Annotated in this window: 56 protein-coding genes and 2 pseudogenes (1 of these 58 running past the window's edge); 23 read left to right on the plus strand and 35 right to left on the minus strand. The window is 36.6% G+C overall.

Going from position 1 to position 57,671, the window contains the following annotated elements; genetic code table 11:
- The first annotated feature begins 579 nt into the window (after positions 1 to 579).
- Positions 580 to 1,140 (plus strand): aminoacyl-tRNA hydrolase, encoded by a 561-nt coding sequence (gene pth / locus EZ449_RS16400; RefSeq protein ID WP_131560827.1) that lies wholly within the window; start codon positions 580 to 582, stop codon positions 1,138 to 1,140.
- Between the two features lie 216 nt (positions 1,141 to 1,356).
- Here the strand turns inward: pth and EZ449_RS16405 are convergent, their stop codons facing one another.
- Together EZ449_RS16405 and EZ449_RS16410 are read right to left on the minus strand one after the other, a co-directional pair.
- Positions 1,357 to 2,022, minus strand: coding sequence for a tetratricopeptide repeat protein (locus EZ449_RS16405; RefSeq protein ID WP_131560829.1), 666 nt, complete (start codon positions 2,020 to 2,022; stop codon positions 1,357 to 1,359).
- A gap of 122 nt (positions 2,023 to 2,144) precedes the next feature.
- Complete coding sequence (locus EZ449_RS16410) at positions 2,145 to 2,579, minus strand: hypothetical protein (RefSeq protein WP_131560831.1); 435 nt, start codon at positions 2,577 to 2,579, stop codon at positions 2,145 to 2,147.
- Positions 2,580 to 2,657: 78 nt separating this feature from the next.
- Between EZ449_RS16410 and recF the strand changes: the two genes are divergently transcribed.
- Both recF and EZ449_RS16420 read left to right on the plus strand, forming a co-directional pair.
- Positions 2,658 to 3,761 (plus strand): DNA replication/repair protein RecF, encoded by a 1,104-nt coding sequence (gene recF, locus EZ449_RS16415; protein WP_131560833.1) that lies wholly within the window; start codon positions 2,658 to 2,660, stop codon positions 3,759 to 3,761.
- Complete coding sequence (locus EZ449_RS16420) at positions 3,754 to 4,044, plus strand: DUF721 domain-containing protein (protein WP_131560836.1); 291 nt, start codon at positions 3,754 to 3,756, stop codon at positions 4,042 to 4,044. Before recF ends, EZ449_RS16420 begins: the two co-directional genes overlap by 8 nt.
- A gap of 235 nt (positions 4,045 to 4,279) precedes the next feature.
- Here the strand turns inward: EZ449_RS16420 and EZ449_RS16425 are convergent, their stop codons facing one another.
- The 4 genes from EZ449_RS16425 to EZ449_RS16435 form a co-directional block, all read right to left on the minus strand.
- Positions 4,280 to 4,783 (minus strand): hypothetical protein, encoded by a 504-nt coding sequence (locus EZ449_RS16425; RefSeq protein ID WP_131560838.1) that lies wholly within the window; start codon positions 4,781 to 4,783, stop codon positions 4,280 to 4,282.
- A gap of 92 nt (positions 4,784 to 4,875) precedes the next feature.
- Positions 4,876 to 5,052, minus strand: a complete 177-nt coding sequence (locus EZ449_RS22715) for a hypothetical protein (protein WP_165499796.1) — start codon at positions 5,050 to 5,052, stop codon at positions 4,876 to 4,878.
- 58 nt (positions 5,053 to 5,110) lie between these two features.
- Positions 5,111 to 5,881, minus strand: a complete 771-nt coding sequence (locus EZ449_RS16430; protein ID WP_131560840.1) for an FKBP-type peptidyl-prolyl cis-trans isomerase — start codon at positions 5,879 to 5,881, stop codon at positions 5,111 to 5,113.
- Between the two features lie 129 nt (positions 5,882 to 6,010).
- Positions 6,011 to 6,430, minus strand: a complete 420-nt coding sequence (locus EZ449_RS16435) for a nucleoside-diphosphate kinase (protein WP_131560843.1) — start codon at positions 6,428 to 6,430, stop codon at positions 6,011 to 6,013.
- Positions 6,431 to 6,546: 116 nt separating this feature from the next.
- Here EZ449_RS16435 and EZ449_RS16440 point away from each other — a divergent pair, with 116 nt between their 5' ends.
- The 3 genes from EZ449_RS16440 (at position 6,547) to EZ449_RS16450 (ending at position 9,785) form a co-directional block, all read left to right on the plus strand.
- Positions 6,547 to 7,557 (plus strand): DHH family phosphoesterase, encoded by a 1,011-nt coding sequence (locus EZ449_RS16440; RefSeq protein ID WP_131560845.1) that lies wholly within the window; start codon positions 6,547 to 6,549, stop codon positions 7,555 to 7,557.
- 43 nt (positions 7,558 to 7,600) lie between these two features.
- Positions 7,601 to 8,590 carry an FKBP-type peptidyl-prolyl cis-trans isomerase gene (locus tag EZ449_RS16445; RefSeq protein ID WP_131560848.1) on the plus strand — a complete coding sequence of 330 codons (990 nt, stop codon included), beginning with the start codon at positions 7,601 to 7,603 and terminating at the stop codon, positions 8,588 to 8,590.
- Between the two features lie 223 nt (positions 8,591 to 8,813).
- Entirely contained in the window at positions 8,814 to 9,785 is a 972-nt protein-coding gene (locus EZ449_RS16450; RefSeq protein ID WP_131560850.1) for an FKBP-type peptidyl-prolyl cis-trans isomerase, read from the plus strand.
- A 66-nt stretch (positions 9,786 to 9,851) separates the two neighbouring features.
- Here EZ449_RS16450 and EZ449_RS16455 read toward each other — a convergent pair whose 3' ends face one another.
- The 10 genes from EZ449_RS16455 to yiaA all read right to left on the minus strand — a co-directional run bounded on the left by EZ449_RS16455 (position 9,852) and on the right by yiaA (position 20,584).
- Positions 9,852 to 10,274: an SH3 domain-containing protein gene (locus EZ449_RS16455; protein WP_131560852.1), complete on the minus strand. Its 423-nt coding sequence runs from the start codon at positions 10,272 to 10,274 to the stop codon at positions 9,852 to 9,854.
- Positions 10,275 to 10,281: 7 nt separating this feature from the next.
- Positions 10,282 to 10,746, minus strand: coding sequence for a BON domain-containing protein (locus EZ449_RS16460; RefSeq protein ID WP_205943028.1), 465 nt, complete (start codon positions 10,744 to 10,746; stop codon positions 10,282 to 10,284).
- Between the two features lie 168 nt (positions 10,747 to 10,914).
- Positions 10,915 to 11,388 carry a CYTH domain-containing protein gene (locus EZ449_RS16465; RefSeq protein WP_131560854.1) on the minus strand — a complete coding sequence of 158 codons (474 nt, stop codon included), beginning with the start codon at positions 11,386 to 11,388 and terminating at the stop codon, positions 10,915 to 10,917.
- Positions 11,388 to 13,337, minus strand: coding sequence for a beta-N-acetylhexosaminidase (locus tag EZ449_RS16470; RefSeq protein ID WP_131560856.1), 1,950 nt, complete (start codon positions 13,335 to 13,337; stop codon positions 11,388 to 11,390). The genes EZ449_RS16465 and EZ449_RS16470 overlap by 1 nt, the downstream gene beginning before the upstream one ends.
- 183 nt (positions 13,338 to 13,520) lie before the next feature.
- Positions 13,521 to 14,885, minus strand: coding sequence for an aldehyde dehydrogenase family protein (locus EZ449_RS16475; RefSeq protein WP_131560858.1), 1,365 nt, complete (start codon positions 14,883 to 14,885; stop codon positions 13,521 to 13,523).
- 80 nt (positions 14,886 to 14,965) lie between these two features.
- Complete coding sequence (locus EZ449_RS16480; RefSeq protein WP_131560860.1) at positions 14,966 to 15,706, minus strand: gamma-glutamyl-gamma-aminobutyrate hydrolase family protein; 741 nt, start codon at positions 15,704 to 15,706, stop codon at positions 14,966 to 14,968.
- Between the two features lie 125 nt (positions 15,707 to 15,831).
- Complete coding sequence (locus tag EZ449_RS16485) at positions 15,832 to 16,980, minus strand: iron-containing alcohol dehydrogenase (RefSeq protein ID WP_131560862.1); 1,149 nt, start codon at positions 16,978 to 16,980, stop codon at positions 15,832 to 15,834.
- 268 nt (positions 16,981 to 17,248) lie between these two features.
- Positions 17,249 to 18,610: a glutamine synthetase family protein gene (locus EZ449_RS16490; protein ID WP_131560864.1), complete on the minus strand. Its 1,362-nt coding sequence runs from the start codon at positions 18,608 to 18,610 to the stop codon at positions 17,249 to 17,251.
- The gene (eat, locus tag EZ449_RS16495; protein WP_131560866.1) at positions 18,610 to 19,923 is read right to left on the minus strand and encodes an ethanolamine permease; all 1,314 of its coding nucleotides are present in this window, start codon (positions 19,921 to 19,923) and stop codon (positions 18,610 to 18,612) included. Before eat ends, EZ449_RS16490 begins: the two co-directional genes overlap by 1 nt.
- 253 nt (positions 19,924 to 20,176) lie before the next feature.
- Positions 20,177 to 20,584 carry an inner membrane protein YiaA gene (gene yiaA, locus EZ449_RS16500; RefSeq protein ID WP_131560868.1) on the minus strand — a complete coding sequence of 136 codons (408 nt, stop codon included), beginning with the start codon at positions 20,582 to 20,584 and terminating at the stop codon, positions 20,177 to 20,179.
- A 394-nt stretch (positions 20,585 to 20,978) separates the two neighbouring features.
- Between yiaA and EZ449_RS16505 the strand changes: the two genes are divergently transcribed.
- Both EZ449_RS16505 and EZ449_RS16510 read left to right on the plus strand, forming a co-directional pair.
- On the plus strand, positions 20,979 to 22,472 hold the full coding sequence (locus EZ449_RS16505; RefSeq protein WP_225872348.1) for an NAD(P)H-hydrate dehydratase: 1,494 nt from the start codon (positions 20,979 to 20,981) through the stop codon (positions 22,470 to 22,472).
- Positions 22,473 to 22,607: 135 nt separating this feature from the next.
- Positions 22,608 to 23,309, plus strand: coding sequence for an AIM24 family protein (locus EZ449_RS16510; RefSeq protein ID WP_131560870.1), 702 nt, complete (start codon positions 22,608 to 22,610; stop codon positions 23,307 to 23,309).
- A gap of 402 nt (positions 23,310 to 23,711) precedes the next feature.
- On the opposite strand, the gene EZ449_RS16515 is transcribed toward EZ449_RS16510, so the two are convergent.
- From EZ449_RS16515 to lipA, 7 genes are all read right to left on the minus strand, one after another.
- Positions 23,712 to 24,254: a hypothetical protein gene (locus tag EZ449_RS16515; protein WP_131560872.1), complete on the minus strand. Its 543-nt coding sequence runs from the start codon at positions 24,252 to 24,254 to the stop codon at positions 23,712 to 23,714.
- Positions 24,255 to 25,445: 1,191 nt separating this feature from the next.
- Positions 25,446 to 25,652, minus strand: coding sequence for a helix-turn-helix transcriptional regulator (locus EZ449_RS16520; protein ID WP_131560874.1), 207 nt, complete (start codon positions 25,650 to 25,652; stop codon positions 25,446 to 25,448).
- Between the two features lie 697 nt (positions 25,653 to 26,349).
- Entirely contained in the window at positions 26,350 to 26,967 is a 618-nt protein-coding gene (locus tag EZ449_RS16525) for a hypothetical protein (protein ID WP_131560876.1), read from the minus strand.
- A gap of 4 nt (positions 26,968 to 26,971) precedes the next feature.
- A complete protein-coding gene (locus tag EZ449_RS16530; RefSeq protein ID WP_131560878.1) occupies positions 26,972 to 27,475 on the minus strand; it encodes an RNA polymerase sigma factor in 504 nt (167 codons plus the stop codon).
- A gap of 823 nt (positions 27,476 to 28,298) precedes the next feature.
- On the minus strand, positions 28,299 to 29,156 hold the full coding sequence (locus tag EZ449_RS16535; protein WP_131560880.1) for an anti-sigma factor: 858 nt from the start codon (positions 29,154 to 29,156) through the stop codon (positions 28,299 to 28,301).
- Positions 29,157 to 29,158: 2 nt separating this feature from the next.
- Positions 29,159 to 29,710 (minus strand): RNA polymerase sigma factor, encoded by a 552-nt coding sequence (locus EZ449_RS16540; protein WP_131560882.1) that lies wholly within the window; start codon positions 29,708 to 29,710, stop codon positions 29,159 to 29,161.
- A gap of 113 nt (positions 29,711 to 29,823) precedes the next feature.
- A complete protein-coding gene (gene lipA, locus EZ449_RS16545) occupies positions 29,824 to 30,717 on the minus strand; it encodes a lipoyl synthase (RefSeq protein ID WP_131560884.1) in 894 nt (297 codons plus the stop codon).
- Positions 30,718 to 31,306: 589 nt separating this feature from the next.
- On the opposite strand from lipA, the gene cysS reads away from it, so the two are divergent.
- The 4 genes from cysS to EZ449_RS16565 all read left to right on the plus strand — a co-directional run bounded on the left by cysS (position 31,307) and on the right by EZ449_RS16565 (position 35,859).
- The gene (gene cysS / locus EZ449_RS16550) at positions 31,307 to 32,767 is read left to right on the plus strand and encodes a cysteine--tRNA ligase (protein WP_131560886.1); all 1,461 of its coding nucleotides are present in this window, start codon (positions 31,307 to 31,309) and stop codon (positions 32,765 to 32,767) included.
- Between the two features lie 55 nt (positions 32,768 to 32,822).
- Complete coding sequence (locus EZ449_RS16555; RefSeq protein WP_131560888.1) at positions 32,823 to 33,803, plus strand: M28 family peptidase; 981 nt, start codon at positions 32,823 to 32,825, stop codon at positions 33,801 to 33,803.
- An 80-nt stretch (positions 33,804 to 33,883) separates the two neighbouring features.
- Positions 33,884 to 34,741 (plus strand): nuclear transport factor 2 family protein, encoded by an 858-nt coding sequence (locus tag EZ449_RS16560; protein WP_131560890.1) that lies wholly within the window; start codon positions 33,884 to 33,886, stop codon positions 34,739 to 34,741.
- A gap of 230 nt (positions 34,742 to 34,971) precedes the next feature.
- Complete coding sequence (locus EZ449_RS16565) at positions 34,972 to 35,859, plus strand: glycerophosphodiester phosphodiesterase family protein (RefSeq protein WP_131560892.1); 888 nt, start codon at positions 34,972 to 34,974, stop codon at positions 35,857 to 35,859.
- Between the two features lie 81 nt (positions 35,860 to 35,940).
- On the opposite strand, the gene EZ449_RS16570 is transcribed toward EZ449_RS16565, so the two are convergent.
- The 8 genes and pseudogenes from EZ449_RS16570 to EZ449_RS16610 form a co-directional block, all read right to left on the minus strand.
- Positions 35,941 to 36,129, minus strand: a complete 189-nt coding sequence (locus EZ449_RS16570) for a hypothetical protein (RefSeq protein WP_131560894.1) — start codon at positions 36,127 to 36,129, stop codon at positions 35,941 to 35,943.
- A 665-nt stretch (positions 36,130 to 36,794) separates the two neighbouring features.
- Positions 36,795 to 37,382, minus strand: a complete 588-nt coding sequence (locus EZ449_RS16580) for a class I SAM-dependent methyltransferase (protein ID WP_225872349.1) — start codon at positions 37,380 to 37,382, stop codon at positions 36,795 to 36,797.
- 5 nt (positions 37,383 to 37,387) lie between these two features.
- On the minus strand, positions 37,388 to 37,882 hold the full coding sequence (locus EZ449_RS16585) for a DinB family protein (RefSeq protein WP_131560898.1): 495 nt from the start codon (positions 37,880 to 37,882) through the stop codon (positions 37,388 to 37,390).
- 24 nt (positions 37,883 to 37,906) lie between these two features.
- A pseudogene (locus EZ449_RS16590) lies at positions 37,907 to 38,224 on the minus strand (DUF5615 family PIN-like protein); the annotation flags it as partial.
- A gap of 35 nt (positions 38,225 to 38,259) precedes the next feature.
- A complete protein-coding gene (locus tag EZ449_RS16595) occupies positions 38,260 to 38,496 on the minus strand; it encodes a DUF433 domain-containing protein (protein ID WP_131560902.1) in 237 nt (78 codons plus the stop codon).
- A gap of 58 nt (positions 38,497 to 38,554) precedes the next feature.
- Positions 38,555 to 39,517: an AAA family ATPase gene (locus EZ449_RS16600; RefSeq protein WP_131560904.1), complete on the minus strand. Its 963-nt coding sequence runs from the start codon at positions 39,515 to 39,517 to the stop codon at positions 38,555 to 38,557.
- Between the two features lie 5 nt (positions 39,518 to 39,522).
- Entirely contained in the window at positions 39,523 to 40,887 is a 1,365-nt protein-coding gene (locus EZ449_RS16605; protein WP_131560906.1) for a peptidylprolyl isomerase, read from the minus strand.
- A gap of 47 nt (positions 40,888 to 40,934) precedes the next feature.
- Entirely contained in the window at positions 40,935 to 41,522 is a 588-nt protein-coding gene (locus EZ449_RS16610) for a hypothetical protein (protein ID WP_225872350.1), read from the minus strand.
- 104 nt (positions 41,523 to 41,626) lie between these two features.
- Between EZ449_RS16610 and EZ449_RS16615 the strand changes: the two genes are divergently transcribed.
- Positions 41,627 to 42,280, plus strand: coding sequence for a hypothetical protein (locus tag EZ449_RS16615; RefSeq protein ID WP_131560908.1), 654 nt, complete (start codon positions 41,627 to 41,629; stop codon positions 42,278 to 42,280).
- A 33-nt stretch (positions 42,281 to 42,313) separates the two neighbouring features.
- A complete protein-coding gene (locus EZ449_RS16620) occupies positions 42,314 to 42,886 on the plus strand; it encodes a non-canonical purine NTP diphosphatase (RefSeq protein ID WP_131560910.1) in 573 nt (190 codons plus the stop codon).
- A 3-nt stretch (positions 42,887 to 42,889) separates the two neighbouring features.
- Here EZ449_RS16620 and EZ449_RS16625 read toward each other — a convergent pair whose 3' ends face one another.
- Positions 42,890 to 43,114, minus strand: coding sequence for a hypothetical protein (locus EZ449_RS16625; protein WP_131560912.1), 225 nt, complete (start codon positions 43,112 to 43,114; stop codon positions 42,890 to 42,892).
- Positions 43,115 to 43,151: 37 nt separating this feature from the next.
- Positions 43,152 to 45,491 (minus strand): OstA-like protein, encoded by a 2,340-nt coding sequence (locus EZ449_RS16630; RefSeq protein ID WP_131560914.1) that lies wholly within the window; start codon positions 45,489 to 45,491, stop codon positions 43,152 to 43,154.
- A gap of 64 nt (positions 45,492 to 45,555) precedes the next feature.
- Between EZ449_RS16630 and tilS the strand changes: the two genes are divergently transcribed.
- From tilS to EZ449_RS16660, 7 genes and pseudogenes are all read left to right on the plus strand, one after another.
- The gene (gene tilS, locus EZ449_RS16635) at positions 45,556 to 46,887 is read left to right on the plus strand and encodes a tRNA lysidine(34) synthetase TilS (RefSeq protein WP_131560916.1); all 1,332 of its coding nucleotides are present in this window, start codon (positions 45,556 to 45,558) and stop codon (positions 46,885 to 46,887) included.
- Positions 46,888 to 47,376, plus strand: a complete 489-nt coding sequence (locus EZ449_RS16640) for a hypothetical protein (RefSeq protein WP_131560918.1) — start codon at positions 46,888 to 46,890, stop codon at positions 47,374 to 47,376.
- A 135-nt stretch (positions 47,377 to 47,511) separates the two neighbouring features.
- Positions 47,512 to 47,970, plus strand: a complete 459-nt coding sequence (locus tag EZ449_RS16645; RefSeq protein WP_131560920.1) for a hypothetical protein — start codon at positions 47,512 to 47,514, stop codon at positions 47,968 to 47,970.
- A gap of 492 nt (positions 47,971 to 48,462) precedes the next feature.
- Positions 48,463 to 49,605, plus strand: coding sequence for an N-acetyl-alpha-D-glucosaminyl L-malate synthase BshA (gene bshA / locus EZ449_RS16650; protein WP_131560922.1), 1,143 nt, complete (start codon positions 48,463 to 48,465; stop codon positions 49,603 to 49,605).
- A gap of 296 nt (positions 49,606 to 49,901) precedes the next feature.
- A pseudogene (locus EZ449_RS16655) lies at positions 49,902 to 51,383 on the plus strand (beta-galactosidase); the annotation flags it as partial.
- Between the two features lie 15 nt (positions 51,384 to 51,398).
- The gene (locus tag EZ449_RS23545; protein ID WP_394347146.1) at positions 51,399 to 51,737 is read left to right on the plus strand and encodes a hypothetical protein; all 339 of its coding nucleotides are present in this window, start codon (positions 51,399 to 51,401) and stop codon (positions 51,735 to 51,737) included.
- A 349-nt stretch (positions 51,738 to 52,086) separates the two neighbouring features.
- Positions 52,087 to 52,533 carry a KTSC domain-containing protein gene (locus EZ449_RS16660; protein ID WP_131560924.1) on the plus strand — a complete coding sequence of 149 codons (447 nt, stop codon included), beginning with the start codon at positions 52,087 to 52,089 and terminating at the stop codon, positions 52,531 to 52,533.
- A gap of 257 nt (positions 52,534 to 52,790) precedes the next feature.
- Here the strand turns inward: EZ449_RS16660 and EZ449_RS16665 are convergent, their stop codons facing one another.
- Both EZ449_RS16665 and EZ449_RS16670 read right to left on the minus strand, forming a co-directional pair.
- Positions 52,791 to 53,900 (minus strand): lactonase family protein, encoded by a 1,110-nt coding sequence (locus tag EZ449_RS16665; RefSeq protein ID WP_131560926.1) that lies wholly within the window; start codon positions 53,898 to 53,900, stop codon positions 52,791 to 52,793.
- A 126-nt stretch (positions 53,901 to 54,026) separates the two neighbouring features.
- Positions 54,027 to 55,649, minus strand: coding sequence for a pseudouridine synthase (locus tag EZ449_RS16670; RefSeq protein WP_131560928.1), 1,623 nt, complete (start codon positions 55,647 to 55,649; stop codon positions 54,027 to 54,029).
- Between the two features lie 265 nt (positions 55,650 to 55,914).
- On the opposite strand from EZ449_RS16670, the gene EZ449_RS16675 reads away from it, so the two are divergent.
- Together EZ449_RS16675 and EZ449_RS16680 are read left to right on the plus strand one after the other, a co-directional pair.
- Complete coding sequence (locus EZ449_RS16675) at positions 55,915 to 56,697, plus strand: lytic transglycosylase domain-containing protein (protein ID WP_131560932.1); 783 nt, start codon at positions 55,915 to 55,917, stop codon at positions 56,695 to 56,697.
- 444 nt (positions 56,698 to 57,141) lie between these two features.
- Positions 57,142 to 57,671, plus strand: the 5' portion of a protein-coding gene (locus EZ449_RS16680; RefSeq protein ID WP_131560934.1) for a ferredoxin--NADP reductase. Its footprint extends 514 nt past the window's final position; 530 of the gene's 1,044 nt are visible here — the first part of the coding sequence; it begins with the start codon at positions 57,142 to 57,144; its stop codon lies beyond the right edge, outside the window.

Consider the following 57,671-nt stretch of genomic DNA (forward strand, 5'->3'; position numbering starts at 1 on the left):
ATGGAAGAGTATAACGGGTAGAGCGCGGAATTTAATGAAGATGGGTGTAGTAAAGTCAAGGGCTTATCAGTTGTCTAATACCCGTAAGGGGTACTGTAGGACTGCAAACAGCCCGACATTACTTACAACCCTCGACAAGAAGTTCTTTATTGGCCTTGGACTAGATGGATTCGCAAATTATTACTATTGGAAAACGACACACCAAACGAAGTTATTCTAGCAAACCGCTGTATACCGAACGGTACGTACAGTGGTGTGAGAGGACAGATAGGGAACTAATCCCTATCTTCCTACTCGATGAACAGGATTTAAGGATGAAAGGATTTTTTCCTTCGGGTTGATTACACAGATTAAGGGAGTACACAGATTAGTTTTTCCTCAAGATGGTTTTTCTTTCAGCATTGATCTTTTTTCCTTCGGGTTGATTACACGGATTAAGGGATGACACTTATTGTTTTTTCCTCAGGATGGTTTTTCTTTCAGCTTTAGTCTTTTACCTTTAATCTTTCCGCTTTAGTCTTTTTGCTTTGGTCTTTAGTCTTTCTTTCAGCTTTACTCTTTTTTTCTACATTTGCACTCATGAAATATCTTATAGTTGGCTTAGGGAATATCGGACCAGATTATGCGCATACCAGACATAATATTGGGTTTGATATTGCTGATGAGTTGGTTAAGAATCTAGATGGAAGTTTCGAAAATATCCGATTGGCTTACTATGCTGAAGTGAGCTTTAAAGGCAGAAAACTTCATGTAATTAAGCCTACAACTTTTATGAACTTGAGCGGTAAGGCGGTTAACTATTACATGAAAGAACATAAGATAGCGCCAGAAAACGTATTGGTAATTGTTGATGATTTGGCTTTACCATTAGGTAAACTCCGATTAAAACTTCAGGGATCGAGCGCTGGCCATAATGGCTTAAAAAGTATTGAGGAAGTTTGTGGCGGACAAAACTATGCCCGCTTGCGTTTTGGTATTGGGAGCGATTATCCTAAAGGTCGTCAGGTTGATTTTGTGCTAGGCCTTTTTGATAAAAAGGAGCAATTGGAGCTTCCAGCGTTGATTGACAAAAGCGTTGAACTGATAAAAAGTTATGTTACAGTTGGGCCTGCGCATACCATGACGGCTTTTAATAAGTAGTTGTAAATGACGATCATTCTAAACCTGATCGTAGCGGCAGCTCCCGATAATTCATCGGGGCTACAGCGTAGAGCAGGACAATCATTAAAAAAATCTCCTGTCTTTGCTTTTCTAAATATTTTATTCCTTTAATAAATAGTTTAAGCTCGCCCTGACGAAATTGCAAAAAAAAAGACCACCTTTCGATGATCTTTCAATATTATGGTAGTTAAAGAATTATTTAACTTTTCCTTGTGCTCTTGCAATATAAGCATCAATTAATTGTGCTTCTGTGCTTTCAGGATATTGAGTTTTGATTTTTGTGTAAGCATCAACTGCTCCGCTAAAGTCGTTAAGGTTTTCGTTAACTAAACCTAATTTCTTAAGGAACATTGGCGAGGTGAATTTGCTTGCCTTATCTGATGCTTTCTTGTAATAAGTAGCAGCTTGTTTATAATCCTTAAGTTCGCTATAAGCATCGCCTAATAAGCCTAAAGCCAATGGATCTGCAACTGGGCTGCCCGTAGCGCTATATTTGCTTAAAGATTCTACAGCTTGTTTGTAATCGCCTTTACGTAAATAAATACCACCTAAATAAAGGTTTGCTAAGTTTGCCGATTTTGTATTGTCGTATTCTTTTGCAATCTCCTCTAGGCCTGGATAACCACCTTCGCCTTTAATTGCTTTGTTAGATAAAGAATCTACTCCAACATATTGCTCTGCTTTGTACATTTTACTAGAGGCTTCTTCGGCACGGCCTTTTAAATATACGCCTTGGTACCAAAGATATACTGCAATTAATAATACTACAGCGCCAGCTATGAATAATAAGCTCTTGTTATTTTCCTGTAAAAATGAACCTTTTTTAATTGGTTGAATTGTCTGATTATCTGTTGTAGACATGTTTGTTTAAAAAATTTAAGATTGCAAAAATACATTTTTCAATCAAAGTATCAATCTTTATTTTGAAGTATTTGATTAAACAATAGTTATTTAGCTGCAGAATTAAGAATATGTGCTTTATTTTAGCGGAGTAGGCTTATTAAGGTGTTAAACCAAGTTTGGTTATCACTAAAAATGCCAGTGTGGTTAATTACAAGATAAATGGTTTGGCTTTCTGAACGGCCTACCGCAGAGCGAATGCGGATGGGTTGCCAAAAAGCGCCGAGGTTTTTTGCTGAAGATGCAGGGAATAATTCATCGAATCCCATGTACACTTCTTCTATCTTTGATAATGGGAGTTCTAATTTTTCATCACCTGTGATGAATAAGCCGTTTGAAGCCAACAAGATATTGCCCTCATGATTGTGGATTGGCTTTAAAAAAGAGAATAATCCTGCGATTTTCTTAATCCAGCTTGGGCTTTTATCTTCGGTAAGTTCATGATCGTAAGACCAAAGAACATTACCCTCTAACATTTTTTGTGCAACCATGTAATTTTCCTTGCTATGAATGTACAATTTTTTTATCCCTTATCAACCTTTATTTTAAACATTGGTTATTTAGAGGGTAAAAAACGGTAAATTTGTGACATATTTATGTGGTTAAAGAATATTACCCTTCTAAATTTTAAGAATTATACCGATGCCAATATCCCATTTTCGGAGACAGTAAATGTTTTTACCGGAAATAATGGTTCTGGAAAAACGAATATGCTCGATGCTATTCATTACCTGTGCCTCTGTAAAAGCTACTTCAATCCGATAGATGGTCAACAGATCAAAATGGGAGAAGAGGTTTTTATGATTCAAGGTGATTTCGATCGAAACCACAAAAATGAAAAGATCAGCTGTGGCGTAAAACGTAATCAGAAAAAGCAGTTTAAACGGAACAAAAAGGAATACGATAAGCTCGCCGATCACATTGGCCTTTTCCCGGTGGTAATGGTTTCGCCGTATGATGTTAACCTGATTATGGAAGGGAGTGAGGAACGGAGGAAATTTATTGATAACGTAATTTCGCAAACCGATTCGCATTATCTTGATCAACTGATTACCTACAATCGGATACTTTTGAATAGAAATGCTTTTCTAAAACAGATTACCATCACCAAGAGATACGACCCAACATTATTGGAGATTTTGGATGAACAATTGATTATGGCTGGCAATAAGATCTTTGCCATTCGTAAAGCTTTTATGGATGAGTTTATACCGCTGTTTAACCAATATTATACCTACCTTACCGAAAACAAGGAAACTGTTGAGCTGAATTATCAGTCACAATTGAATGAAACTTCTTTTCATGAGCTGCTTAAAAAATCGGTGGAAAAGGATCGCGTTTTAGAGCGCACCACTACTGGCATACATAAAGATGAATTGGCGTTTGTGATCAGTGAAATGCCACTGAAGAAGTTCGGTTCTCAAGGTCAGCAGAAATCTTTTTTAATTGCACTAAAGCTTGCACAATATGCTTATTTAGCAAAAAATAAAGGTTTTAAACCCTTGCTTTTGTTAGATGATATTTTCGATAAACTAGATGATAACCGCGTTCAAAAGTTAATGCAGATGGTTTCCCACCATGATTTTGGGCAAATATTTATTACAGATACAGGAATAGAAAGGGTAAAATCAATTTTTGAAAAAATAAAAGTTGAGGTAACTTTATTCGAAGTAGAAGAAGGACAGATAAAAAATGCGTAAGCCCAATGATTTAACCATGAAAGAGGCCGTTAGCAAAATGCTAGATGTGTATCGTTTACGCCGCAAGTTCGACGAAACTTCCATTTTGGCGGTATGGCCAGAAATTATGGGTACGGCTATTGCCAATAGAACTACCCAAATTTATATCAAGGATAAAAAGCTCTTTATCAGAATTGAATCTTCTGTAATTAAGAACGAATTGGTTATGGTTCGCCAAGGTATTATACAGAAACTGAACGAACACGCCGGGAGTGAGGTAATTAACGAAATGGTGTTTTTGTAGAGATTTTACCTTTTAACCTAAGTTCGGCTATAAACTTTTGCAAATTAATTATTTGGGCGTTTATTGATAAGTTTCTATTTTTTTGGCATCAATGAGCTCTGCAAAGCTTCGGTTTAACACGCTGTCCGCTGTATCCCCGATGAAAAATCGGGGGATGCCGCTTCAATCGTTAACGCTAGCAAATCTTAAAAAATATTATCAATAACCATCATTTGTATAGCTCACGTTTTAAAATCTAAAACTCATACATATTATTTCCCCGCAAGTTCTCAATTGCAATAATTGCATTTTCCTCCAAAGCCTGGCGACTAAGCGATTCTCTTTCCATTTGCGCAGACTTAAAGCCGTATAAATTAAAAAATGTTTGTGTGTGAGTGTTATACTTGCTTAAAAAATCTGTTAACGATAATACATCAGCATCGAAACCTTCATTTTCGAGGTTAATCTGACAGGAGCTTTTGTAAGACATTAAAATTTCGCCATCATCTGTTTCCATGCCATTAACTTGAACGCTCCACTTATTTGGATCATCTGTAGGGATTATGGTATCGGTCCATTCGATTCCGCCAACACTAATAAGTATTTCGAAGGTGACAATCATTGTCTTTACTGAATCGACTATAATACATTCAAACCCAAATCCAGATTCATAACTATTTCCATTAAGGCTTTCTGCTACATGTTCCTCATTGAAAATGTATTCATTTACAGTAATCGGCTGTACGTTAAATATTTTCATCTTTACAATAATATAAAAAAGGCTGATAAAATTTAATTTACCAACCTTTTTTATGGATTTGGGGTTCAAGACTTACGACTCGAAACTCCAATCTAACTTCTTCCTCCTCCAAATATTTTGGAAAGAATCCAGATAAGTAGTGCAACAACTATTACAACTACTATAACGCCAGACCAAACGCCGGCTTTAAATATACCTCCGATCAGTTCACAACTGCTTAAGGTAGTGCATAAAAATGCAATTAATGCTATTGGAAATACTTTTTTCATATTGATGCTAATTTCTAATAAGCTAACATCGAATACGGAAGAAAGTTTTAGGAAAACCTTATTTACCGTTAACCTTTAACAATTCTACTTCAAAAATTAATGCGCTGTATGGTGGGATATCGGCACCAGCACCACGTTCGCCATAAGCTAAGTTATAAGGAATGAAGAACTTGTATTTTGAGCCAGCAGGCATGAGTTGTAAGCCTTCTGTCCAGCCAGCAATTACCCTGTTTAATGGAAAGCTAATTGGCTCACCTCTATCGTAAGAGCTATCGAATTGTTTTCCATTTAATAATGTTCCTTTATAATGAACCAAAACTGAATCTGTAGCTAAAGGCTTAACACCTGTTCCAGCATTTAAAACCTCATATTGTAATCCGCTAGGCGTGGTTTGAACGCCAGCACGTTTTCTGTTTTCTTCTAGAAAACTTTGTCCTTCTTTTATCATGGGTGCATATTTAATTTTATTTGCCTCAGTTTCTGCCTGATTCTTTACGAACGATGCCTTACTTATTGCTTCGTTGATGCATTGCTGTGCTTGTTGTTGGGTTAATACCGCTTTTCCACCAGTAAAGGAATCCTTTAATCCCTTTAATAAAACTTCGTAGTTAAGCGTTGATAAGCCAGTTGATTTCAAGCCCGTACCAATTGATGTACCAAATGCATAACTGGTAGAATCTAAGCTCGATTTTAAACTTACTGGAACTGCTGTTTTTATAGCGGTTACTGTCGTTTTTTTCGCAATTGGCTTTTTAGCTGCAGGCTTTGTTTGTGCGTAAGATGTTAAGGCGGTACCGGAAATAAATACCGCTATGAAAATTCTTTTCATTTGTGTGCTATTGTAATTAGTGCTAACGATTAATAGGATGGAATATTTTTAAGCTCGAAAGATACAAAACTTATAAAACAATAAAACCCCGAATATTCGAGGTTTTAAGAAATAACTTATTGCTTAGAACTAGAAACGTTCATCTGCCTTGAAAAAGAAGTTTCCTTCAATTTCTGCGTTCTCATCAGAATCTGAACCATGTACCGCATTTGCATCGATAGATTTTGCATATTTCTGACGGATTGTTCCTTCTGCAGCTTCAGCTGGGTTAGTAGCACCGATTAATTTTCTGAAATCTTCAATTGCATTGTCTTTTTCCAAAATAGCTGCAATGATTGGTCCTGAAGACATGAAGTTAACTAAATCCTTGTAGAAAGGACGTTCAGCGTGTACCGCATAAAACTGACCAGCAGTTTCTTCAGTTAGCTTGGTATATTTTAATGCAACGATTTTGAAGCCTGCATTGGTAATGTCGTTTATGATCGATCCAATATGGCCGTTTGCAACTCCATCCGGCTTGATCATTGTAAAAGTTCTGTTAGTGCTCATTGTGTTTGTTATCAAATTTTCTGCAAAAATACGTTTTAATTGATGAATATTAAAAGGATAACGTTAAATACGCAACATTAATATTTATTTTTACTTAGCTTTGCAGCGCAAAAATTATGTTGACACTAACTGACTTAAAATCCCTATTGGCTACGCCACAACGAATTGTGATCACTACGCATCATAAACCTGATGGCGATGCGATGGGTTCATCTTTAGGTTTATATGGATATTTAATTCAAAAAGGCCACCATGTTAGGGTAATTACGCCAACTGATTATCCAACTTTTTTGCATTGGATGCCCAATAACTCAGATGTAATCATTTTTACTGAAGCACAAGAAGAGGCAGCTAAATTAGTTGATGAAGCTGCAATAATCTTCTGTTTGGATTTTAATACCTTAAGTCGCATTAACGAATTAGGGGAATTGGTTCGAGCTGCAAAAGCCAAAAAAGTAATGATTGATCATCACTTAGAGCCTGAAGATTTTGATGATTATCGCCATTGGGATATTAATGCTTGTGCAGCGGCTCAATTGGTTTATGATTTTATTGTCAATCAGTTAGAGGATGGCGAAACCATTAATAAGGATGTTGCCGCTTGTTTATACACCGGTATTATGACGGATTCTGGATCTTTCCGTTTTCCATCGGCAAACTCAGAAGTTTATCGTATAGCTGCAAACTTAATCGATTTAGGTGCCGATCATTCTAAAATTCACCAATTGGTTTATGATAATGCAAGTGAGAACCGTTTACGTTTTTTAGGTTATTGCCTATCGAACAAACTAGAAGTTTTAAGGGATTACAATACCGCAATTATAGCCGTTACAAAAGATGAGTTGGCACAATACCACAGTGCAACAGGAGATACTGAAGGGGTTGTAAATTATGCACTTTCCATCAATGGAATAAAATTAGCTGCACTTATTGTAGAACGCTCTGACAAGGTTAAGTTATCGGTTAGATCAACTGGCGACTTTCCTGCGAATGAAATTTGTAAGAAATATTTCAACGGCGGCGGACATAGAAATGCTGCAGGTGGTGCAGCAGAGAAACCATTGGCAGATGTGGTAGCCGAATTTAAATCTATTTTAGAGGAATATAAAGAACAATTACTCGCCTAGTAGGCAAAAACATAAATAAAACTTAAAAAGTCAAATAAATTAAATGAAAAAGGGAATTATTATTCTAGTAGCAGCAACTTTAGGTTTAGCGGCTTGTAACAAAGAGAAAAAGGGAGCCGGAGGCTTATTGTACACTATTCACCATTCAGAAGGAAAAGAGAAAATTAAGGAAGGTGATATTGTGAAGATGAATTTCGTTCAAAAAAACGATAAGGATTCTGTGTTATCTAGCACATACGAAAGTGAAATGCCAGCAGTATTTCCTGCACAAAAGAAAATGTATGCTGGTGATATGAATGATGTTTTAACATTGTTTGGAGAAGGCGATAGCGCAACTTTCAAGGTTAACTTGGATACAATGGCTACGAATAGCAAACAGCCTAAACCAGAGCAGTTTAAGAATGATAAATACATCACTTTTACAGTTAAAATTGAAAAGGTTTTCAAGAAAAATGCTAACGAAGCTGATTCTTCTTTCCAAAAAAGAGCTACAGAATTTTTTCAAGCTGACTTCAAAGCAACTTCTGCCAAACAAAAAGCTTCTGAACCTGCAAAAATTAAAAGCTTTATCGAGGATAATAAATTAAACGTTAAAACCTCTCCAAGTGGTTTAAACTATATCATCGAAAAGCCAGGATCTGCAGATAGAGCTACCATTGGCGATACTTTATTGGTTAACTACGTAGGTAGAATTACTAAAAAAGATGCAAAAGGTAAATACAAAATCTTCGATACTAGCGATGAAAAATTAGATAAAGCAGAAGGAAACTCAAGACCAGGTAAACCTTATGGCCCACAAAAAATGGCTGTTGGACAAACTGTTCCAGGTTTCGACGAAGCTTTGAAGATGATTGGTAAAGGTGGTAAAATTAAGGTTGTTATCCCTTCTAAATTAGGTTATGGCGAACAAGGTGCTCCACAAGCAGGTATTATGCCAAACAGTCCAATCGCTTTCGATTTAGAAATTGTTGATATTATTAAAGGAAAACCAGGCGCAGCAGCTCCACAAATGCCTGCTCCAGTGATGAGATAATAATTTTCAAAATATAGATACTAGTCCTGCTTAAATATTTAAGCAGGATTTTTTTTATCAAAATTTTGCGAATAACGTTCTCATGTGTACAAATAATACATTTCTCAGATTTATATAAAACTTATTATAACCTATCTTTGTAGTGATCTATAAAATAAATCGAGCATCAGAAGATGAAAGGAGCTTAGTAAATTCTTTCATTTCTTGAAATAATAACAATTAAATGAAAAGAGGAATCATTATTCTATTAGCAGCAGCTTTGGGCTTGTCTGCCTGTAACAAATTTGAAAAAGGGGAGGGCGGCATGACTTACAAAATATATAAAAGTGAGGGCAAGCCAAAAATACAAGAGGGTGATTATGTAAAGTTAAATGGTGTTGAAACCGTAGAAACCACCACCAATCCTGATTCGGTAATGGTAAATACTTACGATAATGAGCGTCCTGCATTTTTTGCGATTACAAAGGCAATGTTTAAAGGTGATTTAACCTCAAGCTTAAAATTATTAGGCGAAGGAGATAGTGCAGTTTTTAAGTTGAATTTAGATTCAATGGAAAAATATTCTGGTCAGCCAAATCCTAAAACCTTAAAATCGAGGTTTGCAACCTTTACCATTAAGATTGAAAAGGTTTTGCATAAAGGAACAGATGCCGATTCTGTTTTTGATGCTAAAAAAAGATTATTCTTCGAGGCAGAATATAAAGAGTTGAATGAGAAAAATAAGATTGTAGAGCCGAAGAAAATTGCAAAATATATCGAGGAAAATAACCTTAAGGTTTTAACTACGCCATCGGGCTTAAATTATATAATTGAAAGACCAGGCAATGCTGAAAGAGCTACGTTAACAGATACCGTTGTGATGGATTATACCGGTCAGTTTACGAACAAAAAATCAGATGGTAAAATAAATGTTTTCGATACCTCGAATGCTAAAGTTGCAAAGGAAGCTGGGGTTTATTCGGAAAGCGTACAGTACGTTCCGCGTAACTTACCTTTGGGACAACTGCCTCAAGGTGTTGTTCAGGGTATCCAAATGATTGGCGTTGGTGGCAAGATAAAAATGATTCTGCCATCGAAGTTGGCATTTGGTGAAAACGGTGGAGGACCTTTTAATCCATTCACACCATTGGTTTTTGATGTAGAATTGAAAGGAATTGTAAAGCCAGTTGCTGGTGGTCCACTGACACAGAAATAACACACGGAAATAACACACAGAAAAATCCGCAACATATTACACGTTGCGGATTTTTTGTTTCTAGGCCTAAGCTTGTGCTTCTAGATATTGTGCGTAACAATAACCTTCTTCACCATCTTTGGTTCTAACCAACCACCATAAATCGTTACTTCTATTTACCAAAGTAATAATTTCATCATGAGCAGCTTTGCCCACGATTGGCTGGTCAGTTCCTGGCCCTTTACGAATATTTAAATTACTACTTTGCGTAACTACTTTTGCATGGGTTACTGCCGCATCGATGGATACATTTACGTTCAAAACTAAATCTCCTGAAGTAAAATTGGGATCAATTTGATTATAAACTTCCCAAAGATGATCTTTAGTAGCGCCATCAGCTGCGGTTCCATCAATGTATAAAATGCCATCTTGTTCTCTAACGGCCAAATCAGTTATACCAGCTGCAGTTGCTGCATCGGTTAGTGCCTTGTATTTCTCTTCTAATGCCATGATTCAATTATTTAACAGTTAATTTGTTATCAATTTTCTTAGGTTTCAATGCACTTAAATGTTGCATTAAGGTAATTAATGATGCTTTGTTAATTTCGCCAGTAAGCGTAACCACGCCATCCTTAACATCAGCCTTTACCGTTGGAAAATCTTTGGTAGCATCAGCTACATTTTTCGTTAAAATGGGATCTTCGGCAATAACTACAGGCATGTCTGCCGGTTTCACGGTTAAATTATTTACAACTGATTTAGCGCCCTTTTCTGCTTTTGCAATTTCCTCTGCCTTAACTTTAGCGGCATCATCCACTACTTCGCCTGTTAAGGTAACTTCGCCTTTGGTTACTGCCACGGTAATACCTGCAGCTTCTTTAGCCTGAATTGCAGATTGAATATCTGCATCTTTTGGTGAGCAACCCGCAAAAAATAGCGACGCAGCAATTACCATGCTCATAAATAATTTAGTTGTTTTCATCCTTTTTGTTTTATGTTGATTTTAATTATAATGCAGAAATAGAATTTTTGTTTTAACAAATTCCTTTTTTATAAATTAATCGGGGATGATTATGATGCAACCAATATAGTAAATGAATTTAGCTTTCTTAATTTATCTTTTATGATTTTTTTGTTAACGTTATAAAAGCTAAACTTTCCAATCTTTATAAGGATACATGGTTAGATTTGAATTGTAATATTTCTTATCGTGAGTAACTTCCTCAGCAACCCAATGTGGTAAATCGAATTGTTCATCTTCGGATTCTAGTTCAATTTCGGCAACGATTAATCCATCGTTTTCGCCTAAAAAAACATCAACTTCCCAGAGCTTACCTTGGTGCGTAATCTCATGTCTGATTTTTGCTAGTTTTGATTCAGAGAAATTATCGAGTAATTCCGTTGCCTCTTCTAAAGGGATTTCGTATTCAAACTCTGATCTTGATGCACCAATGGAAATGCCTTTAATCGTTAACCAAGCTTGTGTTTCTGTAATTCTTACCCGAATGGTTTTGTTAGGGTCGGTTAAAATATAGCCTTGTCTGAAATGTTTTCCAGCAGGTTTATCTAGCTTTAGCCATTCAGTATGATTTAAAAGGAATTTACGTTCTATTTCTTTGCCCATTACTTCGATCTTTTCTGCAAATCTGCTATTGGCATGCTAATTAATCGGCCAACTGGTTGCTTCCCTTTGTAAGTAATTACCCGTAACATACTTGCATCTTTTGGTGGAATTAAAGCTGCGGTATATTTTGGATAAAAACGGTCCGGCGTAGAGTTGTCAAAACTGTAATAGATATCCAAACCATCAATTTCGGGTGTTAATTCAATCATGAGTTGCTTATCAGACGAACGTTTTACAGCGATAATCGGGTCGTAAATGGCTGGTGAATATTTTACTTCGGCTAAATCCAAACGTTTAAAGTGTTGTTCTGTACGGTCGATAAAACTAGTCCAGTTCTTTTTCTCAATTGGGCTCCAAATAGATTCAGAAATGGCGAAAGCTCGTGGCCAAAGCATGTACTGAACCTGGCGAAAAGTAAAAATTTGTTCTGTCCATAGATTTGCTTGTGCACCAATGATATACTTAGGATCGGCACCTGCTGGAATAGGATTAAACTGATAGGTCTTATTTAATCTCAACGATGCGTAAACCCGAGGCTCGGTAATTACATCTGCCTGCATGTAATCTAAGTACGCAAAATCAGTTGGACTCATTACCACATTGTGCTTTTCTTTGGAAGCTTCAATCCCGTATTTAAGACCTCTCCAGCTCATCACCGATGCCGTTGGCGATACACCTCCCTCTAAAATTTCATCCCAGCCCATAAATTTTTTCCCTTTTGAGATGACTATTTGTTCCAATCGTTTTTCGAAATAAGCCTGAACTTGTGGGATGGTTTTTAATCCCTCACGTAACATTAACGCCTTAACTTGATCATTTTTCTCCCAAAAATTATGAGGAGCTTCATCACCACCCATGTGGATATATTCGAATGGGAATAGCTTGGCTACTTGGGTAATTACCGAATCTAGAAAAACATAAACCTTTTCATTTGCAGGGCAGAGTGTATTATCAACCAAAGCTGTTGGTGGTGCACCACGACTCCAGTCCATAATTTTCTCACCTGAGCGTACTTTATAATTTGCCGCATCGGGTGTGCAAGATAAATCAGGATAAGAAGCAATTGCGGCTAAACTGTGGCCAGGAACATCAATTTCGGGCATGATATTTACAAAACGTTCTTGCGCATATTGAACGAGTTCCTTAATATCCTCTTGGGTATAAAATCCGCCATAAGTTCGAGGCTCATCAGCTGTTGGAGGAGTGAAATCGCCGAAAGTTCCCGTTTTTTGAACACTCCATGCACCAACTTCAGTTAGTTTTGGTAAGCCCTTAATTTCGATTCTCCAGCCTTCATCATCAGTTAAATGGAAGTGTAAAAGATTGAATTTATAACGAACCATATTATCGATAAACTGCTTCACTTCATCTTTGGTGAAAAAGTGGCGGGCGACATCGAACATTAGCCCTCTCCAGCCTAATTTCGGATAATCAACTACATCAACGCATGGTAATTTCCATTTTACATTGGCGACAACTTCCTTACTCTCAATTTCAACAGGGAAAAGTTGAATTAGTGATTGAACGCCCCAAAAAATACCTGCAGGTTTGTTCGCAGTAATTACAATTTGAGTGGGATTTACATTTAACTTATATCCCTCCAAACCTAATAGTACATCATTTTGAGTATTTAAGATCAATTTTATTGTTGGATGATTTGCTGATGTAACTGAACTTACAAACCTGCCGGTCGCTCGCTCAATCCTTTCAGAAAGGAAAGCAACAGATTGTTTCAAATCTTCACTTTTTGATGCCTGAATACTAATATTTTCTGGCAAAGTAAACGTTCCTGCTTTCTTCATTAACGAAACCGGTACGGGAATGATGGCGATTGAGGCCGTTGAAATAGCGGTTTCGGCATCGCCGATTTCAGTTTCGTTAACTAAGGTTTGAGCGTATGAGTTGGCAGCAAAAAAGCAGCAGGAAATAATCAGGAATAGTTTTTTCATTGAATAATAAATTGCGGATTAACCGAATAAGTATTAATTCGCAATTTATTAAAAAAGATTTAGATGTGGTTTAAATTTGGGTTATTACTTATTCTATTGTCACGTTGAGCCTGTCGAAACGCAATATAGATCTTCGACAAGCTCAGACTGACACGTAGAAGTTCAAACAGCTGAATACTTTAACTATCCTCTTAAATGATAACCTTTTGGTTTGGTAAATGCCCTCAATCCCTGATGAGAAAGTGTTGCGCCAATGCCCGAGAATTTTCTGCCACTCCATGGTAAGGCGGCACTCACTCTATCACAGCAATTCCAGTAACCGGAACCAGAATCCAGCTGACTTAGGATTTTTTCTGCCCGAGATTGGTCGGCGGTGTAAACCGATGCTGTTAAACCATAATTTGTGTCTTGCATCATTTTTAAAGCTTCTTTGTCATCTTTAACTTTCATTATACCGATAATGGGACCGAAACTTTCTTCCCGCATCACTAACATATCGTTGGTAACATCAGTTAAAACAGTAGGTTCGAAAAAGTAACCTTTCCCCTCAATAGCTTTACCGCCAGTGATTAAATTTGCTCCTTTATCCAAAGCATCTTTAACCTGATTTTCTAAAACCGCAATCTGGTCTTTTCTGGTTAATGAGCCCAAATAAACACCATCGACAGTTGGTAGGCCACTTTTCCAGCTTTGTACTTCATTAACAAAAGCCGTTAAATAATCTTCATAATTTTTCTCGTGAACGTAGATGCGCTCAACCGAACAACAGCTTTGTCCGTTGTTGTAGAAAGCGCCATCGGCTGTTCCAATTGCTGCATTTGCGACATCTGCTACATCTTCAGCAATGTACAAGGGGTCTTTTCCACCCAATTCCAGCTGACAAGGAACCATTTTCGCCGCCACTTTTTCATAAATATATTTTCCGGTTTTGTACGAGCCCGTGAAAAAGTAGCCGTCGAAATTCATATCCAACAATGCCGAGCCTGTTTCTCCTGCACCAATTGCGACCTGAAAAATTTCTTCAGGAATACCTGCTTTTTTTAGTAATTTTTCAATTCTGATGCCTGTTAAAGTTGCATATTCTGATGGTTTATACATCACTGCATTACCACTCAACAAAGCCGGAATAAATACATTTACACCAACCAAATAAGGATAATTCCATGCTGAAATGTTGCAAATTACGCCTAGTGGTTCATATTTGATGATTTCTTTTAAGCCTGGTTCTTCCACCATTGTCTCATCTGCCAGATACTTTTCTGCATTACCGAGTATCCACTTTATTCTCGCCCTTGCACCGTTAATTTCGTTGCGAGATTGTTGTAGCGGTTTGCCAACTTCGCTTGTTAAAATTGCAGCTAAACCCTCAATTTCATTTTCTAAAAGGTCGCTGAAAATACTAAGAATTGCTATTCTTTCTTGCAAGGATAACTTTGCCCAATCTGGTTGAGCTTGCTTTAAGGTATTGAATTTGATTTGAAGAGATAACAGATTATCTTCTTCTAAAGTGGAAATAATTTCTTCTGTTGCCGGATTGATGATTTGCATACTGTTTATTTTTTTTTGCCACGGAAAGACGGAATTCACGGAAAATATCAATCCATTAAAATCAGTGGTTGCGTAACTAATTATTTTCGATTTAAAATTATTGCATTAAGAAGTGCCTCGTGTAAATTTTTGCTAAACGGACTTTGTTGGTCTTTTAATCTTTCAGGGTGCCATTGAACAAATAATAGAAACGATTTCCCTGTCGGATAAAGTCTTTCCATTGCTTCGGTAACGCCATCTGGCGAAATGGCACTAACCACCAAGCCTTTACCTGTTCTATCTGTGCTTTGGTGGTGGTTACTGTTAACCAAACCTTTATCCGTATTTACAATGCTATTTAACCAAGAGGATGGATTGACAATAATTTCATGGTAGCGGTCGCTTTTATCTGGCATTTTCGAATGGTCGAATTTTCCCCAGGTCGGAATATCAGGAATTAAAGTTCCGCCAAAAAATACATTGCCAACCTGCATGCCGCGACAAATTCCTAAAACAGGAATTCCGTTTTTTTCGGTGTATTCCAAAACCTTAAATTCAAATTCATCACGTTGCTCATCAATATCATCTTCATAACAGTAAGGATAATATTCAGACATGTTGTAGAACCTCGGATGCACATCTTCGCCACCCGTTAAAACGATGCCATGGCATTTTTCAATTTCATCGAAATTATTCATTTTATAACCGAGCCGGATAACCTCAACATTTTCATTGTAGGATAAAACCCAGTTGCTGTAAATGTCGAATTTGCTGCAATCGGTAACCCCTATAATATAAGCCCCACCCGACCTCCCCAAATGGGAGGGGTTTAAAGCGTTCATGTTATTTTGCTCAAACATTATTTAATTTCAATCTATGGGTTCAAAACACAGTCCTTAATTTCCCTCCCCTTTGGGAGGGTTTGCAGAAACTTTTCCTTATCACTGCCTTTAACAGGGTGGGGCTTTTACAACGCACTTAAATACAGTTGCTTAAAATCTTTTCTGCTTACCGGTTTTGGATTATTTGGATGTGCGAAATCCGCAAAGGCCAAATCGGCAAGTGTTTCTATGTTTTCATTTTTAACGCCAATATCACTTAATTTATGCGGAATATTAACTTTGGAATTTAAATCGAACAGATATTTTACAACCGCATCTCCGGTTTCTTCTTTCAATTCTAAAGTTCGGGCAATTTTGCTGAAACGGTCCTCGAAACCCGCGATATTAAACTGCATACCGTAAGGAATATTCACCGCATTGGCCAAACCATGATGGGTATCTAAAAGTGATGAAAGTGGGTGCGCCAATGAGTGTACTACGCCCAAACCTTTTTGAAAAGCGATGGCACCCATCATTGATGCCATTAACATCTTGCTACGACTTTCTAAATCGGGATTATTGGTGGCCTGAACAATTGAATCTTTAATTAAAGAAATTCCCTCCAAGGCAATTCCATCACACATCGGGTGGAAATTCTTCGCTAAATAAGCCTCCATGTTATGTGTTAAGGCATCCATTCCCGTGGCTGCAGTAATAAACGGCGGTAAATCCATTGTTAATTCAGGGTCGGCAAATACGATTTGAGCCATTAGCTTTGGCGAAAATAATATCTTCTTTTGATGGGTTTCATCATCGGCAATGATCGCACTGCGACCAACCTCGCTTCCAGTTCCTGATGTAGTTGGAATAGTAATAAAATGCGGAACATCATTGGTAACGTAAATATCGCCACCAATTAAGTCATCATACTTAAATAAATCTTCGCGGTGGTTTACACGAAGAACAATGGCACGGGCAACATCCAAAGCCGCACCGCCGCCAATACCAATAATGCTGTCACGATTTGTGGCATCCCAGGCATCACCGCCTTTGTAAACGTCGCTTTTTACAGGATTTTTATGAATGTCGCTGAAAACCTCAACCGAGATATTTTTCGTCTTTAAATCTTCAACAATATTTTTGAAAAATGTTAAAGTTGCAATGGTCGGGTCGGTTACAATTAATGGTGCTTTTAAATTGTTCTTTTGCAAATAAGCAGGTAATTCTTTTACTGCACCTGCACCAAAACGAATGGTTGTCGGGAAATTAAACTGATGAATTTTATCGAATATCATGTGATGTTTATTTTTGTTTTTTTAATTCCCCTCTTTCAGAGGGGTGCCCGCAGGGCGGGGTGTTTTATTTTAACCGTTCTGTTTCGCTGTAGCGACAGTTATCTGGTTTATTTCAGCCTGTTTTTACCTCACCCTATCAACGTTTTTTGCATTGGATGCTGTAATACTCTCCCTTTCTTCAAGGAGAGGGATGCAATATCAAAGCAATAACCACAATCTTTCATAGAGTGAGGTAAAATAAACTAAGCCGTCTTAGGTGGTGAATTTCCTATATTATCTCCAAGTATCTTTTCAATTCCCAATCGGTTACTACTTTGGCATATTGTTTACATTCCCATTCACGCGTCATGGTGAAATGCTCTACAAAATCAGCCCCCAAAAGCTCTTTTGCTAAATCAGAATTTTTCATTTTTTGCGTGGCCTCGAATAAATTTCTGGACAAAACCCCATTTGATAAATCGGCATAACCATTTCCTTTTGTGGGAGGTTGCTCTAATTTCAATTTATTTTTTACACCATACATTCCTGCCGCCAAACAAGCTGAAATTGCGAGGTAAGGATTGGTATCTGAACCTACAATTCGGGTTTCTAAACGTGTTGCTTTTTTGCTTCCCGGTAAAGCCCGTAAAGCCGTTGTGCGGTTATCGATTGCCCAAGTAACTGTTGTTGGCGCCCATGCACCCTCAACCAAACGTTTGTAACTGTTAATCGTTGGTGCAATCACAGGCAAAATATAAGGCAAACAATGCAGCTGACCAGCGATGTAACTTTTCATTATCTCACTCATTTTATTGTCGTCTTTTTCATCATAAAAAAGATTCGTCTTATTGTTTTTATCCCATAAACTTTGATGAACATGTCCGCTGCAACCTGGTAAATTCTCGTTAAACTTTGCCATAAACGTGGCCAATATTCCATGTTTGTATGCAATTTCCTTAACTGATGTTTTAAATAAAATGGCCTTGTCTGCCGCCTCTAAAATTGGTGCGTACATAATTGCAGCCTCATATACACCCGGGCCGGTTTCGGTATGCAAGCCCTCAATCGGGATGTTAAATTTATTTAACAAATCGAATAAATCAGTCATAAACTCATTTTTCAAGGTGCTTCTCAATATCGAATATCCGAACATGCCTGGCGTTAACGGTTTTAAATTGCTAAAGCCTTTCTCCTGAACTGATTCTGGTGTCTCAGAAAAGTTAAACCACTCAAATTCCTGGGCGAAGAAAGGGGAAAAGCCTAAAGCTTCGCATTCAGAAGTTAGTTTTTTAAGCAACTGCCTAGGGCAAACATCATTCGCCACATCCTTATCATCAATAAAATCACCTAAGAAAAAGGGAACATCATTTTCCCATGGAATTTTACGAAATGTAGAAATATCGATTTTAACCTGCGCATCGGGATAGCCCGTATGCCAGCCTGTATATTTTCCATTTTCGTAAGCTACATCGCCGGCATCCCAGCCGAAAGTAACATCGCAGAAACCCAATCTTCCCTCCAAAAGTGAAGCAAATTTTTCAGCAGCGATGTATTTTCCCCTTAAAATACCATCGATATCGGCAACGGCAACTTTAACTTTTCCCGAGGGATGATTTTTAACGTAATCCAGAATTTCTTTAGTCGTACTCATTAATCTGCCTTTTTAAAAATTTTGTATAGAAGAAATATGCCTAAAACAATGCCCGAAAATATTAAGCCTAATTTAAGATTATAAATTAGCATTGCGATGAAAGAACCACATGCAATTATTAACGCTATAATTGGAAATAACGGATAAACGGGAACTCTAAAAGGTCTGCTCATTTCAGGCTCATGCTTGCGCAAAACGATTACGGAAATCATTGAAATGATGTATAAAGTTAATGCTCCAAATACAGAAATAATGATGATTTCTGCGGTTTGACCTGATAACAATGCGATTATTCCGATAACCATATTGCCGATTAAAGCATTGGCAGGCGTTTGAAATTTCGGTGATATTTTACCTAATATGGATGGAATGCTTTTCGCTTTCCCCATTTCGTAAGTAGAGCGACCAGCGGCTAAAACCAAACCATGGAATGAGGCAACCAAACCAAATAATCCAACGGTAATTAGTAAATGATACATCAGGTGGTTATCGCCCGTAATCATCGAAAGTGCTAAAGGAAGAGGCGAATCTGATGTTTCGCCTGATTTTCCATTCTTGTAAACAATCGCTTCCCAACCGCCAATGCCGATGGTAGAAATGAAGACTAAAAAACAGAGTACAACCAATGTGAAAATTGCCCAACCGAAACCTTTGCTGATGTCTTTTTGAGGGTTTTTCGTTTCTTCAGCAACGTTGGCTACGCCCTCAATCCCAAGGAAAAACCAAATGGCAAATGGAATTGCGGCGAAAACACCACTCCATCCGTTAGGGAAGCTATTGCGAACCAAATTTTCTGAATGAAACTTAGGCAAAGTAATTCCTGAAAATAAAAGCAATTCTCCAACTGCCAATACCGTTATAATAACTTCAAAAGATGCAGCTGCCTTTACGCCGTAAATATTCAAGGCGGTAAAAACAAAATAAACGGCAATGGCACTTGCTAATATGGGCACTTGCGGAAAAAAGGCATTGAAGTAAGCGCCAATGGCAAATGCAATTGCAGGCGGTGCAAAAATAAATTCGACCATTTGGGCAATGCCTGCAATAAAACCCCAGTTTTTACCGAGTGCTTTATTGGCATAATCGAAAACGCCGCCCGCCTTTGGTATGGCACAAGCCAGTTCGGCATAACTAAAACTAAAGGTAACATACATTACCATAATCACAACCGTCGCGATGGCCATACCTAAGGTTCCACCTTTTTCCAGGCCGAGATTCCAGCCGAAATACATGCCTGAGATTACATAACCAACGCCCAAACCCCAAAGCATAAAAGGAGTAAGCGTCTTCTTCAAGCCATCTGTTTGTGCCATCTTAAAGATTTAATGCAAAAATTAAATAGAATAATTAATCTGCCCGGAATGATTATCTACTTTTGGTTTGGTTGTTTAATGTAGCAATTTTATTCTTTTTAAACTAAGCATCAACTCAATCTAAATGGTTCAAAGAATAGAAAAGGTTATTTAAGAAGATATCCGATTGAAATCGAAAAAGTACTATATGCTTTATAGTTTTAGAGGTAATAAAAAACCCGGTAGTTTTTGACTACCGGGTTCGTAGAAAGGATTAATTAAAATCCTGGTTTTTGTTAAAAATTTGGCTGTCTCTCGTATTTTTCTGCACCGTTATAGCGCCAAATAGCGAAAGGAGAAAGGCAAAGGCATAAAAACCTTTCTCGCTGGGTAAAAGAGTGGCATTCCACAAACCAATAACTAATAGGGTAATGGTTAATAAAGTTGAAAACCAACTGATACCATAATAGATTTCGGTTACGGGAATTCCTTCCAATTTATCGCGAACAGCTTTTTGTAATGAGATTACGGCAAAAAGGCCAAACATCAATACGGTAAAATAATATCCTTTTTCATTTAGGAGCATATCAGAACGCCACAGGCCTACAATAAAGCCAATCATTCCGATGCCCAATGCCATCCAGGCCGCGGCCACAAATGCATTTGATGGTTTTTGATTCATATTTGATTAGAGATTTTAATTTAATTCAATACAGAACGCTAAAGAAATGTAAAAGGTATAGGTGGAAATTTATTATTTGCAGTTAAATTGAAAGGAAAGTTTATTATTAGGGTAAATTCAGTTAAACTTTTTTGGTGGCTCCAATATTAAAGGTCGGTAGCATTAGGTTATTGCGACCCAATATTCTTTGCGTATTGCAGGTGCTGAACGAAGTGTTTTGCAATACAATGCGTTAAATAAACCTGATAGGAGTGGGCACGCTTTCGATTTTTTCAATCGAAAGCGTAAAACGGCTAGCAGGACTATCGTTACAAAAGCACTACTGGTTTTGCTTTTCAAAATCAAACAAAAAGCAACCTTTCGCTTTGTGAGAGTATAATCTTATATTGGCTATATGCAAACATTGCTCACTTCGGCTCAAATGCGCAAAGCGGATGAATTTACCATCGCAAATAAGCCAATTGCTTCAATTGATTTAATGGAAAAAGCCGCACGGGCATTTGTTCAAAGCTTTTTGAGGGATGAATTTGATACCAACAAAAGCTTGGCTATTTTCTGTGGGAAAGGAAATAATGGGGGAGATGGTTTGGCCATTGCACATCTCCTTCTGAACAATGGATATCAAAACATAAAGGTTTTTATTATCAATTTTAGCGACAAGCAGAGTGAGGATTTTGCTATAAACTTGCAGCGTTTAGATGAATGTAGATGTAAGAAAATCGTTATTAATCAATCATCAGAACTAAAAAATATTAAACCAGATTTAATTATCGATGCTATTTTAGGCTCTGGTTTAAATAAACCTTTAAATGGCGAATACGCTGAACTGGTAAAATACATCAATAAACTAAATAGAAAAGTTTACGCTGTTGATGTGCCAACAGGCTTCCCGACTGATGGAAAAATACCTGCAGATTATAATGGGATAAAAGCTTACAAAACCATCTGCTTTCAGCGACCAAAAATTAACTTCTTCTTTCCCGAATCAGTGTTGGCTACTGAAAAGTATGAGGTTGTAGATATTGGTCTTGATGAAGATTTTATTCAGCAACAACAGTCTGATTTTTTCCTTGCCGAAGAAATCGATATTGCCAATATTCTGAAGATTAGAAAACCATTCAGTCATAAAGGAACCTATGGACATGCGCTAATTATTGCGGGAAATGCGAATACAATGGGCGCCGCTTTACTTTCATCAATGGCTTGCATGCATGCTGGTGCGGGTTTAACAACGGCTTGTATTCCGCAAAGTGGATTTGTTGCATTAAATACGAGCTTGCCAGAGGTGATGGCTCTTCCTCGTGATGAATATACGAGAATTGAGAACCCTGCAAAATACCAGGCTATTGCAATTGGGCCAGGATTGGGTGTTTCTGCAGAAAATGAACGATTGTTAGAAACTTTAATATCTGCGGATAAGCCTTTGATAATCGATGCCGATGCCTTGAATATTTTAGCAGAACGACAAGAGCTGATTGATAAACTACCGGAAAATATAGTACTCACGCCTCATATGAAAGAATTCGATCGTTTGTTTGGTGAGCATGATAATTGGTGGGATCGAGTTCAAACAGCTAAAATACAAGCACTGAAACTCAAAATAGTTATTGTACTCAAAAATCAATATACTTTCGTTTGTCTCCCAACGGGAAAGATTCATATTAATCCGACAGGAAACCCTGCCATGGCACAAGGTGGAATGGGTGATGTTTTGACAGGAATTATTGCCGGCTTTGTCGCTCAAAAATATTCGTCAACTGAGGCCGCAATTTTAGCTTGTTATATTCATGGAAAATCAGGAGATTGGCTAGCGAAAGAAAATTTCGTGGTCACCGCATCGAAAGTTGCAGTACAGGTTTCCAAAGAAATTAAACTAATCCATCCTTAATAAGTCATCCCAAATAATTTTGCGAAAAAAATTTGAATAAGTGTATTCGTACTTTTTTTATATTTTTTTTTGGCAAAATTTAAAGCTTTTTAGAAATTTAATTAATCAGATAAATAAAATAAAAACTAAATTACTATGGCGCAAAGAGAATATACGCTGAATGAACTTATTAAGGAATCGGCAGAAGATCCAAATGAAAATGACTTTTTCGAATTGGAAAAACCAGCAATGCTGGAAGTGAATTTAAAAAATCAAAAGATAATGGCCAAGGCTGGCTCTATGGTAGCCTACATTGGTAATATTGATTTTAAAAGAGAAGGTTTAATGAGTAAGGGATTAGGCGGACTGTTAAAAAAGGCGATCTCTGGAGAAGGGACTTCGCTTATGCATGCTGCCGGAAGCGGAAAATTATACCTTGCCGATGAAGGTAAAAAAGTAAAGATTATTAAACTTCAAAACGAATCGATTTTTGTTAATGGTAATGATGTTCTTGCATTAGAGGATTCCATCAAGAATGAAATCAAAATGCTAAAAAGTATTGCTGGCATGATGAGTGGAGGTTTATTTCAAGTTAAATTATCTGGAAGTGGATATATTGCAATTACCACTCACGGAGAGCCAATCTTGCTAAGGGTTAGCGCAAACCAACCAGTTTATACAGATCCAAACGCAACTGTAGCATGGTCTGAAAATTTATCCCCAAATATTAAAACGAACTTAACTTTTGGTTCATTTATCGGCAGAGGAAGTGGTGAATCTTTCCAATTAGAATTTTTTGGTGAGGGTTGGGTTTTGGTACAACCATATGAAGAAGTGAAGTACGCAGCGAAATCATAATCAATTAATCCTGGCAGTTTAAACTGCCAGGATTAAATATCTAAAACCTTGGTTTTTATGCCTAGTCAGATTATCAAAAACTCATCATCAAAAACCAGAAATTTGATTTGAATTATGGAATGAGTTTATGATAATTAATCTTGGGGATAGTTGAGAGGCTATTAAAAGATCTGACCTAAATATTTTCAAGCTTAAGTTATTATCAGATATTGAGGGAATAATGATAATCCACTCATACTTCAGAATAAAGGAAATTAGCAAGTTTTGAGTTAACGTAAATTGATTTTCAAGTGCTCCGCTTATCAACAAAAGAGTTGCACGCTTACTAACTTTGTTCCTCATTGCTGCTTGTGGGAAACTTATTAAGAAAAGCTATCATCCAAAAGTTATGTATTTTATTATCTAATGAATATCCAATCGATTTATTATAAAAACTGGGAATAGGGTTATATTCTTTTGTAGGAGATTAGGATAAAATAAAGATGATATCATATCGATAAGTGAATTTTTAGTCATACCAGTTATTATATCTCTTGGGTTTTTACTATCAGAAGGATTATTTAAGATCAAGATCGGGATGATAATTGTCGATTTGGTGGTTTCCTTCACTAAGCTGTAGTAATCAAATTTCTTTAGTTCTTGAACTGTTGAAAAAACTTGCTGTCCAACTGAATTGGAAAATTCAATGTTGCTAACTAATGATTTATTATTTCGTTTTATAATGTTAATCTTCAAATTAAAGGCATAGTGAGAATCTTCAAAACTTAATTTGTTTAGACTAGCGCTTCTGGCGAGAAATCGTGAAATGGTCGTTACTAACTCCTGTTCTTGGGGATGAGCTATATGAGCTTGAGCAAAGGGAACATTAGAAAATAATATTAAGAAATGCATTAACAAGCACATCAAAAAGATCAACGGAACAGGCAAACTTCGTTTTATAGTCATAACAATCAAATTTATTTAATGATGCATACTAACTTGCAATTCCATATAAACACTCTTTTATTTACTGGCTGGCAATATAAGATATAAACTTACTAGATCACAAACGCCGAATAAAGAAAAATAGTTAAAATCGGTCGCCTTACTTCTATTAAATTGTAATTGAAAGTAATGGAGATTCTATCATTTGTTCTTCACTTTTTGGAAAAAAAATGAAAAGCGAATGTAGCCCGAGGGAAAGAAGATTCCTATTCAAGATGTAGTTCATTTTTTCATCTAGTGATTTTAATATAAGAATATAAGTTAATTTATATAGATGTATTATTTCATTTGTATCTTGGTACAATATTAAGATCCTGTCACTCAATCCTAGAATTTAAAAATATTTATAAAATCCTAGACATGAAATCTTTTAAGTTAGCAACCTTATATCTATTAGCACTTTTCAACCTCGTGCACCTAGTTTTTATTGTATGGGCACCCTATGTTGGTTTCAAGTTGGTGATGGAAGGTATTTTTTCATACCCAATATATCACAGCAATGAGCTTTCGAGCTTGAGTGATATATCCAAGGCATTCTTAAATATGATCAGTACCCTATTTTATATTGGTAGCCTAATTTCTGTATTGACCATTGCATTTATGCGGAAAGTCTGGCTGAATACTCGGCTAACGTTGTCTATGCTGCTTACGCTAATTCCATTTGTTCTTATATTTATAAAAATCCTCTTCATCCCAACATCGTATTAGTACAGTTTAACCAAATGTTAATTCTCCTAGTCTTTGGATATTAGGAATAATAAGCTTCTACAGAATCAGTTTGAGAATAAGGTTTCAAATGTCAATTTTACGTTTTGTAATGAATTGGCATGGCGATGGCGAAACTGTACATATAGAACTGCAAAGAAACTTCTGTTTTCAGTCTAAGTAAAAAATTATCAAAAAACGGTGGAATAATAATGGAGAATACAAGATTTAGCGCAAGCCAGATTTGTCGCACAAACCGAAATTTTTCTTTTTGCTTTAAAGCTTAATCAAAGCCAGATCAGCTAGGACAGTCTTTTTAAAGGAGGGAATAATGATAAGGCATAAAAAGGAAGGAGCAACCAATTGATCACCGATACAACTTGCCTATCTTCAAGCGATACGCTTGGCTTCAGAATCACCTCCGTTTTTACTGGTCTAGTAAGGCCGTTATAAAAAATCGGAGTCTTCTAAGCAAAATATTTCATCTACAGAGGTATTGAAGACTCTTGCTATTTTTAATGCAAGTAAAGTTGAGGGTACATATTTTCCGATTTCGATGGAGTTTATAGTTTGTCGAGAGACACTTACCTTTTCTGCCAAATTCGCCTGAGTATAGTTCCTTTTCGCTCGTTCAACTTTTAAGCTGTTAGTCATCGCCTTTATTTGTGCTAAAATAAAGTCTCGAGTAATAAGTGACGTTAGCAACGGCAAAAACCATTATTATGAAATGATTTATACTGGTCAACTCGTATGAAAAAATCTGCTGTTTAACTAATTCTGAACTAATCATTTTGAAAACGTAGCTAACTATGATCGCAAGATATATCGACGTCATCTTTAGACTAAGTAGGCGTTCATCCATTATTCTATCCCATGAAGTAAAAAGGGTAAACAATCCAAAAATCAACACCTTTGCGCTTTCAGGTGATTTACTGATTATTGACATTGGAATTCCAATTGCAATTAGAAGAATACCTATGAACTTTTGATAATAGAGGACTTTGGTGAACATTTTAGTTGTCATAATCTTTTTTATTTTCAATAAAGATAAGAAAAATTTACATAAAGACAAGCAAACTTTACAATATTATAAAAAATAATTAATAACTGCTAATTATTAAAACACGGCGGAATAATGATAGTACCAGCGGTCATCTTTCAAAAAACCAGAGAACTGTGATAAACGTTTAATACCTATATTGTCTTAGGAGTTTGGTACACAATAACGATACAAGCAAATTCTATCTTAAATTACAACGGAATAAAGATAGTGGCCTACATGGATATCTTCTTTTTTATATAATCCTATCGCTAAAGAAAATGTATAGTACACACCCCTATATTTTGCGTGTTATTCATGTAGGCTCTTCGTTTCAAATTCAATGAGCTCTGCCAGATGAGCCTCGGATTTTTTTAAAGTCCTATCATATTCTGCGTAGGCTTTTCGGCTTAAAGCTATCATAAGCGAAAGTGCAACACAACCAACCAAACAAAAGATTGTTAACGCCTTATGGCTATCATACAATGAAAGGTTGTAAACAATTTTGATGAAAATAGGCACTATACTTAAACCCCATAATGCAACTATAAAGATGTCGTACTTAGCATTTGCGGCCAAATGAATCCTAAATTTGCAAATCGTCTTTTGTAATTGAACTATCGAATCATTATAATCAGGTTTTTCTATTGATAAATGAGATATAAATGACCATAGCATTGCCATGCCACCTAATATCGCCGGTACGCTATATTCAATTGCTCCAATCATGAAAATAGCCATGCCAATTGATATAAGGCAATAAATTAAGGCCATATTCCTCCCTAACAATGATATGTTGACAATCTTGCCAAATTCTCCGGTTGCATTCTCTATATTCATTTTCATCAATTGTGTGTTGTTAAGTTTTATTCTGCTATCTAAGTTTTTGTCATCTGCTTGCCAGAGAATTTTTAATTCGTCGAGTTCCATATAACTAGTCATTTAATAAAGAAATGCTTTCTTTCAGTTTTCTTTTAATTCGGTTAATCTTAGTGCCCACATTTGTTTCTGTTAATCCAATGATTTCTGAGATTTCTTTATAGCTTTTATCTTCTAAATAAAGGATAATGATTGCTTTATTTAGTTCATCAAGCTTGTTTATAAATTTATACAAGAGCTGCGTTTTATAGATGTCCTCTTCAGTACAATTTTCTTCCTCGGAAATTTGAAAGACAGCATCGTCATAAGGTTCATTAGTCTCCTTACGTTTCACATCTCTTCTATAATGCGATATGGCCACATTCAGAGCTATTTTGTATATCCACGTAGATAACTTGAATTCCTGTTTATAGTTTTTAAATGACTTCCATAGTTGGATTATAATTTCTTGCTCAAGATCTTTCCTATCGTCCAAATTTCGGCAATAAGAATAAGTCACCTTATACAGAAGTCTCTTGTGCTCATTTAAAATTCCAATAAACTGCTCTGTTTCTAACACTGAATTTAATTAATCTTCCAATTTATTGTATTATTCGTTTTGAAAGCTGAAAAATCACAAGAATGGAAAGATTTATTTCAATAAGTGATTCATTACATCATTGGCGTTTTGAATAAAAGAGGATTGGAATCATATTTTTTGCCAAGATCAATCTCAAAATAATCAAAATATTATTTACTATAAAGTCGTAGCTATTGATCATGGGTTACTTTTTATGTAATCTCTATGATCAGGTGATAAGTGCTGACTATTTTTCTTGGTTCACTTATCAAAAAACGGTGGAATAATGATAAGAGATTATAGCAAGACTTAAGAATTTTTTATACACTGTTGAATCATCTAAATCAAGGAGTAACCCAACCCATTTGGATTAGTTTTTCCATTGTTGGGTTAACACTTCCATCCATCGGCGCTAATGTTTTCGCAAAAGCTTGCGCTCCTTGTATGGTTTGCATTTTTGTAATCGCATCTTTTTTGCCATTTTATTTCAGTCTGTGGAGACATAGTCCATGTAGAAAGTGTTTTTCTCTTGAATTAAGATCCCCAGTCAAGCTGAGGATGACGATCGTTCGTTTAAGTTGGTCTTGTATTTTGCCCAGGGCAACCTCATTGCTGCTTGTAAATTAAAAAGAGCAAGGTGGACATGGCCACAAATATTACCGAAGAAAAATCGGAGAATATTCTCATAAGGACGGAAAATAAGAAAGTAAATGACAATCGGTTAGAACAACATGGATGAAAGCTTATCACCCAATAATTTCTACAAAAAAAAATCCCGACATGAAATTTGTCGGGATTAAATATCTTCTAAAACTCTTCCTATTTAAACACCACCCATTACGGTAAGTTTCTCCATTGTTGGATTAACGCTTCCACCCATAGGTTCTAGTGTAACCGCAAAAGCCTGTGCTTCTTGTATGGTCTGCATTTTTACAATGGCTTCTTTAGCAGTTGAGTCGCTTTTACCAAACATACCCAAGCTTACAGGTTTACCATTAACCAAAGCCCATAATTGGTATTCGTGAGCTTCATCTGCCTTCGGTAAATCCATGGCTACGTAATTAATCAATACGCTTTTATCTTTTTTGTTCCAATAAACGTTCATTTTAGATTTCGGACTTATGGCTTGTCCAGCCATGCGAATCGTTGCCCATTCCTTACTATCGGCCATGGCAACCATATTATCTAAACCACTATTTTGGTATTCTAACTGACTTACTACACCAGCAAATTTTTGCTTATCAAGATTTAGACTCGCAATTTGGTCATGCGCATCGTTCAATTTGTTATAAGTAATGAATAATGCTGCAGTACTAATAACAAGTAAAGCAACACAAGCTACCAAGGCAAAACGTAATGTTCTAATATTTCCGTTACTGCTATCCAACCTTACAATTCTAGGTTCTTCTGAGTAAACGGGTTGTGGAGTAACATTTGTAATTTCATCCTCTCCAATAATTCCTAGTTTTTCAAATAATCTTGTTTCTACATCTGCAGATGGTTCAATTGCGTTTTGCATCGCATATTGTTCCATAGCTTGCTCAATGGCTACTATCTCATCCTTAACCTCAGAGTTTTGAGATGCCATTTCCTCAACCTGCAACGTTTCTTCGGGCGATAAATCACCTAAAACGTACAACTCAAGTACTCCAGATTCGATATATGCTTTTAAATTTTCCACGCTCAATTAAAACTCCTTCTCAATTCTATAATGGCCAATCGAATACGGGTTTTCACCGTTCCTAATGGCAGATTTAACTTTTCTGCGGCTTCCACATGAGTGTAGCCTTTATAATAAACTAAATCAAGAACTGCTTGTAAATCTGGTTTAAGATTCTCCACAAGTTGCTTAACCCCAAGAACATCGGGATTAAATGTAACCTTGTTTTGTTCATCAACGAAACTTACGTTATTTTCTATATCTTGGTTTTTGAGTGAATTCTTAAAATCCTTAGAACGCAATTTATCAATCGATAAGTTACGAGCTATATTCATCATCCATGTAAACAAACGTCCTTTGGTATTATCGTAGTATGAGGCCGATTGCCAGATTTTTACAAACGTTTCCTGCAAAACATCTTCAGCCAGTTCTGTGTGCACAATTATACGAGAAATAACGCCATACAGCGCAGATGAGTACATGCTGTACAGTGTTTTTAGTACCGCTGGATCTTTCGATTGCAGTGCTAGAACAAGTTCAGGCTCGGTTAGGGTTAATTTTTTTAATGCAGTCACTATTGGTTACTAAGATACAATACAGAACAATAAAACCAAAAAAATGTTTTAAAAACCTATTCCTATTGAGAATGCGATTTGTATAACATTTTTTTAATGATAGCAAAGACCACCTAAGCTATTCCCTCAATCGGGAAAAGGTGCTTTTCTGCATGATATGAGGAACGAACCAATGGTCCACTTTCCACATACTTTAAGCCTTTGGCCATGCCAACTTCTTTGTACATTGCAAAAGTATCTGGATGAATCCAATCTATGACCGGGTGGTGATTTCGAGTGGGTTGCAAATATTGCCCTAGCGTTAAAATATGAACACCGTTGGCAACTAAATCATCCATTGCCTCGAAAATATCCTCTTCAGTTTCGCCTAAACCAAGCATAATGCCTGTTTTAGTTCTCAAACCAAATTCCGAAATTCTTTTTAAAGCCTCCAAGCTTCTATCATATTTAGCTTGAATACGTACTTGTTTGGTTAAACGCTTAACGGTTTCCATATTGTGCGAAACCACTTCAGGTCTTTCCTCTAACACACGGTATAAATTATCCCACTGACCTCTAAAATCTGGTATCAAAGTCTCTAGCGTGGTAATCGGACTTTCCCTGCGGATGGCCTGTAAGGTTTGAGCCCAAATAATAGAGCCGCCATCCTTTAAATCATCGCGATCTACCGAAGTAATTACGCAATGTTTAACGCCCATTAATTTTACCGAACTGGCAATTCTGTTAGGTTCGTCAACATCAACCGCTAAAGGGCGACCAGTTGCAACCGCACAGAAAGAGCAACTTCGAGTACAGATGTTTCCTAAAATCATGAAAGTTGCCGTACCTGCACCCCAACATTCACCCATATTTGGGCAATTTCCACTCTCGCAAATGGTGTGGAGCTTGTGCGTATCAACCAAACTGCGTACTTGCGCATATTCTTTCCCAACAGGCAATTTCACACGTAACCAATCTGGTTTACGCTTAACTTCAGTCACAGCAGGTACTACCGGTAAATCAATCATAATACAAAGTTAAGGATTAGGATTGAAATGTGGCAACGTTGAAATGTTTGGAGGTTGTAATAATATGGTTAATTGCTTTATTTGGTAAATCAGTTGTTGAATTGTTTGATTGTTGAATTGGTAACCGTTAACTGAAAATTGCAAATTGCGAACTGAAAACTGAATACTGCCAACTGATTAGGAAAGGTACCGCATTGCGAATGGCTTTGGTTCGGCCCCGTCTTTCCGCTATATCTTTTATTGTTGTGAAAAACAACATAAAAGGATGCCGCTTCAATACGGCTTAGGTGGGTAAGGTTATGTAAGAAACAACGTTGAAGTGTAATCCGACTCACGAAGTTTTGGTGGGATAAGTGTTAGGAAACTTCGTAAGTCTATAAATTTAATGATCAAGTAATTAGCTAAACTTTCGTAGTTCCCTTTCACTCTTGGTCTTTGGAACTTGGTAGGTTAAATTCACTCTTTTTCTGTGTCTTCTGCGTTTCCGTGGCAAAACTCTCTTCGCAATCCAAATGTTTAAGAAAAATCATAAGCCTAAGATTACAATTTTAAACGTTTCAACTTTCTAACTTAATCTTACATTTGCAATATGAATACTGGCTTACAGCTTTATAATACGCTTTCACGTAAAAAAGAATTATTTCAACCCTTAAATGCGCCCAATGTTGGGATGTATGTTTGCGGTCCTACAGTTTATAGCGATGTGCATTTAGGCAATTGTCGCACTTTTATCTCTTTCGATTTAATTTTTCGTTACTTAAAATATTTGGGTTTCAAGGTTCGTTATGTACGAAATATCACCGATGCAGGCCATTTAGAGGGTGATAGGGATGAGGGCGATGATAAGTTTGCAAAACGAGCGAAGTTGGAGCAATTAGAGCCCATGGAAATTGTGCAGAAATATACGCTAGGTTTCCATGATGTATTGCGCTTGTTTAATACTCTGCCACCAAGCATCGAACCTACTGCAACGGGACACATCATCGAGCAGATTGAAATGATTAAGGTTATCATCAACAACGGCTACGGTTATGAAGTTGGTGGTAATGTTTATTTTGATGTAGAAAAATACAGCAAGGAATATAATTACACCATTCTTACCAATAGAAACCTTGAGGATATGCTGAACAATACCCGCGAATTGGGTGGTCAGGATGAGAAACGAGGCCGATTGGATTTTGCCCTTTGGATAAAGGCAAAACCAGAAACCTTAATGCAATGGCAATCGCCGTGGGGCTTGGGTTTCCCAGGTTGGCACATCGAATGTTCGGCAATGAGTGCTAAATATTTAGGAGCCGAATTTGATATTCATGGCGGTGGGATGGATTTGGCTGCAACGCACCATACCAATGAAATTGCACAATCTGAAGCCTGCAGCCATAAACAGCCAGCTCGCTATTGGATGCATACCAATATGCTTACGGTGAACGGTACGCGGATGTCTAAATCGGCGGGAAATGGCTTTCTACCTCATGAGCTTTTTACTGGTGAACATCCACTTTTAAGAAAGGGATATAGCCCAATGACAGTAAAGTTTTTCATGTTGCAGGCACATTATCGTAGTACCTTAGATTTTTCTAACGATGCGCTCGATGCTTCAGAAAAGGGTTTTCGTCGTTTAATGTCTGCCATTAGCTTATTGGATAAATTGTCGGTTTCCGAGCAAAATGATTTTGATATTGATGCGCTTAAAGTGAATTGCATTAACGCAATGAACGATGATTTTAACAGTCCGATATTAATTGCAGAGCTATTTGAAGCGGTTAGGATTATCAATACGGTTTACGATGGTAAAGGCAAAATCTCCGCAGAATCTTTAGAAAAGCTGAAGGTATTAGTTAACGATTTCGTTTTCGATATTCTTGCATTAAAGGATGAAGATGCAGGCAGTAACGATTTGAGTGGTATTTTGGATATGGTAATTAATCTGCGTACAGAAGCTAAGGCAAACAAGGATTATGCTACTTCTGATAAAATCCGTATTGGATTACAGGATTTGGGCATTCAGCTTAAGGATGGTAAAGAGGGTACAACTTGGAATAAAGCTTAGGCTGGAGTCAGAAGTCTTGAGTCGCTAGTCCATAGCAAAATACAAATTTGAAAGAATGAACAAAAAACTTTTAATACTGCCTTTAATCGCATTCATCTGTTTTCAGGCATGTAAAAACAAGACTGATAAAACTGAAGATAACGATGAGCTAGTTGTGTATAACTTGCTTTCCCCAGCTTTTAATGCCGATAGTGCCTACGCTTATACAAAAGCACAAGTAGATTTCGGTCCGAGGGTTCCAGGTACGGCGGCACACCAGAAATGTGCAGATTATCTGGTTGCCAAACTAAAATCATTTGGTGCAGATGTTAAAATTCAAGGAGCGCAAACTCAAACTTACGACGGCAAAAGTTTCCAGCTGAAAAATATTGTAGCGGCTTTTAATCCAGAGAAAAAAAATAGGGTTTTGATTACCGCACATTGGGATGCTCGTCCTTTTTCTGATCAGGATACAGATCCAGCTAACCATGCAAAGCCATTCGATGCAGCAAATGATGCAGGTAGTGGCGTTGCCGTGATTTTGGAAATGGCTCGTCAAATTCAGATTAAACAACCAAATGTTGGAGTAGATTTCGTACTATGGGATTTAGAGGATTATGGAAAGGCAAATGACGAAACACCAGATGAAATCACTTGGTGCTTAGGCTCGCAATACTGGTCTAAAAATGCAATAGCTACTGGTTACAAAGCTATTTATGGTATTAATCTAGATATGGTTGGTGGCGGAAATGCTCAATTTACCCAAGATGAAATTTCTCGTCAGTCTGCTCCAGGTGTAGTTGACAACGTTTGGGATATTGGTAATGAAATCGGTTACTCCTCTTACTTTACAAAAATCCCTAGCGGAAAGCTGGTTGATGATCATTTTTGGATGAACAAGGCAGGCGTTCCGTCAATCGATATTATTCATTACAATGACGATAGTGGTTTCTACATCAACTGGCATACCCAATTGGATAATTTGGCCAATATTGATAAGAATACCTTAAAAGCAACCGGTCAAACCGTTCTCGAAACCATCTATCGGGAAAAATAAAATGTGCAATTGTTAATTACTTTTAAAGGCACAGATTCAAGAAAATTTTATATTCGCCAAACATATATTTTAAAATAATAATGAAACATCTATTTTCAACTACGATAGCTTCACTTTTAGCACTTAGTGCATTTGCTCAAAAGAGCGATGGAACAACAAAATCATTGGTAAATGCAGAAAAGGAATTTGCCAAATCGATTGCTAAAAATGGCGATAAGGAAACTTATATAGAATACTCATCTGCAAATACATTGGTATTCAGACCTAATCCTGTTAATGCTAAAACTTTTTATGCATCTCAAAGCAAAGGCGAAAATGAAGTAAGCTGGACACCAAACCTTGCAAAGGTTTCTCGCAGTGGCGATATAGGTTTTACTACAGGCCCTTACGAAGTTGGAACTGCAGAGAAAAAATACGGTCAGTATTTATCTATTTGGAAAACAGAAAATGGCAAGTGGAAACTGGCTATTGATTTGGGTACAGAAAGTAATAAGCCATTGGCAAAGGTTGCCACTCAATTTGTGGAACCGAAAGACCATGTTGCGCCTAAATTCTTAAATGAAAGAGAAATTAAAGCAGGTAAGGAAATCATTCTAACAACCGAAAAAACCTTAAATACACTTTTAAAAACCCATGGCATTGCTGCTTTTGGCGGTTTCTTAACTAGTGATGCTCGTTTGCTTTTCCCAGGTAACGAAGCCATAAATGGAAAAGGAAACATCATTTCATTTTATAATGGAATGATCAGTAAAATCAACTTAAAAACTACAGGTGTAGATAAGGCGATTGGCAGCGACTTGGCTTACACTTATGGTGTTGCAACGGTTGATTATAAAGCTGATTTGCGTGAAAGTTTTAACTATGTTTTTGTTTACGAAAAGGGAGCAGATTTTAGCTGGAACTTAATTGTACAGGCTTTTATTCCTGCTGAAAGATAAAATAACAATGTGAATAATAAAGGGCTCTTCATAAAAAAGAAAGCCCTTTTTTTATGCCGTTACGTCACTTTCTTTTTTATTACAGTACCTTTCCTTTTAGCCCCGATTGCGGCGGCATCCTCGAAGTGCAACGAAGAGATATAGCCAAAAGCGGGAACAAATTTTAAAATGAGCACTGTTTTTGCGCTACCAAAAAAGTATATTATTAAATCATTTTACGTTCTATGTTTATGTATAAAAAATTACTGCTACTTTTCACATTCACCATTGGCTTTTCAACTGTTTTTGCTCAAAAACAAAAGTTTGATGTGCAGGGGAAAGCTGGAGCTCGTGGCATCATGCCTGAAAACACCATAGAGGGGATGCTGAAAGCACTTGATTTGGGTGTAACAACATTAGAGATGGATGCTGTAATTTCAAAAGATAAGCAAGTGGTTTTATCTCAAGAGCCTTATTTTAACAATGAAATTTCCTTAATGCCAAATGGTAAGGCGATCTCGCTTAAAGATCAAAAGAAATACAACATTTACAAAATGGATTATGAGCAAGTTAAAAAGTTTGATGTAGGTAGCAAGGTTCACGCTCGTTTTCCCGGACAGGTGAAGTTTAAGGCATACAAACCCTTACTTTCTGAAACAATTGATGCTACAGAGGCATACGCAAAAGCACATAAGATTGCTAAGCCGGTTTACAGTATAGAAACCAAGACTATAAAAAATGGTGACAACGAATTTCAGCCAGAACCAGCCGAATTTGTAGACTTAATTATGGGTGTGGTAAATGCGAAGAAGATTTCGAGAAGAGTAATTATTGAATCTTTTGATATGCGAACGCTTCAATATTTACATGAGAAGTACCCAAAAATCCAGACTTCTTTATTGATTGATGAGAAAGAACCATTCGAGGATTATGTTGAAAAACTAGGATTTAAACCCACCATTTACAGCCCCTATTCTGTTTTGGTAGGAAAGGGTTTGGTAGATCGCTGCCATGCAATGGGGATCAAGATTATTCCATGGACGGTGAACACGATTAAGGAAATTAAATATTTTATGAGCTTGGGTGTAGATGGGGTAATTACCGATTATCCGAACCTGATGGGCCAATTAAATAAATAATACAATCATAAAAAAAAGGCAATGCGCTAGAGGATTAATCTAGCGCATTGTCTTTTCTACTTTTGAAACTAAGAAATCTTCTTAGTGATGTGCTTCAGTTTTTTCGTGAGCAGGTGCCTCTGTCTTTTCGTGTGAGGCTGCTTCTTCATGATGAAATATTGGTCTAGTGAAATAGACAACCAATAATAAAACCACAATCCATGCAGTTAATGGTAAAGCCCAAATGCCTTTTGTTTGCTGAACTGGTGCGTGTGTGTCGTGAGCTGACATATCGTATATTTTTGATTTTAAATTTATGCTTTGAAATTGTGCTAAAGATAAGAACTATTTTAAAATTTAAAGATTAATGTATTGATTGTTATTTCCTGTATTTCAGCCTTAGGCTATTTTGTAGCAATAAAATAATCATTTTGCAATTCTTATCAAAGATTTTAATTAACCCATTACATGAGCTAAATAAACAATGCAATAACTTATTAAACAAAATAAGCCGTTATAACTAGGAGCACTCAAAATATTTTTAAAATTGTATTTTGTATCGATAATTCGAGTAGCTATAAGCCAAAATATTAAGGTGGCCGCAATATCATAAATATCGAAATGTCCCTTTGTAATGTGGAATAATTGCAAAAATTCTAATCCAATTGCGAATACCAAAGGGATAAAAACACAATTGATATGCTGTTTGAAAAACTCCATATAAAATTCTTTAGAAGTTAAGGTAATGCAAAAAACCCATAATCCTTCTGGTAAGGAGTAAATAATATATTTGTTTAAAGGCAGGCTTGAGGTTGTTAGCAGCTTTAAATTATTGTAATTTTTTAAGGATATAAATTGTATAATAATTTGGTTAACCAAGGTTTTCTCTGTTCTATAAAAAATATAGATGAATAGGCTAACAACCAATGCGAATAAAATATACCAATAGTGTTTTCTCAATGCTTACTAAAAATTAAAATTTTAAAATAGGAGAATGGCTTTAAGGCTATTTCTTTTTCCAATTTAAAGTGATTGATAGCTTTAAAATTTTCTATGTAAAATATAGATTTAAGGTGAAATATACCAGAGAATAAGTTAAAAAATTGATCTATATATTTTATGTGATTATTTGGTGTAAAATGATTTAATATAAGCATTTTTCCACTATGCTTAAGTACACGCTCACATTCTAATAATAATTTTTCTGGCTTATCGGCTACGGCAATAACATGCGATAAAACGACATAATCGAAAGAATCTGACTCGAATGTTAAGTTTTCTCCGTTCATCTCGAATAATGAAATAGTGCTTGGGGCATTTTTTTTAGCAATGTTTAACATCGAAGTTGAAAGTTCTATACCCGTTATTTGATGGCGTTGGTATAATTTAATATGTGCGCCATTTCCGATACCAATCTCCAACAATTTCCCTTCCGGTAACTTGTTTATTATATTAAAAAACTTCTTTTTTTGTGGTTTCAAAAAAACATCAACCAAAGGATATAAAAATGAAAACCTATTGTAAAAATTCGTTTGAGCGCTCAAAATATTTAATTGGAAAATTTATATTGGTCACAGGCTTTTTCGATCTGTCTTCGGTGCCTTAAGATATGAACAATTGCATGCTCCAGGATTTGCTCTACATCATATAGTTGGCCCCATCTAGTGGTGATTTTTTTTGATGAGTCTAATTCTTCCAATGTGATACTTGGATTTTGAACAAAGACATTTTTAGTGTAATCAAATGCGATCTCTAATCTCGAAATGTAGGCTGAAGCATTATCGAATGTTAATCTTTCTGGTCTTTCTGTTCCTAAACCAACTGAATTTTCGATATAAACTGCATAACTAAACATCGATGAAGTTACATGAGTGAGGATGGTTTGGATGGAATGACAATCGGTGTTTGTACTTATTGGTTCAATGGGCCTAATTAACTGGTCATCAGTAAGTGGCTCAATGACTTTAATAAGTTCATCGATTGCTTTTTTATACTCATCTAAAAGCGCAGCAATTGCTCCAGAGAATTTGTTGTTGTGTACCACTAGCTAATTAAATTATGCTAAACATTAATAAACTCGTTGCCTGATATTGCTTTTTTCAATTACGGTAAATCGGTCTTCTTGAATTAAATGTTGGCTTTCTATTAATTTAATCAATACTTCACCAGCAAAACTTGGATATGAATCTTTAAATCGATAGTAAACTACTGCAGGAGGTAAAGAAACTTTATGGTGCAAAATAATTTCACCGTAATCACTATCAAAAGTGAGTATTATACGCTTTTCATTTATAGCCATTGTTAGCACTTCCACATCTGTAACGCCAAAACTATCTTCTGCTATACTTTTAACATCATAACCATTAAGTCGAAGTAGTTTTATGCTTGGAAATGGATATTCTCATTAGCTAAGAATTTCATTTATGCAGATTTGTCGTAATTAAAAAAAAGCTCATTTTGCATACAATTTTTTAGATACAGAAAAATTGCTTTTAAATCCTCCTCTTTTAATGTTGGATAACTTTCAAAAATCATTTTTTCTGTCCAACCTGTGGCCAACAGGTCTAAAATTAATTCCACAGAAATCCTAGAACCTTTAACAGTTGGTTTTCCAAGTAGTATATCTTTATTAGAAACAATGTGATCTTGCCAGTTCATAGTTAAATGGATAGATAACAAATATAATAAATTTAGAAGCTAAAATTTTTACTAATGCCTACAGCAAATCCTTAATAATCTTTTCGATAGATAAACCCTCGGCCTCGGCACGATAATTACGCACAATTCTGTGGCGTAAAATTGGTTCTGCAACTGCTTGAACATCTTCAATATCTGGAGCATACTTGCCAGTTACTGCGGCATGGCATTTTGCGCCTAAAACCAAGAATTGAGAAGCCCTTGGTCCAGCGCCCCAGCTAATGTATTTGTTGACTGCCTCAGTAGCAAACTCGCTATTAGGCCGAGTTTTTGAAGCCAGTTTTACCGCATATTCCAACACATTATCTGTTATTGGAATATCACGAATTAACTTTTGAAAATACTGAATATCATCTGCATGAATAATCTTTTGCAGCTGAACGGTTTTATTACTTGTGGTGTTTTTTACGATATTCAATTCATCTGCAAAAGCAGGATAATTTAGTTGAATATTGAACATAAAACGATCCAATTGGGCTTCGGGTAAGGGATAAGTTCCCTCTTGCTCAATAGGGTTTTGTGTAGCCAAAACAAAGAAAGGTTTTGGTAAAGTATGGGTTTGGCCAGCTGCCGTAACCGATTTCTCTTGCATGGCCTCTAATAAGGCGGCTTGGGTTTTCGGTGGAGTACGGTTAATTTCATCAGCCAAAATGATATTAGAAAAGACAGGGCCTTTTATAAACTTAAAGTGCCTGTCTTCTCCTAATATTTCAGCGCCAATAATGTCGCTTGGCATTAAATCTGGTGTAAATTGGATTCGATTGAAATCGAGATCTAAAACTGATGCTACAGTTTGAACGAGTAAGGTTTTTGCTAATCCGGGTACGCCAACCAACAGACAATGTCCGTTACTAAAAATGGCGATTAAAACAGATTTTATGATGTCATCCTGTCCAACTACAACCTTGCTTATTTCGGCTTTAATATTGTTGAAAGATTGATGAAGCGCATCAACAGCTTCTACTTCGTTCTTATACTGCATTTGTATTATTTTGCGGCTGTAGCTTTAGTCCAAATTTTTAATTCATCGCAGGTGTTAAATTCGTCGTCGATTTTGATATAAGTGCTTTCACGACGTTTCTCAAACCATTCGCTTAAAGTACGATTAATTTTATCACTTTGAGCAGCATCTCTAATTTTGGGGAAATCTTGAGCTAAGTTTGCTTTATGAGGTGGGATTTTTGATTTCAAGTATAAGATGCGATAACCTTGTTTGCCATCTGCAGCAGTGAACAAATTTGGTTTAGAAATTCCTCCAACTTTCATTGAATCGATCACTAAGAATATGGATGGATCTAATTTATCAACAGGAATAAAAGTGCTTCTTGCCTGAACATTTTCAGCATTAAGCATCATTCCACCATTGTATTTTGATTCCTTATTATCAGAAAACAAATTGGCAGCAGCAGCAAAACTGTATTTTTTAGATACGATATTATTGTAAATACTATCTGCATGAAGCTTAAGTCTTGTTAAACTTTCTGGCGTGGTTTTAGGCATTATTAAGATATGTCTAACATGTACCTGCTCGCCTCTACGCTCTAAAACCTGTAAAAAGTGGAAACCATAATCAGTCTCAAACACTGGAGAAATTTCACCTGCCTTCAGCTTAAAAGCCCAAGCTGTAAACTCTTTTACCATTGTGTTTCTGTCAATGAAACCATAATCACCACCATCAGCAGCAGAACCTGGATCTTCAGAATATGTTTTTGCTAACACGCCCATGTCCTCGCCACTTTTAACCCTTAAGCGTAAAGCTTCAATTTTATCGCGGAAGCGTTGTTTTTCAGCTCTTGTTAATTGTGGATTTAAAACAACTTCTCCAACTTCAACCTCCGTATTAAATTCAGGAATGCTATCTCCTAAGGATTTGAAATATTTTTCGACCTCCATTGGGGTAACGTTAATGTTCTCTGTGATTTTTTGCTGCATCTTTTGTGCAATCAACTCATCCTTAACTGATGGTCTAATCTCATCTTTGTATTGAAGAACAGATTTGTTTAAGAACTGCTCCAAACGCTCTTGTCCGCCGGCACGTTGCATACTAAAACGCATACGTTTGCTCACTTCATCATCAACCTGACTGTCTTCAACCATTACCGAATCGATTTCGGCCTGTTGCTTTAGCAATTTTTGGGTTAATGTATTTTGTAGAATTCTACATTTAATTTCCTCGTTTGCAGGATTTCCTTGGTAAAGGTATTGCGTATATTGTTGGTTTAAATCTGAAAGTAGGATAATGTTATTTCCTACTACAGCAGCAACTTTATCAATATTATGCTTTCCTGGTTGAGCATAGCTGTTTAAAAACAAGCAAATTAAAGTGGTTGCTACTAAAAAAACTTTCTTCATTCTATTTATTATATTTTGCAAATTTAATACTATCGTTTATCAATCGGTTACAGTTTTGCAAGCTTTTTTAACTCGTTATCGTTAACCTTTACCTGATATTTTTGTTTAAGGCCCTTAAGCCAATTTTCTTCTAAGCTTTGCTGATAATCGGCAATAACATTACCTCGAACCTCACTTAGTGGTTTATTGTAATTTTGTTTGTTCTTGTTGTAAAAATCGTCCAATGCCTGCTCATCATCTTGAGCCTTATTCCATATTTTTTGCTCAGAAACATTGAACATCAATACGCCTTCGCGATATTCGTTTATTAAAAAATCATGGTCTTTCCCTGTTCCTCTAACCTTTTTGTGTGTGGTTAGGGCTTCTTCGTAAGTTTTAATTTCCTCCTGATAAGTTAGACTTTTATCCAAGCCTAATTCACGAGCATCCAAAACCTTAAGTTTAAAGTTGATGTACAAATTTAAGTACGCTTGCAAACTACTGTAATCTGCATTTATACTTCCATTATGGCTTTTTTTGTAAGCCCACATAAACTCCTTAGTGCTTACCGATTTACCATTAATTACAGCAATGTTTTGAGCAAACGAAATGCTGTAAATGAAGCTGAAAACAAATAAGCAATAAGCCTTTCTCACGCAGAGCAGTCTATAAATTTTAAGGGATAAAAGTAACAATTAGCGGCGCTATTATAAGATATTTAACTAATTTTAACAGAAATTATTATCCAGCAAAAATACGAATGGAAAACCAGGTTACCAACAATGCAAATGCTTTACGCTTATTTTTTACTGAGGATGTTTTTCTGGTTGAGGATAAAAGCGTAAAAATTCTGCCTTTGGTTAACACTGAAGCTGTTTTTGCTACAGAAAATACATTGGTTGCTGTTGTAGAAGAAACAGTTATTCCACAAGGATCTATTCCGGCAGCGAGTATTAAAGTTGAGGAAACTGCTAAAACTTACAGTCAAGAAGTTGAAATTCCGCGTATTGTAGCCGAGCCTGTAGCACCAAAATCATTTAAGTTTTTAGGTAGAAATAAAAAATCGGTACTGATTTTGGTTAACGATAAACAGAACGATGTGAGCACAGAACAGGGTAGGGAATTGCTTCGTAAAATTGTTAAGGCTGTGGATTTGGGGACGCCAGATTTTGCTCTTGTAAATTATGCGAACTATAGTGGAACTGACTTTGCGGAACTGCACCAATTTTTCAAACCAGTGATCATGTTGTCTTTCGGTGTGGAGATCAATCATTTAAAGCTTAACTTGACTTGGCAGAATGACATTATCATTCATGAAAGCACTCGGATAATCTTTGCGCCAAATCTCCACGATTTAGACGGCGATTTAACAGCTAAAAAACTCCTTTGGGGGAATCTTCAAAAAATTAAGTAAAGCAGAAATCAGCTTTCACTAGTCAACCTTAACATGAAAAAACTTGTCTTTGCTACAAATAATCAACATAAAACAGCAGAAATTCGATCTGCATTAACTGGTCAGTATGAGGTTTTAAATCTTGAGGATATTGGCTGTTTAACTGATATTCCCGAAACTGCTAATACTTTTGAGGGCAATGCGACACTAAAAAGCAGTTATGTTGTCGAAAATTTCAATTTAGATTGTTTCGCTGATGATAGTGGTTTAGAAATCAAAGCCTTGAATAACGAACCTGGCGTTTACTCTGCTCGATATAGCGGAAGTCGTGATAGCGTGGAAAACATGCAACTCGTTTTGGAGAAGTTAAAGGGTAATCCAAATCGTAATGCCAGGTTTAAAACCGTAATTTCTTTAATGCAAAATGGCCAAAACCATTTATTCGAAGGCCTGGTTGAGGGTACAATTAGAGAAGAGTTATCAGGATCAAAGGGTTTCGGTTATGATCCAATCTTCCAGCCAAATGGATACGATATTACTTTTGCAGAAATGGAGATGAGCGAGAAAAATAAGATTAGTCATCGGGCAATCGCCTTGAAAAAGATGATTGATTTTTTGACCAAATAATTATCATTCGAAACTAAATCTTCTTTTTGTTTCTTCATGGCTGAAACTTTCACCAGCATCAAGTTGATTTATGCCTTCTCTTACATCATTTTGCTGATTTCTATTTAACCCATTAAACCAATCAAGATCTCTGGAATAGATTAAAGATTTGATATCTCTGATTAAACTTTCGTCATCTGAATTAATAATTTTTTGCAACACGTTTAGTTTTTCCGATTGTAAATCCATAAATAAATTTAACCACTAATTTGTTGAATAACAAACCTTACATTCCAATCACCTTTTTAACCTGTATAGAATCCTTTTTTGGTAAAATGGGTTTTATTCCAAAATTGATTGAGTCTGACGGTTTAGCTTGTGGTAATTTTTTATCCATTTTCAAACTATCGTTTGCTACTACAACTTTCGGTTTAGCTATTGGGACTATTTTTGGTTTTGCCGTAGTGGTAGCAAGTTTAGATGTGCTGCTTTTGGTCGTGATGGTTTTCGGCTTCACTTTTGGCTTGGCCTTTCCCGATGAACCAACAGCATCTTTCTTCGATTTCGGGCGCTCTTTTGGTTTCCAAGAAAACCCTTTTAGCGTGAGGTCTTTAGCTACCTTAGCCTCAGGATTAAGCGCTCCCTCGATACCTTTGATGTAAACAATATCGTCAATATCATTTTCATTATCCTTGAAGATGAACTTAATACGGCTACTCAGCGTTTGGTTCATTTCTTTGTAAACCTTTGTACTATCATCTTGGGTATAATAAATGCTTTCCGCGTTTCCATCTACATATAGATTTTTGAATTTACCATCCTTAAAGAAACCTGTCATCAATCTTCCCTTAATCTGGTTAAAACGAAGTGAATCTTTTGGCGTGTTGACCAAAAAAGCATTTCTAAAAGCTTGTAAATTATTAAGCTTCTTGTTTTTAAACTGAACATAAATGGTATCGCCAACCTGTTGCGAACCTTCTGACCAAATAATTGGATTGCTGTAGCAACGCAATGTAGAATCGGCACTGGTGTAAAACAAACTATCAGTTGTTGCCTGAATGTTCGTTTTGTAAACTTTTACCCCATGATATGCCCTAATTACACGAGCTTGAACGGTATCAGCTGGATTAAACTGTACCGTATCTGGTTTGGTTAAAACTGATTTTACGTTTTTTACAACCTTGTTTTTGTCCGTTTCAAGTATGGTTTTTTCCATGCTCTTGTTTAGGCTATCCAAACCTATTTTGGGTATTTTCTTCAACAAGTCTGCGGTTTTAACAGGCGATTTTTTTTGTAAGCTATCTATTTTCAGCTTAGGTAGATTTTTGATAATTGAATCAGCTTTGCCCTTTAAAACATTGCCTTTTTTCAAGCTATCGGGAATGAGGCCAATCAAAGGCTTGCTCAAAGAATCTACCTTCGATTTTAAACTATCTAAACCAGAATCCTTTATTGAGCTGGCTAAATCACCGTCATCAGGTTTACCTTTTTGCTTCTTTTTATCTGGCTTATTTCGAGCAGCATTTCTTTTGGCCCTATCTTCTTTAGGACTTGATTTTGCATTCACTAAATCAGGCGATTCCTTTTTCTCTTTCTTTTCTCCGGTATCTTCATCGTCCTCACCAACCTGATTATCGGCTTTGATGGAGATCTTAGGAACCAGCTTAATCGTTTTTTGTAAAACCATTTGGGTTTCTAAGGTATCGGCACCCATCCATAAACTATCTGGTTTTTTCTTCCCCTTAACGAGGATAGAATCTTCGGTTCCAATGCCTAAATAAGCATTTCTTGTAACTAATGTCCTTTGATCAGATTTATAATAGTAGCCCAAATCGCCGAACATTTTCATCTTGTCTTTAGTGTCTGAAAAAACAATATTTTTAACCGCTTTTCCATAACCTACTTTTCCAAAATAATATAAACTATCTCCTTTTAAAGATCTTGTTCCTTGGGTGTATAGGTTTTTCTTTCCAAAATAAGCGTCTTCAGTAGTGGTGTTGTAAGCACCATTTTCTGTATATAAATTATCGTCTTTACCTTTAATATTAGTAGGACCGTAAAAATAAGTCCATTTGGTTTGCGTATTGTAACGTAAAGTATCCGATTTTATCGTTACCTGAGGCGTAACAACCACAACATTATACCTGAAATAAGAATCGCTGGTATTGCTAAAATAGTAGCCATTTTTACTTGTTAAGGTAACTTGTTCGTTCACTATTTTTCCGCCAGTGGTGTAAGTCCCAATCTTACTCAGCGTATTGTAATCTAATATGTTAGTTGTTAAAACCGATGTTGGGTCTTTCATCACCACATTTCCCGTTAAATGCGCATGCTTTTTATTTCCATCATATTCCAACTGATCTGAGTAGATATCAGTAGTAAGTTGATTAATATGAACATTTTTATATGCTTCGAAATAATTTCTTTCATTGTAAAAAATAGCACTATCGCAGGTTAATGTAGCGTTATCTTGTTTAAAAACTGGATTTCGTAAATAGGTGACTTTATTTTTTATGTCACCTTTGATTGTAGAAAATGATTCAATCCTAATCTTCGAGCCTACCTGCTGCCCGAACAAAAGAATAGGACTGATTAAGAAAAATAGAAAGACAAATAATTTTTGCACCCTACAAAGTTAGTTTTTTGTTCCGAACGTTCGGAATACCAGTTAAAATTAAATATTTTTGGGAATGTTACCCTTACAGCAATTTCAGGATTTTATTAAACAGCATCAGCTGTTTGCTAAGGACGATAAAATTCTTGTAGCCGTTAGCGGAGGAAAGGATTCGGTATTAATGTTGCATTTGTTTAAGGCAATAGGCGTTAACGTTGGGGTGGCACACTGTAATTTCAATTTAAGGGCAGATGAAGCGCAGCGTGATGAAAATTTTGTTAAAATGTTAGCTGTTAGTCTCGATCTTCCTTTTTACATAACGCATTTTGATACAAAAAAATATGCTGCCGAAAATAAAATTTCTACGCAAATGGCCGCACGTGATTTGCGGTACAATTGGTTTGAAGAGTTAAGAATTAAAGAGAATTACGATTACATTGCTTTGGCCCAACATCAAAACGATGCTATAGAAACCATTCTCATTAATTTAACCAGAGGAACAGGAATTAGTGGCTTGCATGGTATTTTGCCCAAACGCGATAAACTCATTAGGCCGCTTTTATGCCTCACCCGTCAACAAATAAATGAAGCTATAGATAATAATAATCTCGATTTTGTAGAAGACAGCTCTAACCTCAGCACGAATTACACACGAAATAAATTGAGGTTGCAGGTTATTCCTCATTTACAGGAAATTAATCCAAACTTGGAGAAAACCTTTGCCGAAAATATTGCTCGCTTTGCCGATGTGGAGGAATTCTTAGCCATTCAGGTTAAAAAACTTTCAGCGAAACTTTTAAATAAGCGAGGCGATGGTATTTACATCCCATTGGATGAATTATTAAAACTTCAGCCTCAAAAATTGTTGTTATTCGAGTTGTTAAAACCTTTTGGGTTCTCAGAAAGCACTATTGAAGATATATCGAATAGCTTAAAATCTTTAAGTGGAACACATTTTTTTAGCGCAAGCCACCAGGCAATCATCAACAGAAATGATTTGGTTATCGTAGCTAAAGATTCCAATGAGCACTTTAATCAGTTTATTCATCCATCAACAAAAAATATCTTATTTGGAAAGCATGAGGTTAAACTATCTTTTTCTACCGAGATAAAATTTGAGATCGATGCCAATAAGGCGTTTGTTAATGCCGATAAATTAATTTTTCCTTTGGTATTGAGGAATTGGCAAAATGGCGATAAGTTTATCCCATTGGGAATGCGACACCCCAAAAAAGTAAGCGACTTTTTTATTGATGAAAAGGTACCACTTCACTTAAAAAGCAGTACACCTATTTTAATAAATGGAAATGGCGATTTGGTTTGGATTGCGGGTATGCGACAGGATAATCGATATAAATTAACTACAGCAACAAAAAAAGTTGCTATATTCGAACTCGAAAAATACTAAGTGGAAAGCAAATACGCCTTTATCGAAAAACAATACATCGGACGAGATTATGTGCGCATTTTCATTCGTTTGATCATGGCCACATTCTGTTTTGCAGCCTATGTTTACGAACGCGATCGCGATAATACACAAGATTTATTTTTGGTTGTTGGCTTTGGCATAATCGGTGTATCCATGTTATTGCTTTTCCTTATCCAATACAAAATTGTGGTTGATAATGGCAGCATGATCTTGGATGGACTTTGGACTACCAAACGTGTTAAAATAGATTTAAATAGCATTGTTGATGTTCGCAAGGCTACTTACAGTCGCTATTTTTTTAACAATCCTGTTTATAATCTACATACCAAAGGTACCATTCGGTTTTATTCATCAGGTAAAGATGCGGTTGTGTTAACCGATCGCGATGGATTGGAATATTTCATCGGCACGCAGCGACCTAACGAACTTTTCTTGGTAATAAAAGAGGAAATGAGAAACCTTAAATAATTTTTTGGGAATTATTTTCTCAATTTTCATCACCTAAAATCTTTCCGAAGTTACTTTTTGCTTCAATTTAAGCTTTAAATGGCCTTTTTGTGCTTAGGCATCTTAATTGAATTGTTGATCTACAAAATGATCATCATGAAGAAAATACTATTTGCCTTTTTGATAATTGCTGGATCGATTCCGGTAATGGCGCAAACTTATAATCCAAAGGTATCTAAAGATTCGTTATCAATTTTAAACAACAGGGTTGAAGTACTTAAAATGAACATGAAAGTGTTGGAGCTTAAGATTAGGGAAGCCGAAGAAGAAGCCGATGTAGTAAAATTGAGATTGAAACTCCTTGAGGCGAATGGAAATGCAAAGGCATCTTCAGAAAATCATAGTGGCAATATCAATAAATCTGGTACCGTGGTTGATCAAAAAGCCGCTGAAAAGTTATCGAAAAAAGCGAAGAGCGATGCAGATGATGCGCAAAAAGCCTTAGAACGTTACAATAAACAAATTACGAAAGTAGAGGATATTCGTACACAGATACAGGGAGAGGATCGCAAGCTCGGTTATAAGAAGCCAATTTTAGTTTACGATTATAAATAATAAAGATTTTTGGTCTTGGTTTTTGAATTACGCCCCAGAGATGGGGCGTTTTTTATGAAAGCATGTCGCTGAGTTAGCCGCAGATTAAAGATAAATCGTCTTGCTCCTTGAACGTCCTTTGCGAGAACATTCTCCGATTCTTCATCGGTAATGTTTGTTGCAATCTCCAATTAGCTATTCTAGCAGCGATGAGATTGCCACGGCCCGATGACAAATCGGGCCTCGCAAGGACGACCAACTTATAGAAACCTCGTTATGAAAAAAATTCTTAATTATTGTCCCCTAAACGTCGTTGCTGAGAACATTCTAAGATTCTCATCGGTAATGTTTGTGGCAATCTCCCATTAGCTAGTCTAGCAGCAATGAGATTACCACATCCCGATGAAAAATCGGACCACTTTTATGGAAAATCTCCTTGTTTTATTGCAATCGCCTTACACACATTATACATATAAATCGGCTACATTTGTGGTAACAACAACGCATTTATAAATGAAGATAGGAATTGTTTGCTACCCCACTTTTGGCGGTAGTGGAGTAGTTGCAACAGAGCTTGGAAAAGCACTCGCAAACGAGGGTCACCAAGTTCACTTTATTACCTATAGCCAACCTGCAAGGCTCGATTTTTTCTCTGCAAACCTATTTTATCACGAGGTTTCGGTTAGGGATTATCCGCTTTTCGACTATGCCCCTTACGAATCGGCTTTAGCGAGCAAACTTGTAGATGTGGTGCGTTTCGAGCAATTGGATGTTCTACATGTACATTATGCCATTCCACATGCATCTGCAGCATTTATGGCTAAGCAGATTTTGGCAAGTTATGGCATTCATATTCCTGTGGTAACCACATTACACGGAACGGACATTACCCTAGTAGGAAAAGATCCAACATATAAACCCGTAGTAACTTTTTCTATTAATCAAAGCGATGGCGTTACAACTGTGTCTGAAGATTTGAAAGAAGATACCTATAACCACTTCGAGATTACGAAAGACATTAAGGTAATTCCGAACTTCATCGATTTTACTCGATTCAGTTTACAGGCGAAAGATCACTTTAAAAAAGCAATAGCGCCAAACAACGAGCGCATCCTCATTCATACCAGCAATTTCAGAAAAGTTAAGCGTACCGCTGATGTAATCCGCATTTTCGAAAAGGTGCAAGCAGTAATTCCGTCAAAATTATTAATGGTTGGCGACGGACCAGAACGTTCTTATGATGAGCAATTGTGCCGTTCGTTAAACATCTGCGAAAATGTTCGTTTCTTGGGCAAGCAAGATGCGGTGGAGGAAATTCTTTCTGTTTCTGATCTATTTTTAATGCCATCAGAATCTGAGAGTTTTGGCTTGGCAGCTTTAGAAGCTATGGCTTGTAAGGTTCCGGCAATTACAACCAATGCTGGCGGTTTACCAGAACTAAATATCGATGGTTTCTGCGGATATATGAGTAATGTTGGCGATGTTGATGCCATGGCTGCCCATGCCATAGAAATTTTAAAGGATGATGAAACACTCAAACGTTTTAAGGAAAATGCATTTATAAGGGCACAAGATTTCGATCTTAAAAAAATCCTCCCTTTTTACATTGATTATTACAAGGAAGTAATCGAAAATTCTCTTCAGGCAAAATACTAAAATTTGGTTTTTTATGGCTTAAACGCTTATATTTAAAGGTTTGAGCATATTATTTAAATAAAAAAATCTTCGTTTCTGCAAAGTTGAACGCAATCAAACGTTTGTCTATAAGCAGTAATTTTTCTGTGGAAATCGACGAAAATCGGATGGTTTCCATAAAAAAAATAAAAAAGAAAAGATTTTTTTAAAAAATATATGCTCCGATTAATTCGAGTTTACTCGGTTTAAAATGAACCTTTAAATCAACACTAATGAAAATCAAACTTTTTACTCTTGCCTTGCTTCTTGGTATGGCGATGAATTTAAATGCTCAAACCAAAGCAGGTGCTGTAAAGCACACTTTCGCCATTGCCGATGGTAATTTCCTGTTGGATGGAAAACCAGTGCAAATCCATAGTGGCGAAATGCATTATGCCCGAATTCCAAAACCTTATTGGCGCCACCGTTTAAAAATGATGAAAGCAATGGGCTTAAATGCCGTAGCTACATACGTTTTTTGGAACTATCATGAAACTGCTCCAGGTGTTTGGGATTTCAAATCGGGAAATAAGGACATTTCATAATACATCAAGACTGCTCAGGAAGAAGGGCTGTTCGTTATTCTTCGCCCAGGACCATACGTGTGTGCCGAATGGGAATTTGGTGGTTATCCTTGGTTTTTATCAAAGGTTCCGGGAATGGTTATTCGAGGCAATAATCCTCAATATTTAACGGCAACAAAATCTTATTTCACGGCATTATACGGTCAGGTTAAAAACCTTTTGGTTAGTAACGGTGGGCCAATTATAATGGTTCAAGGAGAAAATGAATTTGGTTCTTATGTTGCGCAACGTAAGGATATCAGCTTGGAAGATCATAAAAAATATAGTGCTGCGGTATTTCAGCAATTAAAGGATGTTGGTTTCAATGTTCCTTTCTTTACTTCGGATGGAAGCTGGCTTTTTGATGGTGGCGCATTAACGGGTGCACTACCAACCGCGAATGGCGAAGATGATGTAGATAAATTAAAGGAAGTTGTAAATAAATTTAATGATGGAAAAGGACCTTATATGGTTGCTGAGTTTTATCCAGGTTGGTTAGATCATTGGGCAGAGCCTTTTCCAAAGGTATCTTACAAAAGCACGGCGAAGCAAACGCAGAAATATTTAGATGGTGGTGTATCATTTAATTATTATATGGTTCATGGTGGTACAAATTTTGGCTTTACATCTGGTGCAAACTATGATGGTAAACATGATATTCAACCAGATTTAACCAGTTATGATTACGATGCGCCCATTAGTGAGGCCGGTTGGACAACCAAAAAGTACGATACCTTGAGGACAATGTTAAAAACAGCCACAACACCAGCTGTTCCAGCAAAAATTCCCGTTATCGCCATTCCTAATATTGTATTAACGAAAGCTGTAGATCTTGAGGATATCAAAAGTAAAATCTCTCCCGTTAATGACGATAAACCTTTAACCTTTGAGGAATTAAACCAGGGGCACGGTTACGTTTGGTATAGTAAAAAATTCAATCAACCCATTAGTGGTAGATTAGAGCTTGCTGGTCTTCGCGATTATGCCATTGTTTATGTTAACGGTGCAAAGGTTGCCGAATTGAACAGTTACTATAAAAAGTACGATTGCGAAATCGATATTCCTTTTAATGCGACATTGGATATTGTGGTTGAAAATATGGGACGTATCAATTATGGCTCAAAAATCATCAACAGTACAAAGGGAATTATTTCTCCAGTAATTATTAACGGACAAACCATTACCGGCAATTGGGATATGTATAAGCTGCCGATGGATGTAGTGCTGAATCTTGCTGCTGAGAAGAATACCGCAACAGCCGGAAAGCCAGCAGTTTATCAAGGCAGTTTTACACTTACCAAAACTGGCGATACTTTTTTAGATATGCGTACATGGGGCAAAGGAATTGTATTTATAAACGGTATCAATATCGGTAGATATTGGAGTGTTGGTCCGCAGCAAACTTTATACGTTCCAGGTTGCTGGTTAAAAACTGGTAAAAATGAGATCGTAATTTTCGAGCAAAAAAACGATGTCATGCAGAAATCAGTTAAATCGCTAACGACTCCAATATTGGAAGAACTTATTGCTGATAAAGGCTTGCCAAAATAGTTTCTAGTCTCCCGTTTATAATACCAAGTCATTCGATCTTTTTCGGATGACTTTTTTGTTGAAAAGGATTTGGAAAGGTACTGAAGTGCAGATCGGGTTCAGCCGTCCGTCTTTACGCTATATCCCCGATGAAGAAAAAATCGGGGGATGCAGCTTCAATACGGTTTAAAAACAAAGGTAGAGTTACGAAGTCTAGTTGGATCTGTGATTGGGGAGACTTCGTCAAGACTAAAAGGAAAGGCGAGAAAACAGTCAAAGTTACAAAATACTTAACCCCTTAAAACTCGGAGGTTTAACAAATGTAAACTTTCTCTAAATCAAATCATTATAAATCGTACCTTTGCGGCAAATGAAGAAAATAGTAGATTACAGAAAGCTTTTGAACGTAGATAAGAATGCTGAGTTAAAAGAGCTTAAATCGGTGTACCGTACACTGATGAAAGATTGTCACCCTGATAAGTTTCAGCAGGAAGAAGAGCGTTTGGATGCAGAAGCCAGAAGTAAAGACATTATTGAGGCTTACCATTTCTTAGTAAGCATTGCACCAGAAACACGTGAGCAAAACATTGCCGTTTACACGCAAACCACAACTTTATCAAACATTCAGGATTTTGAATATAAGCAACAAGTTTTAAACATCCAGTTTTTTGACGGAAGTGCTTACGAATATTTCGATGTGCCTAAGGCAATTTATGTTAAATTGGTAAATGCAGATTCTCCAGGCCGTTTTGCCCGCAGACATATATTTAATGAATTTCCATACCGTAACGTTGCAAGAGTAGCTGAACCGGCATAAGATTACTTATAAATATTTCGAATGGCTCGGCTTAATTGGCGAGCCATTTTTTGTTTTAGGCAATTTGTCTGAACGCTAAACCAACTCCACTTCGTCCTGCTGAACTTGATTCAGCATCTTTCTGGTTAGGCAATCATGTAATTAAGATCCTGAAATAAATTCAGGATGACGGACGTTCGTGTAGGATGATTATAGCACATTGCCTATTTCTCTTGCAAACACTCTAGCATGACTAATGGTGCTTAAAAGATAAAGCATCAATTAAACACTAAACAAACCGGTGCACCAACATCAATTCTTTTGCCACTATCGGTTAGCTTACCCGTATTTTTATTGCGTTTAAAAATGACCACGTCATTTGTGTATTGGTGGCCAACCAATAGATACTTTCCGCTTGGATCTATGGTAAAATTTCTTGGTCCTTTACCTAAACTACTTACCGTTTCAATAAACTTTAGTTTTCCTGTCGGCAGAACAGAAAATGTAGATATGCTATTGGCATTGCCACGATTGCTTTCGTAAAGAAATTTTCCGTCACCAGAAACATGAATATCTGCTGCATCTACTTTTTCAGAAAAATCTTTTGCTGTGGTACCGATTTCCTGAATTTTAGTTAGATTTCCGTTTGAATAAGCAAATGCTATAATGCTTCCATTAAATTCATGAACCAAATAAGCAAACTTACCATTCGGAGTAAAAGTAATGTGTCTTGGCCCTGTGCCAGCGTTTGTTTTAATTGCCTTTTTAAACGTTAAAGTATTCTCTTTTCCTACAGGATTGTAATTGTAAATATAAGTTTGATCTTCACCTAAATCATTAACAATTAAATATTTGTGATCTGGTGTAAACTTCACCATATGCACATGTGCACTTTCTTGCCTTCCTTTCGGGTCGATGCTTTTGCCTGTATGTTTAATTACCTGAACCGCCTCAGTTAAAGATCCATCAGCTTTGCGAGAAAATACCGCTAAACTGCCGCCGCTATAGTTGGCTACAATCACATTTTTTCCATCAACAGTTATAAAACAAGGATCAGCTCCATGACTATCAACTTTGTTCAGCAACGTTAATAAACCTGAAGTTGCATTGTATTTAAAAGCGCTAACGGTGCTGGTATTTCCGGTTTCGTTTACTGCATAAATAAATTTGTTATCTGGAGAAATGGCTAAATAACTTGGGTTTGCAGTTCCTTTGGCAATGTTTTTTAATGTAGTTGCTGCAGTTGCATTATTGAAATTATAAGTATAAATCCCCTCGCTTTTTCCTGGTGCAGTGTAAGTTCCAATCAAAAGGTTATAATTTGTTTTTTGCGCAAAGGCGATGGTTGATGTTAATGTCATTAATAATATGGCGATCTTTCTTTTCATGATGATGATTCTGTTTAAACAAATATGAGAAAAAATGGTTTGCTACAGCAGGATTTTTAAGATGATTGATTGATGATATGAAATCCATTTCAACAAAAAAGGCAACCTCTCGATTGCCTTTAAAAATTATTTTATTAAATGTTTGATCTGGATTAATTCATGATCTTCAAGATATCTCCACCTACCACGAGGTAAATCTTTCTTTGTTAAATTGCCATAAACTACGCGATCTAACTTTTCTACATTATATCCTAAGTGTTCGAAAATACGACGAACAATTCTGTTTTTACCACTGTGAATTTGGATACCGATTTCTTTTTTAGTTCCACCTGCAACGTAAGAAATGTTATCAGGCTTAATCAATCCATCTTCTAGTTCTAAACCAAAGGCAATTTTGTTTAAATCACCTTGTGATAAAGATTTATCTAACTCAATGTTGTAAATTTTAGTGATACCGTTTTTTGGGTGAGATAATTTATCCGCCAAGTCGCCATCATTGGTCATCAATAACAAACCTGTTGTATTACGATCTAAACGGCCAACTGGGTAAATACGCTCACGACTAGCTTTGTCAACCAATTGCATTACTGTACGGCGCTCCTGTGGATCATCGGTAGTCGTAATATAATCCTTTGGTTTGTTCAATAGGACATAAACTTTTTTCTCACGCTTAAGTAGTTCACCATTGTAGCGCACTAAATCCTTTGCAGGATCAACCTTATGACCAAGTTCCGTAACAGCTTCGCCATTTACGGTAACTACGCCGGCAGCAATTAATTCATCCGCCTTGCGACGAGAACAAATACCTGCATTTGAAATATATCTATTTAGGCGAATTAAGCCTTTATCTTCATTTGTTTTACGAGCGGGAGCAATAACAGTTCTTTCTGGGCGATTGAATTCTGTATCTCTTGGCTGTGCATCTTCGCGTTTTCTAAACGGTCTGCTATCAGCGCCTTCTCTTGGTTCCCTAGGTTTTACATCTCTAGAACTTCCAGCACTTGGCTTGAAGTCATCAGATTTGCCTCTAGATTTGAAATCTTTGTAGCCACTTTCTCTTGGCTTGAAATCTCTTGATCCGCCATCTTTCGATTTGAAATCACGGTCTCCTGTTCTAGGTTTAAAATCTCTCGAACCGCCGTCTTTTGATTTGAAATCACGATCTCCTGTTCTAGGTTTGTAATCTCTTGATCCGCCTTGTCTCGGTTTAAAATCTCTCGAATCTCCATCCTTAGATTTGAAATCGCGTTCTCCTGTTCTAGGTTTGTAATCTCTTGACCCACCTTCTTTCGGTTTAAAATCTCTATCTCCTGTTCTTGGTTTATAATCTCTTGAACCACCATCTTTCGGTTTAAAATCGCGATCTCCAGTTCTTGGCTTGTAATCTCTCGATCCGCCATCTCTTGATTTATAGCTACGATCTTCTGATTTTGCGCTTGAATCTTTTGATTTGAATTCACGATCGCCAAATTTGAAACTTTGTGGTTCGGCATCTTTCGACTTGAAGTCACGTCCGCCTGTTCTTGGTCTTGAATCTTTTCTGTCTCCGAAAGATTTTGATTTGAAATCTTTGTTGTCTGAACTTCTAGGTCTGAAGTTATCTTTTGAATCGGATGATTTTTTGTATTTGCTGTCTTTGTCGTCTGATCTTCCTCTATCAGATCCGGCCGAATTGCTTCTGCCTTCTGTTTTCCGGTCGCCCGATTTGGACTTGTCATCCCGACTGTTCCTGTTGTCTTTATTTATCATGATACGCTTTTAACCGCATCCTAAAATGCGGGCTGCAAATTTATGAAAAATTGGTGAATATTACAATTGTTGGAGAGCGAAAATTTCGATCAAAAAATAGCCTCTAAAATAGAAAAAATCAGTCGAAAATCAAAATTTAAAATCCACGTTTAAAGCGCTTTAAGGGCTGATTTTTGAGGTTAAATTCGTAACTATTTGATAATGTGGTTATTATTTTTTAGCTTTGCCGACGTTTTTATATAAGTTCACCAAAAAAAGGAGGAAGATGTTAAAGAAACACATAGTACCATTTTCGGTAGTGGCAACACTATTTATTTTGGCAAAAGTGTTCGCTTACCAAATGCCCTTAGCACAGAAAAGTCTTTTAAAAGAAGAAAAATTAAACACTACAATAACCCAAGCTGATTCCGTAAAAGTTGAAGAGGTAGAGAAACCTCAATCTTTAATGGCCCAGCTAAATTTTGCGAAAGAAACCTTGCCATTAGGCGATAAAAAGGTAGAACGCAAAATGAAAAAAATTCTTGCCGCACACTCTTTCAGGAGTACACAAACCAATCGCCTACACAAAAAGGCAGCAGAATGGTTTCCTGTAATTGAGCCCATCCTTGCGGCTTATGGAATTCCGAACGATTTTAAGTATTTGGCCTTGGTCGAGTCTGGAATGGCAGCAGGCGTTTCGCCGAAAGGTGCAGCCGGAATTTGGCAATTTATGCCTGGTACTGCCCGCACTTACGGATTAAGGGTGAACGGCAATGTCGATGAACGTTATAATCTGCGTAAATCTACCATCGCTGCCTGCAAATACATTAAGGAAATGTATAAAGGTTTAGAAAGCTGGACATTGGTAGCTGCGGCTTACAATGTTGGCGACGGACGCCTTCGCAAGCAAATCAATAATCAAAATCAGGATAATTATTACAAAATGAAGCTTAACCGCGAAACCGGTGGCTACGTTTATAAGGTAATTTCGATGAAACAGATTGTTGAACACCCAGTACGTTACGGTTACGCAAAACCGAGAGTGTTATTGGCATACAACGCCGAATAATATAATTAAGATAAAGACAAGCATTTGGTAAGGCGTCCCGACATGAAGTCGGGACGCTTTTTTAATTTCAGGTTGATTTCACAGATTATGAGATTCACTGATGCAAGGTTTGGCCGCAGATTTTAAGATAATTGATTAGAATTTTTAGTCACGGAAACACAGAAAACACGGAATTAAGTCTTATAGTTGCATTGAAGCTTGAATTTAAGTTGGGCCGCAGATTCGCAGATTTTATTCGGTAAATGGTGTGAAATTTCTGCCACGGAAACACAAAAAAACACGGAATTAAGTGTTATAGTTGCATTGAAGCTCGAATTTAGTTTTTGCCGCAGATTCGCAGATTTACTTTTTATTATTTACGCAACTTGCATTTACGGGTGAATTCCGACTCTGGACTTTCTACTTCCGACTCCTGACCTCGGACTTTTTTCTTTTCTTTGCAATATGTTCAAACTTAAAATCAATAAAATAATTAATCAGCCGGGCGATAACATCACTTTTCAATTTGAGGAAATAGGAGAACCTTACCCGAAATATTTAGCTGGTCAGTTTGTTTCGTTGGTTTTTGAGGGGAAACATAAAGAAATCAGAAGATCATATTCCTTTAATAGTTCTCCAGATGCGGATGAAGCTCTAGCCATTACCGTAAAACGTGTGGAGAATGGTGAGATATCAAGATTTTTGCACCACAAAACTTCGGTAAATGATATACTTCATGCCTTAGAACCGCAAGGTTTATTCAGTTATCATCCAGAGGAAAACTTGGAAAGGGATCTTTTTCTTTTTGCTGCCGGCGTTGGGATAACACCTTTGTTTTCTATTTTGAAAACTGCATTGGTTCGGGAGAGGAAATCGCTCATCACATTAGTATATAGTAATCGCTCAAAAGATGACGCTTTATTTTATGATGAACTGATGGAGTTGCAAAATCTATATCCAGAGCGACTAAAAATTGTTTGGGTTTTTAGCAACAG

The organism is Pedobacter frigidisoli, from assembly GCF_004331675.1.
Classification (GTDB): Bacteria; Bacteroidota; Bacteroidia; order Sphingobacteriales; family Sphingobacteriaceae; genus Pedobacter; species Pedobacter frigidisoli.

Excerpts from the sequence above, each read along its gene's own strand:
- pth (WP_131560827.1), top strand. The coding sequence starts at position 580 with ATGAAATATCTTATAGTTGGCTTAGGGAATATCGGACCAGATTATGCG.
- EZ449_RS16405 (WP_131560829.1), bottom strand. The coding sequence starts at position 2,022 with ATGTCTACAACAGATAATCAGACAATTCAACCAATTAAAAAAGGTTCA.
- recF (WP_131560833.1), top strand. The coding sequence starts at position 2,658 with ATGTGGTTAAAGAATATTACCCTTCTAAATTTTAAGAATTATACCGAT.
- EZ449_RS16420 (WP_131560836.1), top strand. The coding sequence starts at position 3,754 with ATGCGTAAGCCCAATGATTTAACCATGAAAGAGGCCGTTAGCAAAATG.
- EZ449_RS16425 (WP_131560838.1), bottom strand. The coding sequence starts at position 4,783 with ATGAAAATATTTAACGTACAGCCGATTACTGTAAATGAATACATTTTC.
- EZ449_RS22715 (WP_165499796.1), bottom strand. The coding sequence starts at position 5,052 with ATGAAAAAAGTATTTCCAATAGCATTAATTGCATTTTTATGCACTACC.
- EZ449_RS16430 (WP_131560840.1), bottom strand. The coding sequence starts at position 5,881 with ATGAAAAGAATTTTCATAGCGGTATTTATTTCCGGTACCGCCTTAACA.
- EZ449_RS16435 (WP_131560843.1), bottom strand. The coding sequence starts at position 6,430 with ATGAGCACTAACAGAACTTTTACAATGATCAAGCCGGATGGAGTTGCA.
- EZ449_RS16440 (WP_131560845.1), top strand. The coding sequence starts at position 6,547 with ATGTTGACACTAACTGACTTAAAATCCCTATTGGCTACGCCACAACGA.
- EZ449_RS16445 (WP_131560848.1), top strand. The coding sequence starts at position 7,601 with ATGAAAAAGGGAATTATTATTCTAGTAGCAGCAACTTTAGGTTTAGCG.
- EZ449_RS16450 (WP_131560850.1), top strand. The coding sequence starts at position 8,814 with ATGAAAAGAGGAATCATTATTCTATTAGCAGCAGCTTTGGGCTTGTCT.
- EZ449_RS16455 (WP_131560852.1), bottom strand. The coding sequence starts at position 10,274 with ATGGCATTAGAAGAGAAATACAAGGCACTAACCGATGCAGCAACTGCA.
- EZ449_RS16460 (WP_205943028.1), bottom strand. The coding sequence starts at position 10,746 with ATGAAAACAACTAAATTATTTATGAGCATGGTAATTGCTGCGTCGCTA.
- EZ449_RS16465 (WP_131560854.1), bottom strand. The coding sequence starts at position 11,388 with ATGGGCAAAGAAATAGAACGTAAATTCCTTTTAAATCATACTGAATGG.
- EZ449_RS16470 (WP_131560856.1), bottom strand. The coding sequence starts at position 13,337 with ATGAAAAAACTATTCCTGATTATTTCCTGCTGCTTTTTTGCTGCCAAC.
- EZ449_RS16475 (WP_131560858.1), bottom strand. The coding sequence starts at position 14,885 with ATGCAAATCATCAATCCGGCAACAGAAGAAATTATTTCCACTTTAGAA.
- EZ449_RS16480 (WP_131560860.1), bottom strand. The coding sequence starts at position 15,706 with ATGAACGCTTTAAACCCCTCCCATTTGGGGAGGTCGGGTGGGGCTTAT.
- EZ449_RS16485 (WP_131560862.1), bottom strand. The coding sequence starts at position 16,980 with ATGATATTCGATAAAATTCATCAGTTTAATTTCCCGACAACCATTCGT.
- EZ449_RS16490 (WP_131560864.1), bottom strand. The coding sequence starts at position 18,610 with ATGAGTACGACTAAAGAAATTCTGGATTACGTTAAAAATCATCCCTCG.
- eat (WP_131560866.1), bottom strand. The coding sequence starts at position 19,923 with ATGGCACAAACAGATGGCTTGAAGAAGACGCTTACTCCTTTTATGCTT.
- yiaA (WP_131560868.1), bottom strand. The coding sequence starts at position 20,584 with ATGAATCAAAAACCATCAAATGCATTTGTGGCCGCGGCCTGGATGGCA.
- EZ449_RS16505 (WP_225872348.1), top strand. The coding sequence starts at position 20,979 with ATGCAAACATTGCTCACTTCGGCTCAAATGCGCAAAGCGGATGAATTT.
- EZ449_RS16510 (WP_131560870.1), top strand. The coding sequence starts at position 22,608 with ATGGCGCAAAGAGAATATACGCTGAATGAACTTATTAAGGAATCGGCA.
- EZ449_RS16515 (WP_131560872.1), bottom strand. The coding sequence starts at position 24,254 with ATGACTATAAAACGAAGTTTGCCTGTTCCGTTGATCTTTTTGATGTGC.
- EZ449_RS16520 (WP_131560874.1), bottom strand. The coding sequence starts at position 25,652 with ATGACTAACAGCTTAAAAGTTGAACGAGCGAAAAGGAACTATACTCAG.
- EZ449_RS16525 (WP_131560876.1), bottom strand. The coding sequence starts at position 26,967 with ATGGAACTCGACGAATTAAAAATTCTCTGGCAAGCAGATGACAAAAAC.
- lipA (WP_131560884.1), bottom strand. The coding sequence starts at position 30,717 with ATGATTGATTTACCGGTAGTACCTGCTGTGACTGAAGTTAAGCGTAAA.
- cysS (WP_131560886.1), top strand. The coding sequence starts at position 31,307 with ATGAATACTGGCTTACAGCTTTATAATACGCTTTCACGTAAAAAAGAA.
- EZ449_RS16555 (WP_131560888.1), top strand. The coding sequence starts at position 32,823 with ATGAACAAAAAACTTTTAATACTGCCTTTAATCGCATTCATCTGTTTT.
- EZ449_RS16560 (WP_131560890.1), top strand. The coding sequence starts at position 33,884 with ATGAAACATCTATTTTCAACTACGATAGCTTCACTTTTAGCACTTAGT.
- EZ449_RS16565 (WP_131560892.1), top strand. The coding sequence starts at position 34,972 with ATGTATAAAAAATTACTGCTACTTTTCACATTCACCATTGGCTTTTCA.
- EZ449_RS16570 (WP_131560894.1), bottom strand. The coding sequence starts at position 36,129 with ATGTCAGCTCACGACACACACGCACCAGTTCAGCAAACAAAAGGCATT.
- EZ449_RS16595 (WP_131560902.1), bottom strand. The coding sequence starts at position 38,496 with ATGAACTGGCAAGATCACATTGTTTCTAATAAAGATATACTACTTGGA.
- EZ449_RS16600 (WP_131560904.1), bottom strand. The coding sequence starts at position 39,517 with ATGCAGTATAAGAACGAAGTAGAAGCTGTTGATGCGCTTCATCAATCT.
- EZ449_RS16605 (WP_131560906.1), bottom strand. The coding sequence starts at position 40,887 with ATGAAGAAAGTTTTTTTAGTAGCAACCACTTTAATTTGCTTGTTTTTA.
- EZ449_RS16615 (WP_131560908.1), top strand. The coding sequence starts at position 41,627 with ATGGAAAACCAGGTTACCAACAATGCAAATGCTTTACGCTTATTTTTT.
- EZ449_RS16620 (WP_131560910.1), top strand. The coding sequence starts at position 42,314 with ATGAAAAAACTTGTCTTTGCTACAAATAATCAACATAAAACAGCAGAA.
- EZ449_RS16625 (WP_131560912.1), bottom strand. The coding sequence starts at position 43,114 with ATGGATTTACAATCGGAAAAACTAAACGTGTTGCAAAAAATTATTAAT.
- tilS (WP_131560916.1), top strand. The coding sequence starts at position 45,556 with ATGTTACCCTTACAGCAATTTCAGGATTTTATTAAACAGCATCAGCTG.
- EZ449_RS16645 (WP_131560920.1), top strand. The coding sequence starts at position 47,512 with ATGAAGAAAATACTATTTGCCTTTTTGATAATTGCTGGATCGATTCCG.
- bshA (WP_131560922.1), top strand. The coding sequence starts at position 48,463 with ATGAAGATAGGAATTGTTTGCTACCCCACTTTTGGCGGTAGTGGAGTA.
- EZ449_RS23545 (WP_394347146.1), top strand. The coding sequence starts at position 51,399 with ATGGATGTAGTGCTGAATCTTGCTGCTGAGAAGAATACCGCAACAGCC.
- EZ449_RS16660 (WP_131560924.1), top strand. The coding sequence starts at position 52,087 with ATGAAGAAAATAGTAGATTACAGAAAGCTTTTGAACGTAGATAAGAAT.
- EZ449_RS16665 (WP_131560926.1), bottom strand. The coding sequence starts at position 53,900 with ATGAAAAGAAAGATCGCCATATTATTAATGACATTAACATCAACCATC.
- EZ449_RS16670 (WP_131560928.1), bottom strand. The coding sequence starts at position 55,649 with ATGATAAATAAAGACAACAGGAACAGTCGGGATGACAAGTCCAAATCG.
- EZ449_RS16675 (WP_131560932.1), top strand. The coding sequence starts at position 55,915 with ATGTTAAAGAAACACATAGTACCATTTTCGGTAGTGGCAACACTATTT.